This is a genomic window from Pseudomonas sp. LS_2 (assembly GCF_042709235.1).
Taxonomy (GTDB): Bacteria; Pseudomonadota; Gammaproteobacteria; order Pseudomonadales; family Pseudomonadaceae; genus Aquipseudomonas.
On record NZ_JAVAYC010000019.1, the window covers coordinates 1 to 57,671 of the forward strand.

Annotated in this window: 54 protein-coding genes and 2 tRNA genes (1 of these 56 running past the window's edge); 22 read left to right on the plus strand and 34 right to left on the minus strand. The window is 62.5% G+C overall.

Going from position 1 to position 57,671, the window contains the following annotated elements; genetic code table 11:
- Window positions 1-14: 14 nt before the first annotated feature.
- From msrQ to mrcB, 9 genes are all read right to left on the minus strand, one after another.
- Window positions 15-626, minus strand: coding sequence for a protein-methionine-sulfoxide reductase heme-binding subunit MsrQ (msrQ, locus tag RAC97_RS17150; protein WP_375098734.1), 612 nt, complete (start codon window positions 624-626; stop codon window positions 15-17).
- On the minus strand, window positions 626-1,639 hold the full coding sequence (gene msrP / locus RAC97_RS17155) for a protein-methionine-sulfoxide reductase catalytic subunit MsrP (RefSeq protein ID WP_375098733.1): 1,014 nt from the start codon (window positions 1,637-1,639) through the stop codon (window positions 626-628). Before msrP ends, msrQ begins: the two co-directional genes overlap by 1 nt.
- Window positions 1,640-1,714: 75 nt before the next feature.
- Complete coding sequence (pssA, locus tag RAC97_RS17160) at window positions 1,715-2,566, minus strand: CDP-diacylglycerol--serine O-phosphatidyltransferase (RefSeq protein WP_375098732.1); 852 nt, start codon at window positions 2,564-2,566, stop codon at window positions 1,715-1,717.
- A gap of 152 nt (window positions 2,567-2,718) precedes the next feature.
- Window positions 2,719-3,735, minus strand: a complete 1,017-nt coding sequence (gene ilvC, locus RAC97_RS17165; protein ID WP_375098731.1) for a ketol-acid reductoisomerase — start codon at window positions 3,733-3,735, stop codon at window positions 2,719-2,721.
- 55 nt (window positions 3,736-3,790) lie between these two features.
- Window positions 3,791-4,282 (minus strand): acetolactate synthase small subunit, encoded by a 492-nt coding sequence (gene ilvN / locus RAC97_RS17170; protein ID WP_003250040.1) that lies wholly within the window; start codon window positions 4,280-4,282, stop codon window positions 3,791-3,793.
- Window position 4,283: 1 nt separating this feature from the next.
- A complete protein-coding gene (locus RAC97_RS17175; RefSeq protein ID WP_375098730.1) occupies window positions 4,284-6,008 on the minus strand; it encodes an acetolactate synthase 3 large subunit in 1,725 nt (574 codons plus the stop codon).
- 407 nt (window positions 6,009-6,415) lie between these two features.
- A complete protein-coding gene (locus RAC97_RS17180) occupies window positions 6,416-6,748 on the minus strand; it encodes a YqcC family protein (RefSeq protein ID WP_375098729.1) in 333 nt (110 codons plus the stop codon).
- On the minus strand, window positions 6,745-7,521 hold the full coding sequence (locus RAC97_RS17185; RefSeq protein ID WP_375098728.1) for a tetratricopeptide repeat protein: 777 nt from the start codon (window positions 7,519-7,521) through the stop codon (window positions 6,745-6,747). Before RAC97_RS17185 ends, RAC97_RS17180 begins: the two co-directional genes overlap by 4 nt.
- A 29-nt stretch (window positions 7,522-7,550) precedes the next feature.
- Entirely contained in the window at window positions 7,551-9,875 is a 2,325-nt protein-coding gene (gene mrcB / locus RAC97_RS17190; protein WP_375098727.1) for a penicillin-binding protein 1B, read from the minus strand.
- A 115-nt stretch (window positions 9,876-9,990) separates the two neighbouring features.
- Here mrcB and RAC97_RS17195 point away from each other — a divergent pair, with 115 nt between their 5' ends.
- The 3 genes from RAC97_RS17195 to RAC97_RS17205 all read left to right on the plus strand — a co-directional run bounded on the left by RAC97_RS17195 (window position 9,991) and on the right by RAC97_RS17205 (window position 12,443).
- Window positions 9,991-11,553, plus strand: coding sequence for an AAA family ATPase (locus RAC97_RS17195; protein WP_375098726.1), 1,563 nt, complete (start codon window positions 9,991-9,993; stop codon window positions 11,551-11,553).
- Window positions 11,554-11,652: 99 nt separating this feature from the next.
- Entirely contained in the window at window positions 11,653-11,997 is a 345-nt protein-coding gene (locus tag RAC97_RS17200; RefSeq protein ID WP_375098725.1) for a pentapeptide repeat-containing protein, read from the plus strand.
- A 167-nt stretch (window positions 11,998-12,164) separates the two neighbouring features.
- Complete coding sequence (locus tag RAC97_RS17205; RefSeq protein ID WP_375098724.1) at window positions 12,165-12,443, plus strand: TfoX/Sxy family protein; 279 nt, start codon at window positions 12,165-12,167, stop codon at window positions 12,441-12,443.
- Between the two features lie 196 nt (window positions 12,444-12,639).
- Here RAC97_RS17205 and RAC97_RS17210 read toward each other — a convergent pair whose 3' ends face one another.
- Genes RAC97_RS17210 through RAC97_RS17225 form a run of 4 tightly spaced genes read right to left on the minus strand, consistent with a single transcriptional unit; the run spans window position 12,640 to window position 16,225 of the window.
- The gene (locus tag RAC97_RS17210; RefSeq protein ID WP_375098742.1) at window positions 12,640-13,497 is read right to left on the minus strand and encodes a ChaN family lipoprotein; all 858 of its coding nucleotides are present in this window, start codon (window positions 13,495-13,497) and stop codon (window positions 12,640-12,642) included.
- 42 nt (window positions 13,498-13,539) lie between these two features.
- Entirely contained in the window at window positions 13,540-14,307 is a 768-nt protein-coding gene (locus tag RAC97_RS17215; protein WP_375098723.1) for a heme ABC transporter ATP-binding protein, read from the minus strand.
- Window positions 14,307-15,290 carry a FecCD family ABC transporter permease gene (locus RAC97_RS17220; protein WP_375098741.1) on the minus strand — a complete coding sequence of 328 codons (984 nt, stop codon included), beginning with the start codon at window positions 15,288-15,290 and terminating at the stop codon, window positions 14,307-14,309. Before RAC97_RS17220 ends, RAC97_RS17215 begins: the two co-directional genes overlap by 1 nt.
- 50 nt (window positions 15,291-15,340) lie before the next feature.
- Window positions 15,341-16,225 (minus strand): hemin ABC transporter substrate-binding protein, encoded by an 885-nt coding sequence (locus RAC97_RS17225; RefSeq protein WP_375098722.1) that lies wholly within the window; start codon window positions 16,223-16,225, stop codon window positions 15,341-15,343.
- Between the two features lie 149 nt (window positions 16,226-16,374).
- Between RAC97_RS17225 and RAC97_RS17230 the strand changes: the two genes are divergently transcribed.
- Window positions 16,375-16,692 (plus strand): Rieske (2Fe-2S) protein, encoded by a 318-nt coding sequence (locus RAC97_RS17230; protein ID WP_375098721.1) that lies wholly within the window; start codon window positions 16,375-16,377, stop codon window positions 16,690-16,692.
- On the opposite strand, the gene sfsA is transcribed toward RAC97_RS17230, so the two are convergent.
- On the minus strand, window positions 16,682-17,395 hold the full coding sequence (sfsA, locus tag RAC97_RS17235; RefSeq protein WP_375098720.1) for a DNA/RNA nuclease SfsA: 714 nt from the start codon (window positions 17,393-17,395) through the stop codon (window positions 16,682-16,684). The genes RAC97_RS17230 and sfsA overlap by 11 nt on opposite strands.
- Window positions 17,395-18,567 (minus strand): pyridoxal phosphate-dependent aminotransferase, encoded by a 1,173-nt coding sequence (locus RAC97_RS17240; protein WP_375098719.1) that lies wholly within the window; start codon window positions 18,565-18,567, stop codon window positions 17,395-17,397. The genes sfsA and RAC97_RS17240 overlap by 1 nt, the downstream gene beginning before the upstream one ends.
- 210 nt (window positions 18,568-18,777) lie before the next feature.
- On the opposite strand from RAC97_RS17240, the gene dksA reads away from it, so the two are divergent.
- The 16 genes from dksA to RAC97_RS17320 all read left to right on the plus strand — a co-directional run bounded on the left by dksA (window position 18,778) and on the right by RAC97_RS17320 (window position 39,354).
- A complete protein-coding gene (gene dksA, locus RAC97_RS17245) occupies window positions 18,778-19,224 on the plus strand; it encodes an RNA polymerase-binding protein DksA (RefSeq protein WP_375098718.1) in 447 nt (148 codons plus the stop codon).
- Window positions 19,225-19,288: 64 nt separating this feature from the next.
- Window positions 19,289-20,176, plus strand: a complete 888-nt coding sequence (gluQRS, locus tag RAC97_RS17250; protein ID WP_375098717.1) for a tRNA glutamyl-Q(34) synthetase GluQRS — start codon at window positions 19,289-19,291, stop codon at window positions 20,174-20,176.
- A 175-nt stretch (window positions 20,177-20,351) separates the two neighbouring features.
- On the plus strand, window positions 20,352-20,528 hold the full coding sequence (locus RAC97_RS17255; RefSeq protein WP_003250005.1) for a hypothetical protein: 177 nt from the start codon (window positions 20,352-20,354) through the stop codon (window positions 20,526-20,528).
- Window positions 20,512-23,487: an ATP-binding protein gene (locus tag RAC97_RS17260; protein WP_375098716.1), complete on the plus strand. Its 2,976-nt coding sequence runs from the start codon at window positions 20,512-20,514 to the stop codon at window positions 23,485-23,487. The genes RAC97_RS17255 and RAC97_RS17260 overlap by 17 nt, the downstream gene beginning before the upstream one ends.
- Before the next feature lie 4 nt (window positions 23,488-23,491).
- Window positions 23,492-24,934: a sigma-54-dependent transcriptional regulator gene (locus tag RAC97_RS17265; RefSeq protein ID WP_375098715.1), complete on the plus strand. Its 1,443-nt coding sequence runs from the start codon at window positions 23,492-23,494 to the stop codon at window positions 24,932-24,934.
- A gap of 731 nt (window positions 24,935-25,665) precedes the next feature.
- Window positions 25,666-27,054 (plus strand): polynucleotide adenylyltransferase PcnB, encoded by a 1,389-nt coding sequence (locus RAC97_RS17270; RefSeq protein WP_375098714.1) that lies wholly within the window; start codon window positions 25,666-25,668, stop codon window positions 27,052-27,054.
- 2 nt (window positions 27,055-27,056) lie between these two features.
- A complete protein-coding gene (gene folK, locus RAC97_RS17275) occupies window positions 27,057-27,536 on the plus strand; it encodes a 2-amino-4-hydroxy-6-hydroxymethyldihydropteridine diphosphokinase (RefSeq protein WP_375098713.1) in 480 nt (159 codons plus the stop codon).
- A 250-nt stretch (window positions 27,537-27,786) separates the two neighbouring features.
- Window positions 27,787-28,587, plus strand: a complete 801-nt coding sequence (gene panB, locus RAC97_RS17280; protein WP_375098712.1) for a 3-methyl-2-oxobutanoate hydroxymethyltransferase — start codon at window positions 27,787-27,789, stop codon at window positions 28,585-28,587.
- Window positions 28,584-29,447 (plus strand): pantoate--beta-alanine ligase, encoded by an 864-nt coding sequence (panC, locus tag RAC97_RS17285; protein ID WP_375098711.1) that lies wholly within the window; start codon window positions 28,584-28,586, stop codon window positions 29,445-29,447. The genes panB and panC overlap by 4 nt, the downstream gene beginning before the upstream one ends.
- 284 nt (window positions 29,448-29,731) lie before the next feature.
- Window positions 29,732-31,396, plus strand: coding sequence for a glucose-6-phosphate isomerase (gene pgi / locus RAC97_RS17290; RefSeq protein ID WP_375098710.1), 1,665 nt, complete (start codon window positions 29,732-29,734; stop codon window positions 31,394-31,396).
- A gap of 215 nt (window positions 31,397-31,611) precedes the next feature.
- The gene (gene acs, locus RAC97_RS17295; RefSeq protein ID WP_375098709.1) at window positions 31,612-33,546 is read left to right on the plus strand and encodes an acetate--CoA ligase; all 1,935 of its coding nucleotides are present in this window, start codon (window positions 31,612-31,614) and stop codon (window positions 33,544-33,546) included.
- Window positions 33,547-33,628: 82 nt separating this feature from the next.
- On the plus strand, window positions 33,629-33,931 hold the full coding sequence (locus RAC97_RS17300) for an ArsR/SmtB family transcription factor (protein ID WP_375098708.1): 303 nt from the start codon (window positions 33,629-33,631) through the stop codon (window positions 33,929-33,931).
- Between the two features lie 155 nt (window positions 33,932-34,086).
- Window positions 34,087-35,070, plus strand: a complete 984-nt coding sequence (locus RAC97_RS17305) for a zinc-dependent alcohol dehydrogenase family protein (RefSeq protein ID WP_375098707.1) — start codon at window positions 34,087-34,089, stop codon at window positions 35,068-35,070.
- 33 nt (window positions 35,071-35,103) lie between these two features.
- Window positions 35,104-35,433, plus strand: a complete 330-nt coding sequence (locus RAC97_RS17310; RefSeq protein WP_375098706.1) for an antibiotic biosynthesis monooxygenase family protein — start codon at window positions 35,104-35,106, stop codon at window positions 35,431-35,433.
- Between the two features lie 31 nt (window positions 35,434-35,464).
- Window positions 35,465-36,334 carry an oxygenase MpaB family protein gene (locus RAC97_RS17315; protein WP_375098705.1) on the plus strand — a complete coding sequence of 290 codons (870 nt, stop codon included), beginning with the start codon at window positions 35,465-35,467 and terminating at the stop codon, window positions 36,332-36,334.
- A gap of 80 nt (window positions 36,335-36,414) precedes the next feature.
- On the plus strand, window positions 36,415-39,354 hold the full coding sequence (locus RAC97_RS17320) for a DUF748 domain-containing protein (RefSeq protein WP_375098704.1): 2,940 nt from the start codon (window positions 36,415-36,417) through the stop codon (window positions 39,352-39,354).
- A gap of 144 nt (window positions 39,355-39,498) precedes the next feature.
- On the opposite strand, the gene RAC97_RS17325 is transcribed toward RAC97_RS17320, so the two are convergent.
- Entirely contained in the window at window positions 39,499-39,912 is a 414-nt protein-coding gene (locus RAC97_RS17325) for a VOC family protein (RefSeq protein WP_375098703.1), read from the minus strand.
- Between the two features lie 64 nt (window positions 39,913-39,976).
- On the opposite strand from RAC97_RS17325, the gene RAC97_RS17330 reads away from it, so the two are divergent.
- Window positions 39,977-40,279 carry a putative quinol monooxygenase gene (locus RAC97_RS17330; protein WP_375098702.1) on the plus strand — a complete coding sequence of 101 codons (303 nt, stop codon included), beginning with the start codon at window positions 39,977-39,979 and terminating at the stop codon, window positions 40,277-40,279.
- Between the two features lie 87 nt (window positions 40,280-40,366).
- On the opposite strand, the gene RAC97_RS17335 is transcribed toward RAC97_RS17330, so the two are convergent.
- From RAC97_RS17335 to rlmE, 16 genes are all read right to left on the minus strand, one after another.
- Complete coding sequence (locus RAC97_RS17335) at window positions 40,367-40,717, minus strand: BON domain-containing protein (protein ID WP_375098701.1); 351 nt, start codon at window positions 40,715-40,717, stop codon at window positions 40,367-40,369.
- A gap of 264 nt (window positions 40,718-40,981) precedes the next feature.
- Window positions 40,982-43,105, minus strand: a complete 2,124-nt coding sequence (pnp, locus tag RAC97_RS17340; RefSeq protein ID WP_375098700.1) for a polyribonucleotide nucleotidyltransferase — start codon at window positions 43,103-43,105, stop codon at window positions 40,982-40,984.
- 251 nt (window positions 43,106-43,356) lie between these two features.
- Window positions 43,357-43,626, minus strand: a complete 270-nt coding sequence (rpsO, locus tag RAC97_RS17345; RefSeq protein ID WP_375098699.1) for a 30S ribosomal protein S15 — start codon at window positions 43,624-43,626, stop codon at window positions 43,357-43,359.
- A 148-nt stretch (window positions 43,627-43,774) separates the two neighbouring features.
- Window positions 43,775-44,692, minus strand: coding sequence for a tRNA pseudouridine(55) synthase TruB (gene truB, locus RAC97_RS17350; protein ID WP_375098698.1), 918 nt, complete (start codon window positions 44,690-44,692; stop codon window positions 43,775-43,777).
- 3 nt (window positions 44,693-44,695) lie between these two features.
- Window positions 44,696-45,094 carry a 30S ribosome-binding factor RbfA gene (rbfA, locus tag RAC97_RS17355; RefSeq protein WP_375098697.1) on the minus strand — a complete coding sequence of 133 codons (399 nt, stop codon included), beginning with the start codon at window positions 45,092-45,094 and terminating at the stop codon, window positions 44,696-44,698.
- A 115-nt stretch (window positions 45,095-45,209) separates the two neighbouring features.
- Window positions 45,210-47,759: a translation initiation factor IF-2 gene (gene infB / locus RAC97_RS17360; RefSeq protein ID WP_375098696.1), complete on the minus strand. Its 2,550-nt coding sequence runs from the start codon at window positions 47,757-47,759 to the stop codon at window positions 45,210-45,212.
- 27 nt (window positions 47,760-47,786) lie between these two features.
- Window positions 47,787-49,268 (minus strand): transcription termination factor NusA, encoded by a 1,482-nt coding sequence (gene nusA, locus RAC97_RS17365; RefSeq protein ID WP_375098695.1) that lies wholly within the window; start codon window positions 49,266-49,268, stop codon window positions 47,787-47,789.
- 59 nt (window positions 49,269-49,327) lie between these two features.
- Window positions 49,328-49,786, minus strand: a complete 459-nt coding sequence (gene rimP / locus RAC97_RS17370; RefSeq protein ID WP_375098694.1) for a ribosome maturation factor RimP — start codon at window positions 49,784-49,786, stop codon at window positions 49,328-49,330.
- 130 nt (window positions 49,787-49,916) lie between these two features.
- Window positions 49,917-49,993, minus strand: a tRNA-Met gene (locus RAC97_RS17375).
- 99 nt (window positions 49,994-50,092) lie between these two features.
- Window positions 50,093-50,178 (minus strand) — tRNA-Leu (locus RAC97_RS17380).
- Between the two features lie 21 nt (window positions 50,179-50,199).
- A complete protein-coding gene (gene secG / locus RAC97_RS17385) occupies window positions 50,200-50,592 on the minus strand; it encodes a preprotein translocase subunit SecG (RefSeq protein WP_375098693.1) in 393 nt (130 codons plus the stop codon).
- A gap of 4 nt (window positions 50,593-50,596) precedes the next feature.
- Window positions 50,597-51,352, minus strand: a complete 756-nt coding sequence (gene tpiA / locus RAC97_RS17390) for a triose-phosphate isomerase (RefSeq protein WP_375098692.1) — start codon at window positions 51,350-51,352, stop codon at window positions 50,597-50,599.
- 66 nt (window positions 51,353-51,418) lie between these two features.
- Window positions 51,419-52,759, minus strand: a complete 1,341-nt coding sequence (glmM, locus tag RAC97_RS17395) for a phosphoglucosamine mutase (protein ID WP_375098691.1) — start codon at window positions 52,757-52,759, stop codon at window positions 51,419-51,421.
- Between the two features lie 19 nt (window positions 52,760-52,778).
- Entirely contained in the window at window positions 52,779-53,630 is an 852-nt protein-coding gene (gene folP / locus RAC97_RS17400) for a dihydropteroate synthase (protein ID WP_375098690.1), read from the minus strand.
- Window positions 53,631-53,638: 8 nt separating this feature from the next.
- Window positions 53,639-55,546 carry an ATP-dependent zinc metalloprotease FtsH gene (gene ftsH, locus RAC97_RS17405; RefSeq protein ID WP_375098689.1) on the minus strand — a complete coding sequence of 636 codons (1,908 nt, stop codon included), beginning with the start codon at window positions 55,544-55,546 and terminating at the stop codon, window positions 53,639-53,641.
- A gap of 203 nt (window positions 55,547-55,749) precedes the next feature.
- Window positions 55,750-56,376, minus strand: a complete 627-nt coding sequence (gene rlmE, locus RAC97_RS17410) for a 23S rRNA (uridine(2552)-2'-O)-methyltransferase RlmE (protein WP_375098688.1) — start codon at window positions 56,374-56,376, stop codon at window positions 55,750-55,752.
- 101 nt (window positions 56,377-56,477) lie between these two features.
- Here rlmE and RAC97_RS17415 point away from each other — a divergent pair, with 101 nt between their 5' ends.
- Window positions 56,478-56,786 carry a YhbY family RNA-binding protein gene (locus tag RAC97_RS17415; RefSeq protein WP_375098687.1) on the plus strand — a complete coding sequence of 103 codons (309 nt, stop codon included), beginning with the start codon at window positions 56,478-56,480 and terminating at the stop codon, window positions 56,784-56,786.
- A gap of 12 nt (window positions 56,787-56,798) precedes the next feature.
- On the opposite strand, the gene RAC97_RS17420 is transcribed toward RAC97_RS17415, so the two are convergent.
- Window positions 56,799-57,248, minus strand: a complete 450-nt coding sequence (locus RAC97_RS17420) for an MFS transporter (protein ID WP_375098686.1) — start codon at window positions 57,246-57,248, stop codon at window positions 56,799-56,801.
- Window positions 57,226-57,671, minus strand: partial view of a transcription elongation factor GreA gene (gene greA / locus RAC97_RS17425; RefSeq protein ID WP_081255197.1) — the 3' portion only. The gene runs 37 nt beyond the window's last position; the window shows 446 of its 483 coding nt (coding positions 38-483); its start codon lies off the right edge, out of view; it ends in the stop codon at window positions 57,226-57,228. The genes RAC97_RS17420 and greA overlap by 23 nt, the downstream gene beginning before the upstream one ends.

The following is a 57,671-nucleotide window of genomic DNA, read 5'->3' on the forward strand; positions in this document are numbered from 1 at the left end:
CGCATAAACAAACATCAAGCCGCCTTGCCCCTCCCACCCACCAGGCGAGGCACCCGCCGCCATACCGGAGGAAACCGCAAGATCAACAAGACAGCCCCGATGCTCGCGTAGATCGCCCACTCCTGCAGATCCGAGCGTACGATCCAGAGGAAATGCAGCAACCCCAACCCCAGGATCACGTACACCAGCTTGTGCAACTTCTTCCACCGCGCACCCAATCGCCGCTGACTGTAGCGATTGGAGGTGACCGCCAGCGCCAACAAACCGAGAAACCCTACGAACCCAACGATGATGTAGGGCCGCTTGCGCAGCTCGACGCCCAACTGCCCCCAGTCCAGGCCGAGAATGAACACCATATAGGCAGTCATGTGCAGCACGATGTAGGCAAAACACCAAAGCCCCAGCTGACGCCGCATCACTATCCAACCAGCCCAACCGGTCAGCCGTTGCAACGGCGTCATGCAAAGCGTCACCAGCAAAAACACCAGCGCCCCCAGCCCTAGCCGGTCGACCAGAAGCTTGCCCGGGTCCGGCCCCAGCAGGCCCATGGCTGCCTCGTAAACCCACCAGGCCGGGAAAAGACAGCCCACAATGAAGATCGCCAGGCGAAACCAGGGGTAGCGCATCAATAGTTCTTCCGCAGGTCCAGGCCACTGTAGAGCGACGCCACTTCGTCGGCGTAGCCGTTGAACATCAGCGTATCGCGCACATTCGGGCTGAACAGTCCGCTGGGCAGACGTCGCTCGCGCGCCTGGGTCCAGCGCGGGTGATCGACCGTCGGGTTGACGTTGGCATAGAAGCCATACTCGTTGGGCGCCAATGCCTGCCAGGTGGTCTTCGGCTGCTCCGCCACCAGACTTATACGCACGATCGACTTGATACTCTTGAACCCGTACTTCCATGGCACCACAAGGCGCAGCGGCGCGCCGTTCTGGTTGGGCAGCTCACGGCCATACATGCCAACGGCCAGAATCGCCAGTGGGTTCATCGCTTCATCCAGGCGCAAACCTTCCACATAAGGCCAGTCGATCAGGGCAAATCCTGAGCGCTGCCCCGGCATGCTCTTGGGGTCCTGGAGGGTCTCGAAGGCGACATACTTCGCCTTGGAGGTCGGCTCGACCTGCTTGAGTACATCCGCCAGCGCGAACCCAAGCCAGGGGATGACCATCGACCACGCCTCGACACAGCGCAGGCGGTAGATCCGCTCCTCAAGTTGCAGAGGCTTGACGAAGTCTTCCAACGCGTATCGCCCGGGCTTACCCACCTCACCATCGATCACAACGCTCCACGGCTCGGTCTTGAGGCTGCCGGCGTTGGCAGCCGGGTCGCCCTTGTCAGGCCCGAACTCGTAGAAGTTGTTGTAGTGGGTGGCATCCTTGTAAGGCGTGATCGCTTCTCCCTCGACCGTCATCGCCTGCCAGTGCGTGGCTGTCAGCTTGTCAGCGAACCAGGCCGGGGCGGCGCCAGCCTCGACATCGGTGTAGCGAGAGGCTTCGCCGGCAATGCCGAGGCGTGGCAAAGCGCCCACGGCCAAGCCCACGAGGGAGCCGCCCAGCACACTGCGACGAGAAAGATAGAAGCTTTCCGGGGTGATCTCCGATGCGGTGCAATCGGATGACTTGGGGATCTTGATGAGCATGACGGCTCCATAGAAACTGGACGGGATGCCAGTAAGACTATGGAGCCGGAGGGTTATTCCGTCATTAAATGTTTTTCAGGCCTTGCGCTTGCGCACACGCAACAGGTACTGCACAGGGCCAGAAGCCGCATAGGCGAGGAAGATCAGCAACAGGATGCGTGGCGGGTCGCTGAAGACCACGGCGAATACCAGCACCACCGCCAGGATGGCCACGAAGGGCACCCGCCCCTTGAGGTCGAGCTCCTTGAAACTGTTGTACTTGACGTTACTGACCATCAGCATGCCTGCCGCGGCTACCAGCAAAGCAACCAGGAACGACAGTTTGGAGCCCTGGATGCCATAGTCGCTGAAGGCCCATACCGTACCCGCCACAACACCAGCAGCAGCCGGGCTGGCCAGACCGATGAAGTAGCGCTTGTCGGCCTTGCCCACCTGGGTGTTGAAACGCGCCAGACGCAGCGCAGCACCCGCGACATAAATGAAGGCGACCATCCAGCCGACCTTGCCCATGTCGCCCAACGCCCAACCGAATGCCAGCAATGCAGGCGCCACGCCGAAGGCGACCATGTCCGACAGCGAGTCGTACTCGGCGCCGAAGGCGCTTTGGGTGTTGGTCATGCGGGCCACACGGCCATCGAGCCCATCAAGGACCATGGCAACGAAGATCGCGATTGCCGCAAAGGCGAAGTACTTGCTCGCCTCGCGCGGGTCTCCAGCGCTCAGGGCGCTTTGCGCACTCATCGAGCTGATGATCGAGTAGAAACCGGCGAACAGGTTCGCGGTGGTGAACAGGTTGGGCAACAGGTAGATGCCGCGGTGCCGGACCTTGCGCCCTTCGGCGTCATGGCCTTCTTCAACGTGCTCATCGACAGGTAGCAGGCTTTCGGCGTCGGAGGGCTTGTTCGGCTCTTCGGGACGTTCGCTCATGAAAAGTACCTTGCAACGGGGTGGAATAAGTTCGACATGGGCCTGCGAAACAGGTTCTGACGGCAAGCCACTGGTCGCTTTATACCAGAAGCTGACCGCATAAACGAAAAAACGCGGCCGAAGCCGCGTTTTTCATCGAACGACGAGGAACCTTAGTTCTTGGACTTGTCGACGATCTTGTTCGCCGAGATCCAAGGCATCATCGAGCGCAGTTGCTCGCCGATGATCTCGATGCCGTGTGCGGCGTTGTTGCGACGCTTGGCGGTCATCGATGGGTAGCCGGTGGCGCCTTCGGAGATGAACATCTTGGCGTATTCGCCGTCCTGGATGCGCTTCAGGGCGTTGCGCATGGCCTGGCGGGATTCGGCGTTGATGACTTCCGGACCGGTGACGTACTCACCATATTCGGCGTTGTTGGAGATCGAGTAGTTCATGTTGGCGATGCCGCCTTCGTACATCAGGTCGACGATCAGCTTCAGCTCGTGCAGGCACTCGAAGTAGGCCATTTCCGGAGCGTAACCGGCTTCGACCAGGGTCTCGAAACCAGCCTTGACCAGCTCGACGGTACCGCCACACAGAACGGCTTGCTCACCGAACAGGTCGGTTTCGGTCTCGTCCTTGAAGGTGGTTTCGATGATGCCGGTACGGCCACCGCCAACGCCAGCAGCGTACGACAGGGCGACGTTCTTGGCATTGCCCGAGGCGTCCTGGTAGATAGCGATCAGGTCAGGGATACCACCGCCCTTGACGAATTCGGAACGCACGGTATGGCCCGGGGCCTTCGGCGCGATCATGATCACGTCGAGGTCGGCACGCGGAACAACCTGGTTGTAGTGGATCGAGAAGCCGTGGGAGAAGGCCAGGGTGGCGCCCTTCTTGATGTTCGGCTCGATTTCGTTCTTGTACAGGGCGCCCTGGAACTCATCCGGGGTCAGGATCATGACCAGGTCCGCAGCAGCGACGGCAGTGGCAACGTCAGCGACTTTCAGGCCGTGGGCTTCTGCCTTGGCAACGGTGGCCGAACCTTTACGCAGACCGACGGTGACATCTACACCGGAGTCCTTCAGGTTGCACGCCTGGGCGTGCCCCTGAGAACCGTAACCGATGATGGCGACTTTCTTACCTTGGATGATGGAAAGGTCGCAGTCTTTGTCGTAGAAAACTTTCATGGAAATACCCCTGGTTATATCTCGGCCCCTATGGAGCCATCGCTAAAGTGTTTGGTTAGATGCTGAGTACTTTGTCGCCACGGGCAATGCCGGTGACACCACTGCGAACGGTCTCGAGAATAGACGCGGTGCCGATCGCCTGGATGAAACTGTCCAGCTTGTCGCTGGTACCACTCAGTTGCACGGTGTACACGCTGGCGGTGACATCGACGATCTGCCCACGGAAGATATCCGTGGTGCGCTTGATCTCGGCACGTTGGGCACCGGTGGCCTTGACCTTGACCAACATCAGTTCGCGCTCGATATGGGCGCTTTCCGAGAGGTCGACCAACTTGACCACTTCCACCAGCTTGTTCAGGTTCTTGGTGATCTGCTCGATCACTTCGTCATGACCCACGGTGGTGAGGGTGAGGCGCGACAGGGTCGGGTCCTCGGTCGGTGCGACGGTCAGGCTTTCGATGTTGTAGTTGCGCTGGGAGAACAGGCCGACCACGCGGGACAAGGCACCGGGTTCGTTTTCCAGCAGCAGGGAAATGATGTGCCGCATATCAGGTACGCTCCGTCTTGCTCAGCCACATGTCACGCATCGAGCCGTCCCGGATCTGCATCGGGTAGACGTGCTCGGTCCGGTCGACCGCGATGTCGATGAACACCAGGCGGTCCTTCATCGCAAAGGCCTCTTCCAGTTTCGGCTTGAGGTCTTTCAGGCTGGTGATGCGGATACCCACATGGCCATAGGCCTCGGCCAGCTTGATGAAGTCCGGCAGGGACTCGACGTAGGAATGCGAGTGACGGCCGTTGTACGACATGTCCTGCCACTGGCGGACCATGCCCAACACCCCGTTGTTCAGGTTGACGATCTTCACCGGCAAGCCGTACTGCATGCAGGTGGACAGCTCCTGGATGTTCATCTGGATGCTGCCTTCGCCAGTGACGCAGGCCACGTCCTGGTCCGGGAAGTTGAGCTTGATGCCCATGGCCGCCGGGAAACCGAAGCCCATGGTGCCCAGGCCACCGGAGTTGATCCAGCGGTTGGGTTTGTTGAAGCGGTAGTACTGCGCGGCGAACATCTGGTGCTGGCCCACGTCGGAGGTCACGAAGGCATCGCCGTTGGTGACTTCGCACAGGGTTTCGATCACCTGCTGAGGCTTGATGACGCTGCCATCGCCCTTGTCGTAAGGGAACAGGCCGCGGTCGCCACGCCATTCGTCGATCTGCTTCCACCAGGCATCCAGGGCGGCCTTCTCAGGCTGCTCGCCGATTTCCTTGAAAATGGCGAGCATCTCGCTCAGCACGCTCTCGACCGGGCCCACGATAGGCACGTCGGCCTTGATCGTCTTGGAGATCGACGCCGGATCGATGTCGATGTGGATGATCTTGGCGTTCGGGCAGAACTTGGCCGGGCCGTTGATCACACGGTCGTCGAAACGCGCACCGACAGCCAGGATCACATCGGCATGGTGCATGGCCATGTTGGAGGTGAAGCTGCCATGCATGCCGAGCATGCCAAGGAACTGAGGATCGGTGCCGGGGAAACCACCCAGGCCCATCAGCGTGTTGGTCACCGGCAGGTTCAGCGACTTGGCGATCTCGGTAAGGGCTTCGGAGCCACCGCCGAGGATCACGCCACCGCCGGAATAGATGATCGGACGCTTGGCCGCCAGGAGCATTTCCGCAGCCTTGCGGATCTGCCCGGAATGGCCACGAACGGCGGGGCTGTAGGAGCGCAGCTTGACCTTCTTCGGATAGACGTATTCGAACTTCTCGGCCGGGTTGGTCATATCCTTCGGAATGTCGACCACAACCGGGCCAGGACGACCAGATTGCGCCAGGTAGAAGGCTTTTTTCAGAACTTCGGGAATTTCCGAGGCGTGCTTGACCATGAAGCTGTGCTTCACGATCGGCCGGGAGATACCGATCATGTCGGTTTCCTGGAACGCATCGGTGCCGACCATGGTGCTAGGCACCTGGCCAGACAGAATGACCATCGGGATCGAGTCCATGTAGGCGGTGGCAATGCCAGTGATGGCATTGGTCGCGCCCGGGCCGGAAGTCACCAGTACCACACCAGCCTTGCCGGTGGCACGTGCATAGCCGTCAGCCATATGGGTAGCGGCCTGTTCGTGACGGACCAGGATGTGCTCGACTTCCGGTTCCTTGAACAGGGCATCATAAACATGCAGGAGAGCACCGCCAGGGTACCCGTAGATGTGCTTAACGCCTTCGTCACGCAAGAAGCGGACGACCATCTCAGCGCCAGATAAAAGCTCCACGTTGTTCACCTCTAAAACGCCAGAATACCGCCCACACGGGCGGGTCTTAATAGGTTTACTGCCAAGCAGAGCATGAGCGAACGTCAGCACTGACTGAGCAAGTATTGGGAGCGCCCCAGAGTGTTGCGGGGTTTTCCCACCCAGCGCGAGGTAACGCGTTGCGGGGTGTTACGAGTCGGCGCGGGTGTGCGCCTCATGATCTGCTTAGCGGGTCTGCTTCTGGCAGTCCCTCGACAGCGGAAACTGGATTCTTCTGATTCGCCGCGCGCAAGTCAAGAAAAATTATTGCCAATTTTTCCTCAGGATGAATCCCAGCCACCAATAAAAAAGCGCTCATCAGCAGAAAAATAAACTTTTCCATAAAAAAGGGCCACAATCTGCGGCCCTTATAGGAAAAAGAGAAGAAATCAGGCGCTTGAGCCGATCAATTGATCGAACGCTGCCAGCAGGCGTCGCAGTTCGCGGCTTTGTTCCGGACGGTCGACGAATACCGTCTCGGCCATGACCAGGATGCCCGACGCATTGGGTAGCGGCTGGCCATTCTGGAGGATCAGCTTCATGCGTGGCAGGAAGATCCATTGCAGCCACTGCTCGAAGCTCAGGCTGTCGACCGCGAACGGCACCACGCTGGCCAACGCCTCGGGGCTGGGGGGCAGGTCGTCCCACCAGCCCCGAACCTTGAGTTCCTGTTCGATCAGCAGCAGTTGGTCGGCGATGTCGAGGATCCGCTGCTCCATCACGAACTGGTCCGTGCTTTCTGGCGAGCCAGCGCGGCGCCAGCGCTATCCCCTTGCTTGTCGCGCGCCTGGGCAATGATGTTCCACAGACCCGCTTGCAGGTCGGGGCGGCCATTGGCGTAGGTCAAGGCGCGGCGAGCCACCTGCTCGGACTGCGCGGCATCGCCCTGGGCCAGGCGCACCTGGGCCAGGCGGTACAGCACCTGCGGCTCACGCGGGGCGATACGCTGGGCACGCTCGAGGCTGGAGGCGGCGCCATTGTAGTCACCACTGCCCTGCTGCTGCTGGGCGGTGGTCAGCAGGGCCAGCACTGGGCCATCGAGCTGTTCGTCGGCCGACAACCCACCACTGCTCGCATTGCCGCGTGGAATACCGGTCGGCGCAGAAGTGGTCGGCGTGCTGTTCATCGAGGCGATATCGAACGGCTCGTCACCGGCCGGGTTCGGGTTGGTGGTGATCGGGCCGCTAGTGATCGGGCCCGGGGTGATCGGGCCAGTGCTCAGTGCCGGCGCGCCGGTCTGCGCGGGGAAGGACTGAATCGGTGCGCCGCCGGCACCTTGCGGAATCATCACGGTCACGCCGGAGTCTTCCGGCAGCGCCTGGGCCTGTGAGGTGCCGCCGCTGGTCGGGTAGGCCGCCGTACGGTTGGCCGACACCCGCTCACTATTGGACACCCGGGTGCTCGAGTCGACCACCGGAATGGAACCACGCGGGACGCTGGAGCAGCCGTGCAGCAAGGCCAGCGTAGTCAAGGCAGGAAACCACCACTTGTTCACATCACACCCTCTTCAAATACAGGTCGCGCTCAATTCATCCAGCCCTTGACCCAGTCCATGACCGATTCGGCCGGGTTCTGCTGGCCGCCACAGGCAACGCCAGCGGGCGGTTCGCTGCCACGAATATACGGCATCTGCACGGCTCCCGGACAGCTACCGTCAGACCCTTGCCCGCTGTAGGGGTCGATCCACGACTGCACGACATTGTCCGGCTGTGGCATGTCCAGCGGCAGCGGGTCGGCCTTGCGCATGAAGCTGGTCCATACCTGCAGGGCACCGGTGGCGCCGGTGAACGGGGTCTTGCCGTTGTCGTCGCGCCCCAGCCATACCACGGCCAGCAGATCCTGGCTGAAGCCGGAGAACCAGCTGTCGCGCGAGTCGTTACTGGTACCGGTCTTGCCCGCCAGGGTCAGCGAACTGGGAAGCACGCTGTAGACCGAGCGCCCAGTACCCTCGCGCATCACCCGCTGCATGGCGTTCTGCACCAGGAAGATCGCACCTGGGTCGAAGGTCTGCTGGATCTGGAACGGGTAGCGCTTGAGCGGCTCGCCTTCGGCAGTGAGCACGCTGCGGATACCGCGCATCGGCGTATTGAAGCCGCCGTTGGCGATGGTCTGGTACATGGTCGCGACCTGCATCGGCGACATGCCACCGGCCCCCAGCAGCATGGACGGGAAGGCCGGCCAGTCGACCTGCACACCCAGTCGCCCGATGGTCTTGATGACATTGGGCACGCCGACTTCAAGGCCGACCTTGGCAGTCGACAGGTTGTAGGAGTTGGCCAGTCCTTGATACAGATAAATGGTGCCGTGCGGGCGACGGTCGTAGTTCTGCGGACGCCAGACCTGACCATCGGCCCCCTTGATCGAGAACGGCTCGTCCTGTACCCAGCTGGTCAGGGTGTACTGGCTCGGTTTTTCCAATGCCGTCAGGTACACCGCCGGCTTGACCAGGGAACCGATCGGCCGCACCGCGTCGATCGCCCGGTTGAACCCGGCGAAGCCCGACTGGCGGCTGCCGATCAATGCCTGCACCTCACCGGTTTCCGGGTTGGTCACCACCATCGCCGACTCGACCTCGTCGGCGCCTTTGCGGCCCGCCAGGCGCTTGAAGGTTTCGCTCATGGCGGTCTCGGCCTTCATCTGCAGGATCGGGTCGAAACTGGTGAAGATTCGCAGGCCTTCTTCGGTAAGGTCTTCATCGCGATAGTCCTGGCGCAGTTGGCGCTTGACCAGGTCGAGGAAGGCCGGGAACGAGCTGTCCGCCAGGCTTCCGCGCTTGGTCACGCCCAGCGGCATCTTCTTCGCCGCGTCGACCACTTCCTGGCTGGCCACGCCCTGTTCGGCAAGCAGGTCCAGTACCAGGTTGCGTCGCTGCAACGCACGCTCGGGCGAACGTCGCGGGTTGTAGTACGAAGGCCCCTTGACCATGCCGACCAGCAAGGCGATCTGGTGCAGCTTGAGTTCGGCCAGCGGCTGGCTGAAGAAGAATTGGCTGGCCAGGCCGAAGCCGTGCACGGCGCGCTGGCCATCCTGGCCGACGAACACTTCGTTCAGGTAGGCCTCGAGGATTTCGCGCTTGTCGTAGTGCATTTCCAACAGCACGGCCATCATAGCTTCGGTCAGCTTGCGGCTGAGGCTGCGTTCGTTGGTCAGGTAGAAGTTCTTCACCAACTGTTGGGTCAGGGTACTGCCGCCCTGGCGCATGGCGCCGGCGGACGTGTTGACCCAGACCGCACGGGCGATCGACTTGGGCGAGACGCCGAAGTGGCTGTAGAACTCGCGGTCTTCGGTAGCGATAAGGGTTTCGAGAAGATACGGCGGTACCTGGTCGATGTTGATCAGGATGCGGTCTTCGAGGTTTTTCGGGTAGATACCGCCGATCATCAGCGGCTCGAGGCGCACCACGTCGAGCTTGCCGCCGTTGGCCCCTGAAAGGCCGGCCACGTAGTCGCCGGAGAAACGCACGCGCACGAACTGCGCGGGCTCCAGGCCTTCATAGAACTGGAAGCCACGGGTATTGAGGTCGACGTTGTTGCCGTTGATCGCCACCGCGCCCGGGCCATTGGCCGCGCTCTCGCGACGATAGCCCAGGGCATCGAGCTCGGTGAGGAAGTCGTTCTTGCTCAGTTTCTGGCCGACGAACAGTTCCAGCGGCCGGGCATACACCTTGGCCGGGATGGTCCAGCGCTTGCCAGAGAACTTCTCCTGGACGATGGCATCGAGGTAGACCGCGAAGCCGGCGACCAGTACCAGGCCGACCAGGCTGAGCTTGAGTGCCCAACCCAGCCAGGCGCGGGAACGACCGGTCGGGTGCTTCTTCGAGGGGGTGCGGGAATTTCGGGTTCGAGTCATGGCGGCGGATTATACGCACTTTGCAAAGGCAGGGGACGTCTCCAGCGGTAGGCAGGGACGGCTCCATTGACCATAATGACGGCTTTGAATTCCCTGACCCCCGGAAGGAATCTTCGTGAGCCAAGCCCTGATAAGCGCACTGCAAAATGCTGCCCTGTACCCCCATCCCGTGGAGGGGTTCAAGCTCATCGAGACGCACATTTCCTGGGTGCTGCTCACTGGCGAATATGCCTACAAGATCAAGAAACCCATGAACTTCGGTTTCCTCGATTTCACTGCACTGGATAAGCGCGAGCATTTCTGTAACGAAGAATTGCGCCTGAACCAGCGCCTGACCGAGGGCCTGTACCTGGAAGTATTGCCGATCACCGGTAGCGTCGACGCCCCGGTGATCGGCGGCGAAGGCGAGCCGATCGAGTTCGTTCTGAAAATGCGCCAGTTCCCACAAGGTCAGATGCTCAACACCCTGCAGGCCAATGGCGAGCTGAGCGCCAGCCATATCGACCAGATGGCCCGGCAGATCGCCGAATTCCACCTGCACGCGCCGAAAGTGCCGGTCGATCACCCGCTGGGTACCCCGGAAAGCGTGATGGCACCGGTGGAGCAGAACTTCGAGCAGATCCGCCCGTTCCTCACCGACAAGGCCGACCTGCAACAACTGGACAATCTGCAAGCCTGGGCGCGCAGCACTTTCGAGCGCCTGCATGGCTTGCTCGCGGCACGCAAGGCCGATGGTTTCATCCGCGAGTGCCATGGCGACATCCACTTGGGCAACGCCACGCTGATCGACGGCAAGGTGGTGATCTTCGACTGCATCGAGTTCAACGAGCCGTTCCGCTTCACCGACATCTACGCCGACACCGCCTTCCTGGCCATGGACCTGGAGGACCGGGGCCTCAAATGCCTGGCACGGCGTTTCATCAGCCAATACCTCGAGCTGACCGGCGACTATGCTGGCCTCGAGCTGCTGAACTTCTACAAGGCCTATCGTGCCCTGGTACGCGCCAAGGTCGCGCTGTTCAGCCTGGCGCCGGATGCCGACGGCGTACAGCGCGCCACCACCCTGCGCACCTACCGCAACTACGCCAACCTGGCGGAAAGCTACAGCGCCATTCCATCGCGCCTGCTGGCCATCACCCATGGTGTCTCAGCCGTGGGCAAGAGCCATGTGGCCATGCGCCTGGTCGAGGCGCTGGGCGCGGTTCGCGTACGTTCGGACGTGGAGCGCAAACGCCTGTTCGGCGAGCAGCAGCGACAGGCTGCCGGGCAGGTGCAGGGCGGCATCTATGACCAGGACGCCAGCGCTGCCACTTACCGGCGCCTGAACGAACTGGCGGCGACCATCCTGCGCGCCGGCCTGCCGGTGGTGCTGGACGCTACCTACCTCAAGCACCAACAGCGCAAGGCTGCCGCCGACGTCGCCAGCGACACCGGCGTGCCGTTCCTGATCCTCGACTGCCAGGCCCCCGACGCCGTCATCGCCAGTTGGCTGGAACAACGCCAGGCGGAGAACGTCGACCCCTCCGACGCCACCTTGGAAGTGATCAAGGCGCAACAGGCCAGCCGCGACCCTCTGGTTGACGAGGAACTGCCCCACAGCAAGCGCGTGAACACCCACGAAGGCACCAGCACCGACCAACTGATCGAGCAGATCCGCCAGCGCCTGCCTGGCCTGTAGAAGCGAAGGCGTGAAGCAGTCCACAGTTCATGCATGAAGAACGGCGCCCCTCACGTGATGTCATTACAATATCATCACACCCCTTGAGGAGGCGCCGTCATGAACCAGCCCAGGCAACTGGACAATGCCCTGTACACCCTGGTGCGCGAGGAAAAGATCGCTGCCTTCAACCGCGAGCGTCCCGCTGAAGGGGTCATCGACTTTCGAGGCGGCGACTTCCGAGGCCTCGACCTGCGCAGCCTTGATGTACGCGGTATCGACTTCACCGACGCCTACTTCCGTGCCGCCGACCTGCGTGGCCTGGACCTGCGTGAAAACGGCCTGGAAGGTGCCAGCATCTCCCACGCGCAGATTTCCGGTACGTATTTCCCCAGCCAGTTGAGTGCCGACGAAATCCTGATGTCGGCGAAGTTCGGCACGCGCATGCGCTACCGGCCGGCTTAGACAACCCAGCGAACCAGGGCTGCGATGCAGCCCTGCAAGGCCCCGCCTCTCGACATCCCGTCGGCCCAGGTGGCAAAAGGCCGCGTATTTACCAACCCCCGCTACACTCCTCTCTGACCTGCTCGCGATTTATCCACAGACCCGTTCAGCCATCGCAAGGAGGCTTGATGAACGATGAATTGCAGCACCTGAAAAACCTTGGCAAGACCTCCGCGCAGTGGCTGCATGCCGCCGGCATTCACAGCGCCTCGGACCTGCGCCGCCTGGGCGCCGTCGGCGCTTACCAGGCAGTGAAGACGCGTGGCTTTCGTGCATCGAAGGTGCTGCTCTATGCGATTGAGGGTGCGCTGCTGGACATGCATTGGAACGATTTGCCGGCCGAACGCAAGGAAGCACTCAACCAGCAACTGGACGCCAAGACCCCTTCGCAAAAAAAACCTGAATAAGTGAAAAAAGGGTATTGACGACGAAATGAGAATCGTTATGATTATCGCAACTGGTCGCGAGACTGGTTGGATAAGCTGAAAGGTCCCTGGTTCGGACGTTCAGGTTATCTCCTCATCAGGCTAATCACGGTTATTGACCCGGCAATTTGCCGGGTCTTTTTTTGCCCGCACAAAGGCTCGCCACCCCTGTTGTCCTTCAGTCTCGCAGGCCCGCGCAGTAATCCTGCTTCGGCAGCGCTGCGGTATACCAGACGTAGTCGGCAGCTCCCGGCTCGACAGTCTCCCCCGCCTCGACCAGCAGCAACACCTTGGTCGCCCCTTTCGCCTCCAGGTCTGCCAAGTGCAGCGGGACTCCCAGGTCCTTGCGCGCATGGTAACTGCCGGCTATCAACAGCGCAGGCTGGGTTGTCGCCAACAGCCGTGCGGCCATGCGCCGGTCACGCTGCTGCTGGATCGCCAGCATTGCGGGCAGCTGGCTTTCCGGTAACAGCCCGCAATGGCCTGCACGTACGTCTTCGAGCAAAGCAGCCTTTACTGCTGGTGCGTTCGACTGTGCGCCGATCAGCACCGGCTGGTCGCGGTAGACCTGGCGAACTTCGGCTTTTGAAAGGTCGGCGGCCAACAATGCAAGCTGATGGGTCAACGCGTACTGCACGATCGGCCCGTAGCTTTGCCAGCTCCAACCCTCTTGCCAATCCAAGGCCTTTGGCAGGTCGTCAGGGAGCTTTGGCTGAGCCTTGATGGCGTCTACCCGCGGCTGTTGCTCCGAATGCAGCATCTCCAGCAGCAGGCTGCCTTGGGGGCGTTGGCTTTGCAGGGCGCGTAGCAGCCACAGCTCGAGGGAGTGGTGGTCGGGGTTGTCATGCTTCTCGCCAACCAGCACTCGTGGTGCGTCGGCCAGGGCCTCGACCAATTGCGACGGCGTCAGGGTGCGCCCGCTGGCCAGTTCCATGATCTGCCCCAGTGTCGCCTCGCTGCGCCCCTCGCTGCTTTGCCAGGTGGGTAGCGCAGGCAACTCGGCCTGATGCACCTGGCAACCAGCCAGCAATGCCATGGTCGCAATACTGCATTTGAACCAACGATGCATGACGAGCTCCTAGCGAGTGATGATCAGTGGGTGCCCACGCTCCGGGTGGTCTTGTACCAGCACGTCGATACCGAACACAGCTTTGAGCGCAGCGGGGGTCAGCACTTGGTGCGGCGCATCCAGCGCATGGCAGCGCCCCTGTTCGAGCAAGAGAATCTCATCGCAGTAGCGTGCAGCCAGGTTGAGGTCATGCAGGATCACCAGCACTGCGGCGCCACGGTCGGCGAAACTGCGCACGGCTTGCAGGGTCGTGTGCTGGTGCAAGGGGTCGAGCATCGAGGTGGGCTCGTCGAGCAACAAGGTCGCCCCCTCCTCGCCCGGCCACAGCTGGGCGAGGACCCGGGCCAGGTGCACACGTTGGCGCTCGCCGCCGGACAAGGCCAGGTAACTGCGCTCGACCAGGTGCCAGGCATCTGCCGCACGCAAGGCCGCCTCGACAATCTCCTGGTCGCGTTGCCGCCCGCTGCCATGGGGCAAGCGCCCCATGCTCACCACCTCTGCAACGCGGAAAGCGAAGCCCAGGCTGGAAACCTGGGGCAATACCGCCAAACGTTGCGCGCGATCCGCCCCTGGCCAGTCCCCCAGTCCACGTCCCTGCAAAAGCACTTGCCCTTGGTTCGGCACCAATTCGCCGCTCAACACGCCGAGCAGACTGCTTTTGCCGGCGCCATTGGGGCCAAGCACACCCAGCACGCGCCCCGGTTTCACGCTCAGGTGCAAGTCATGCAGCACCTCATTGTTGCCACGTGTGAGATGCAGCCCATGGACTTCGAGCATCAGGCGCCCCTCCGAACCAGGAGGAAGAGAAAGAACGGCGCGCCGATGAAGGCCGTGACGATGCCGATTGGCAGCTCTGCCGGCGCCAGCGCAAGCCGCGCGATCAGGTCGGCGAACAGCAGCAGCGAACCGCCTGCCAGCAAAGAGGCCGGCAGCAGCACGCGGTGATCCGGCCCGACCAGCAACCGCACCAGATGCGGCACCACCAGGCCGATGAAGCCTATCAACCCTGCCGCAGCCACCGCAGCGCCTACCCCCAATGCCGTGCAGAACACCAGTTCGCGCTTGAGCGACTCCACATCGACGCCCAGGTGGCGTGCTTCCGACTCGCCTAGCAGCAACGCATTCAGCGCTTGTGCACGACGCGGCAGCCAAAAGGCCACCGCCAGTGCCACCAGCAGCAGCGGCCACAGGCGCTCATAGCTGGCGCCATTGAGGCTGCCCAGGTTCCAGAACGTCAGGGTGCGCAAGGTGGCGTCATCGGCCAGATAGGTAAATAGCCCCACTGCCGAGCCGCCAAGAGCGGTCATGGCGATACCGGCAAGCAGCATGGTGGCCACGTCGGTGCGCCCCTCCCGCCGCCCCAGACGGTAGACCAGCGCGGTCACACCGAGGCCACCGACGAACGCGCAAAACGACAGCAGGTAGGGCGCGAACCACTCTGCAATGCCTCCCAGCCAACTGCCTCCAACGATCGCCAGCGCGGCACCGAACGCCGCCCCGCTGGCTACCCCCACCAGCCCTGGGTCAGCCAATGGGTTGCGGAACAGCCCCTGCATGGCCACACCCGACAACGCCAGTACCGCGCCAACAGCCAGGCCCAGCAGCGTGCGTGGCAGGCGAATTTGCCCAAGGATCAGCTCGGCCTGGGCGAGCCCGTCGCCGGATATCGGCACACCCAGCAACCTCAAGCCAGCGCGCAGGGTGTCGAATAGAGGCAGGCTGACCGGGCCTAACGCCAGGGACAGCCATACGGCCAGCAAGCAGGTGAGCGTCAGGCCGATGAACAGCGTGCGCGGCTGGACCCTCGGCGTCATTGTGCGAGGCTGGCCTTGGCGGGAGGGTAGAAAGCACCTGCCAGGTCACGCAAGGCGGCGGGCAACCGCGGCCCAAGGCCACCCACCAGCAAGGTAGGGTCGAGGGACACCAGGCGCTTGTCACGCACAGCCCGGGAAGCGGCCAGCGCCGGGTTTTCCTTGAGCAGCGCTTGCAACGCTTGCTCGCCATCGAGGGCCCGGTCGGAGAACACCACGACGTCCGGGTCCAACGCTGCCAGGGCCTCGACCGAAAAATTCTTGTAGCCCTGGTGCTCGGCCAGGTTGCGCGCGCCAGCCTGGCGCAGCAGCCAGTCACCCGCCGTGCCACTGCCGGCGATCAGCGGCTTGGCACCGGCATGGCCGACCAGCAGCAACACCCCCGGCACCTTCTGGCCCGCCTGGGCCTGTTTGAGCGCAACCTGCAGTTGGTCGAGCTGCTGGTGATAACCGGCCGCCAGCTCACTGGCCTTCTGCTCGGCGCCCAGCAGGCTGCCCAACTGCTTGAGGTTCTGGTCGACTGCGGCCACATCGGCCTGGCTGGAGAACAGCTCGACACGCACCCCGGCATTGCGGATTTGCGCCAGCACCGGCGGCGGGCCCATTTCCTCGGTGCCTACCAGCACATCCGGACGCAGGCTGAGAATACCTTCGGCCGAGAGCTGGCGCTGGTAGCCAATGCTTGGCAGGGTCTTGAGCGACGCCGGATGCTGGCTGGTGGTATCGACGCCCACCAGACGCTCCTCGCCGCCCAGGGCGCTGATCCATTCGCTCAGCGCACCGCCGGCACTGACCCAGCGTTGCGGCAACTCGGCGGCCAGGGCCGAGGTAGAAAGGGCAAGCGCGGCACACAAGGCGGCCAGGGCAGCAGGACGGCGCATCATCGGGTTCCTTTGCAAAAGGCGGACGGGCGCCTTGTGGCGCCCGGCAGAACTGCGCAACATGACAGGGCTGGCGCAGCGGATGCGGGCAATTTGATAATTATTCGCATTGAAGCGTCAAGCTACCTTACGTATCAAGAGTCGTACCTGTAATGCACTTGCTCTGTTCTTCCACGGCCCTGCCCGAGGGCCGCAGCCGCGCGTTCAGCGTAGCCGGTGAAATGCTGCTGGGCGTACGCCGCCAGGGCCGCGTGTACCTTTATCGCAACCGCTGCCCGCACCGGGGTATTCCACTGAACGATGCGGCGGAGCGCTTTCTCGACGACAGCGCCAGCCTGATCCACTGCACCCACCATGGTGCCTTGTTCCTGATCGAGTCCGGCGAGTGCGTGGCAGGGCCCTGCGAGGGCGAAGCATTGCAGGCTTTGGGCTGCGTGGAAGATAGCCAGGGCATCTGGCTCAAGGGTTGAGCAGCACCGGCAATGGCCGGTCGATGACCACACCTTCGGCATCCAGGCGAGTGCCGTAGGCCAGCACCTCTACGCCGTCCGCCACCGCAGCGCGCAGGGCCTGGGCATAGGCAGCGTCGATCTCCTCGGCGGGGCGCACCGCGTCGATTCCCGTGAGGTTCACGCAGTACAGCTGCACGGCTCGAACGCCCTGGCGGGCCAACGCCGCCAGCTCCCGCAGGTGCTTGGCCCCTCGCTGGGTGACGGCGTCGGGGAAGGCCGCGACCGGTGAATCCGGGTAGCCCAAGGTGACGCTTTTCACCTCGACATAGGCTGGGCCGTCGGCAAACTCCAGGCGAAAGTCAATCCGGCTGCGCTCCTCGCCATAAGGCACCTCGCGCTTGAGCCCGGTAAAGCCAGCCAGCTCGCCGATACGCCCCTCGCGCAGCGCTTCCTCCACCAACGCGTTGGCCCGCCCGGTGTTGATGCACGCCAGCCGCCCCTGTGGAGTCTCGCTGATTTCCCAGGTACCGGGCAGCTTGCGCTTGGGGTCGCTGGAGCGGCTGAACCACACCTGACCACCTTCGCCCATGCAATTGAGCATCGAGCCGGTGTTGGGACAGTGGATGGTCAGTTGCTCGCCGCTGGCCAGCTCGATATCGGCCAGGAATCGCTTGTAGCGACGCAGCAGGCGCCCTTGTTCGAGTGGGGGATGAAAGCGCATCAGCCTTGCCAGCTCCGCAACCCGCGGGCAATGCGCTGCACCGCCTCCTCCAGGCGCGCCAGGCTCTGGGTATAGGCGAAGCGCACGTGGTGGCCGGCCTGGTGGCGACCGAAGTCCAGGCCTGGGGTAAAGGCCAAATGCTCGGTTTCGAGAAAATGCCGGCAGAAGGCGAAGGCATCGCCGCCAAAGGCGCTGATGTCGGCATATAGATAGAAGGCGCCCTGGGGCTCGACGGCGATGTTGAAACCCAGTTCGCGCAGCGCAGGCAGCAGGAAGTCGCGGCGGCGGGCGAACTCCGCGCGGCGCTCTTCGAGGATCGCCAGGGTATGTGGCTCGAAACAGGCCAGTGCGGCGTGCTGGGCCATGCTGGGGGCACTGATGTAGAGGTTCTGTGCCAACTTCTCGAGGTCTGCGACCGAATCGGGAGGGGCGACCAGCCAACCGAGGCGCCAGCCGGTCATGCCGAAATACTTGGAAAAACTATTCAGGACGAAGGCATTGTCGTCCACTTCCAGCACGCTGGGGGCCTCCATTCCGTAGGTCAGGCCGTGGTAGATCTCGTCGACCACCAGGTGCCCCTGTCGCTCGCGGGTGGACTGGGACAGGCCGGCCAGAGCCTCGCGGTCGAGCACCGTACCGGTGGGGTTGGCGGGTGACGCGACCAGCGCACCTACGGTGTCTTTGTCCCAGTGACGCTCGACCAGGTCGGGGGTCAGCTGATAATTCACCTCGGGGCCTACCGGCACCAACTGCGCGCCCCCCTCGACCAGGCGCAGGAAGTGGCGGTTGCAGGGGTAGCCTGGGTCCGCGAGCAACCAGTGCTTGCCGGGGTCCACCAGCAGGCTGCTGGCCAGCAGCAGCGCACCGGAGCCGCCCGGGGTGACCAGAATGCGCTCGGGGTCGACCGACACGCCATAGCGCTGGCCGTAGAAGCCAGCGATCGCCTCGCGCAGGGCAGGCAAGCCACGGGCGGCGGTATAGCGAGTATGGCCTGCGGCCAGCGCGGCCTGGCCGGCCTCGACGATGGGCGCGGCGGTGGTGAAGTCGGGCTCGCCGATTTCCAGGTGGATCACATCGTGACCCGCAGCCTGCAGCTCGTTGGCCCGGGCCAGCAGCGCCATGACGTGGAAGGGTTCGATAGCGCGGCTACGCGCACTGTGGGAGTGAGCCATGACCTTCTCTCAATTGGGTCTAAACTGGTGATTCTACCGCTGGGAAAGACCGAACGTGCGGCTTCGCCCGCTGTCAATACCTGGGATCGGCCGGGGTAGCGCACCCCCGATCTATCTGGTAAGTTCGGCGGCTCGCAGTCGTAGGGCCGGCGGTCGCCGGAGATGGAGCATCCTGCGCATTGGATCAGATGAGTGAGAGGCGGTCTATTCATGTCCACCGTAGAAAAGCAAAAAACCGGTCAGACCATGTACGGTGTCGAGCCTTATAAGGAAACCAAGGGCGAAGAGTACATGGGCGAGCCCATGCGCAAGCACTTCACCAAGCTTCTTGGTGCTTGGAAACTCGAACTGATGAACAGCGTCGACCAGACCGTGACCCATATGAAGGACGAGGCGGCCAACTTCCCGGACCCTGCGGACCGCGCAAGCCAGGAAGAAGAGTTCGCCCTCGAACTGCGCAACCGCGACCGTGAACGCAAGCTGATCAAGAAGATCGACAAGACCTTGCAGAAGATTCAGGACGAAGAATACGGCTGGTGCGACTCCTGCGGCATCGAGATCGGCCTGCGCCGCCTGGAAGCCCGCCCGACCGCCGACCTGTGCTTCGACTGCAAGGAAATCGCGGAGAAAAAGGAAAAGACAGTCGGCAAGGGCTGATCTTTCTTCCACACAAACGGGGCGCATCATGCGCCCCGTTGCATTTACAGACCCTGCAGAACCCATGAAAGACGCACCCTATGTCGGGCGCTTCGCCCCCACCCCCAGCGGTTTCCTGCACTTCGGCTCGCTGGTCGCCGCCCTCGCCTCCTGGCTCGATGCCCGTGCCGTGAATGGCCGTTGGCTGCTGCGCATCGAAGACACCGACCCGCCCCGCGAAATGCCCGGCGCCCGCGACGCCATCCTCACCACCCTGGAGCGCTATGGCCTGGAGTGGGACGGCGAAGTGGTGTGCCAAAGCCTGCGCCATGAAGCCTACGCCGAAGTGGTCGAGCGCCTGTTTCGCATGGGCCTGGCCTACGCCTGCACCTGCTCGCGCAAACAGCTGGAAGGCCATGGCGGCATCTACCCCGGCCACTGCCGCAACCTGCTACATGCGCGCGAGGACGCAGCCATCCGCCTGCGCGTCCCGGAGCTGAACTACCGCTTCATAGACCGGGTGCAAGGCGAGTTCCAGCAGCACCTGGGCCGCGAGGTAGGCGATTTCGTGATCCAGCGCCGCGACGGCCTGTATGCCTATCAACTGGCAGTGGTGCTGGACGATGCCTGGCAAGGGGTCACCGACATCGTGCGCGGCGCCGACCTGCTGGACAACACCCCGCGCCAGCTGTACCTGCAGGAATTGCTGGGCTTCCCGCAGCCACGCTACCTGCACATTCCGCTGATCGTGCAGCCGGACGGGCACAAGCTGGGCAAGTCGTATCGCTCGCCACCGCTCGATATCCAGCAGGCAACGCCATTGCTATTGAGAGCCTTGCGGGCGCTGGGGCAGGACACCGACCCTGCGTTGGCGGGCGCGACACCGGCCGAGGTGCTGGCGGTGGCGCGCCAGCAGTGGCGGCCGGAACGCATCGCGCAACAGATGACGGTGCCGGAGGCCAAACTGGTGTAAGGCAGTACCGGCCCTTTCGCGGGCTTGAGCGTGAAGGGCCGTTACACGCGCCAGAAATCAAAAGCCAAGCAAATTCAAACCCTTGGCGAACATCACCGAATCCCGCTAGCATCGCCACCGGCATTTGCGCCAATAATAACGACAAGCCCGCAGCGCCCAACCCTTTGAGGCCCGCATGTATATCTATCGTTTGGTCCTGCTTCTGGTCGTGGGGATCTACCTGTTCTCACCGGCCATCATGGACTGGTGGATCGAACCGACCGGAGCCTGGTATCGCCCCTACCTGCTCTGGCTGATCCTGATCGTCGTCACCTTCATCCTGCAGAGCCAACGAGATGCCGATGAGCTTTAGCCTGACCCAGATGATCCTGATCAGCGCCGCCTACCTGGTAGTGCTGTTCGGCGTGGCCTGGATCAGCGAACGCGGGCTGATCCCGCGCTCGATCATTCGCCACCCGCTTACCTACACCCTGTCCCTCGGTGTCTACGCCAGTGCCTGGGCCTTCTATGGCTCTGTGGGCCTGGCCTACCAGTACGGGTATGGCTTCCTGGCCTGTTACCTGGGGGTTTCCGGGGCGTTCCTTCTGGCGCCGGTGCTGCTGTACCCCATCCTGAAGATCACCCGCACCTACCAGCTCTCATCCCTTGCCGACCTGCTGGCGTTTCGTTTTCGCAGCACCTGGGCCGGCGCGCTGACCACCATTTTCATGCTGATCGGCGTACTGCCGCTGCTGGCCCTGCAGATCCAGGCCGTGGCCGACTCCATCAGCATCCTCACCGGCGAGCCGGTCAAGGCGCGGGTGGCATTGGCTTTCTGTGCGCTGATCATCCTGTTCACCATTTTCTTCGGCTCGCGCCACATCGCCACCCGGGAAAAACACGAAGGGCTGGTGTTCGCCATCGCCTTCGAGTCGGTGATCAAGCTGCTGGCCCTCGGCGGCGTGGGCCTGTATGCGCTGTACGGCGTCTTCGGCGGCCCGCACCAGCTGGAGGTGTGGCTGCTGCAGAACCAGACCGCCCTGGCCGCGCTGCACACACCGTTGCAGGAAGGGCCATGGCGCACACTGCTGCTGGTGTTCTTCGCCTCGGCTATCGTCATGCCGCACATGTACCACATGGCCTTTACCGAGAACCTCAACCCTCGCGCTCTGGTCAGCGCCAGCTGGGGCCTGCCGCTGTTCCTGCTGCTGATGAGCCTGGCGGTGCCCCTGATACTCTGGGCCGGCCTGCGCCTGGGGGCGAGCACCAACCCGGAATACTTCACCCTGGGCCTGGGCCTGGCGGCCGACAGCCCGGCACTGGCGCTGCTGGCCTATATCGGCGGCCTGGCCTCGGCCAGCGGCCTGATCATCGTCACCACCCTGGCGCTCTCGGGCATGGCCCTGAACCACCTGGTGCTGCCGCTCTACCAGCCACCGGCCGAAGGCAACATCTACCGCTGGCTGAAATGGACCCGTCGCGCGCTGATCGTCGCCATCATCCTGGCCGGCTTTGCCTTCTACCTGACCCAGATCTACCACCAGAGCCTGGCCAATCTCGGCATCGTCGCCTTCGTCGCGACCCTGCAATTCCTGCCAGGGGTGCTCTCGGTCCTGTACTGGCCGACTGCGAACCGGCGTGGCTTCATCGCCGGCATGCTGGCCGGCATGCTGGTGTGGACGATCACCATGCTGCTGCCGTTGCTGGGCAATGTGCAGGGCTTCTACATTCCCCTGCTGGACATGATCTACGTGCTGGACGATACCAGCTGGCACATGGCGGCAATCGCTTCGCTGGCAGCCAACGTGCTGCTGTTCACCCTGATTTCGTTGTTTACCAACGCCAGCAGCGAGGAGGTCGCGGCCGCCGAGGCCTGCGCCGTGGACAACGTGCGTCGCCCGCAGCGCCGCGAACTGCACGCTGCCTCGCCCCAGGAGTTCGCCACGCAGCTGGCCAAACCCCTGGGCGCGAAGGCCGCGCAGAAGGAAGTGGAACAGGCGCTGCGCGACCTCTACCTGCCCTTCGACGAGCGCCGCCCCTATGCCCTGCGCCGCTTGCGCGACCGCATCGAGGCCAACCTGTCCGGCCTGATGGGCCCCAGCGTGGCCCAGGACATGGTCGAGACCTTCCTGCCCTACAAATCGGGAAACGAAAGCTACGTCACCGAAGACATCCACTTCATCGAAAGCCGCCTGGAAGACTACCACTCGCGCCTCACTGGCCTGGCCGCCGAGCTCGACGCCCTGCGTCGCTATCACCGTCAGACCTTGCAGGAGCTGCCCATGGGCGTCTGCTCGCTGGCCAAGGACCAGGAGATCCTGATGTGGAACAGGGCCATGGAGGAACTGACCGGGATCGCCGCCAAGCATGTGGTCGGCTCGCGCCTGGTGACCATCGCCGAACCCTGGCGCAGCCTGCTGCAAGGGTTCATCAACGTACCCGACGAACACCTGCACAAGCAGCGACTGGCCCTCGACGGCCAGCCACGCTGGCTGAACCTGCACAAGGCGGCCATCGACGAGCCCCTGGCGCCGGGCAACAGCGGCCTGGTACTGCTGGTGGAAGACCTCACCGACACCCAGGCCCTGGAAGACAAGCTGGTGCACTCCGAGCGCCTGGCCAGTATCGGCCGACTGGCGGCAGGCGTGGCCCATGAAATCGGCAACCCGATCACCGGCATCGCGTGCCTGGCGCAGAACCTGCGTGAGGAGCGCGAGGACGACGGCGAGATCACCGAGCTGTCCAGCCAGATTCTCGAGCAGACCAAGCGCGTCTCGCGCATCGTGCAGTCCTTGATGAGCTTCGCCCACGCCGGTGGCAGCCACCAGAACAGCGAAGAGCCGGTGAGCCTGGCCGAGGTGGCGCAAGATGCCATCGGTCTGCTGGCCTTGAACCGGCGAAATTTCGAAGTACAGTTCTTCAACCTTTGCGACCCGGACCACTGGGCCGAGGGTGACCCGCAACGCCTGGCCCAGGTCCTCATCAACCTGCTCTCCAATGCCCGTGACGCCTCGCCGCCCGGCAGCGCCGTGCGGGTACGCAGCGAGGCCAGCGAGCACACCGTCGACCTGGTGGTCGAGGATGAAGGCAGCGGTATTCCCAAGAACATCATGGACCGCCTGTTCGAACCGTTCTTCACCACCAAGGACCCCGGCGAGGGCACCGGACTGGGGCTTGCTCTGGTCTATTCCATCGTGGAAGAGCATTATGGGCAAATCACCATCGACAGCCCGGCCGATATCGAACGGCAACGTGGTACCCGGATCCGCGTGACCCTGCCCCGGCATGTCGTAGCGACGTCCCCTGAAATTCGAGACCGTCGAGAGAATTGAATCAATGCCGCACATTCTGATCGTCGAAGACGAAACCATCATCCGTTCGGCCTTGCGCCGCCTGCTGGAACGAAACCAGTACCAGGTCAGCGAAGCCGGCTCGGTGCAGGAAGCCCAGGAACGCTTCAGCATTGCCACCTTCGACCTGATCGTCAGTGACCTACGCCTGCCTGGCGCGCCCGGCACCGAGCTGATCAAGCTCGGCCAGGGCACCCCGGTGCTGATCATGACCAGCTATGCCAGCCTGCGCTCGGCGGTCGATTCCATGAAGATGGGCGCGGTCGACTACATCGCCAAGCCCTTCGACCACGACGAGATGCTGCAGGCCGTAGCGCGCATCCTGCGCGATCGGCAGAGCGCGCCCGCAGCCCCTTCAGCCGCCGAGCCCCGGGCCAATGGCAAGGCGCCGGCCGACAAGGCTGGCAGCAATGCCGCCAATGGCGAGATCGGCATCATCGGCTCGTGCCCGCCCATGCAGGACCTGTACAGCAAGATCCGCAAGGTCGCGCCCACCGACTCCAATGTTCTGATCCAGGGCGAGTCCGGCACCGGCAAGGAGTTGGTCGCCCGCGCCCTGCACAATCTTTCGCGTCGGGCCAAGGCGCCGATGATCTCGGTGAACTGCGCAGCCATTCCGGAGACGCTGATCGAGTCCGAGCTGTTCGGCCACGAGAAAGGCGCCTTTACCGGCGCCAGCGCTGGCCGTGCCGGCCTGGTCGAAGCGGCGGACGGCGGCACGCTGTTCCTCGACGAGATCGGCGAGCTGCCACTGGAGGCTCAGGCCCGTCTGCTTCGCGTGTTGCAGGAAGGCGAGATCCGCCGGGTCGGCTCGGTGCAATCGCAGAAGGTCGATGTCCGCCTGATCGCCGCCACTCACCGCGACCTGAAGAACCTGTCCAAGGCTGGGCAATTCCGCGAAGACCTTTATTACCGCCTGCACGTCATCGCCCTGAAGCTGCCGGCCCTGCGCGAACGCGGCAGCGATGTGAACGAAATCGCCAATGCCTTCCTCGCTCGCCAGAGCGCGCGCATCGGTCGGGACGACCTGCGCTTCTCCAGCGAAGCCGAACAGGCCATCCGCCACTACAGCTGGCCGGGTAACGTGCGTGAACTGGAAAATGCCGTGGAGCGCGCGGTGATCCTGAGCGAAAGCGCGGAAATTTCCGCCGAGTTGCTGGGCATCGACATCGAGCTTGGTGACCTGGAGGACGACGACGGCTTGGGAGACCTGCCGTTGGCGGCAGGCGTCAGTGCCAACAACGCCAGCCACGAGCCGACCGAAGACTTGTCGCTGGAAGACTACTTCCAGCACTTCGTTCTTGAGCATCAGGACCACATGACCGAAACCGAGCTTGCCCGCAAGCTCGGCGTCAGCCGCAAATGCCTGTGGGAGCGCCGCCAGCGCCTGGGCATCCCACGCCGCAAGAGCAACGCTACCAGCGAGTAAGCCGCTTCACGCCGCTGGCGCAGTCACAGGTTCTGCGAAATGCGCCAGCGCTGCCATCACCGCGCCACCGGGTAACACCCCGGTTACCATGAAAAATCTGTTACCTCCGCTTGCAAGACGTAACAAACACGAGGCGTACGGTAACGAAATTTCTACATTTTCTGCCTGCCTGTCGACGCCAAATCCAAGCAACCCCTTGATTTACTTAGCTTTTAAAAAGTTGGCACGACATCTGCTATATCTTTCGTACAAGAACAATAACAAGCACGGCAACTCAGAATAAGAACAAGACGAAACGGCTCACGCACAATAAAAACAAGATGGCGGAGGCGAGGCTAACTGATTCTTTTGGAGAGGATGCGTGTTTGGGGCTTGCCCCACGACCAGGCAGAGAACAACAAAAACTGCACTTAAAAGCAGCGCCTGAACTGGTTGGATCGCAAGATCAGCATGACATCAGCGACCAAAGCAATCCGTTTGCTCTTTACCCCCAGTTTGGGGGTAGTCCACAAGCTTTGATTTGTGGGCAGGGCACTCAACAAAAACAAGAAGCCCGACAGAAAAACAATAAGAGCACGCAACGACTTCTTGGGGAGCTTAGGCTCCCCATGTCGTTTCTCCCTCCTGCACAACCCCGCCTACACCATTCCGAGAGGAAATGCTAGAATCCCGCGCCATCATGCGGCCATTCTCCTATTCTTGGCCGAACATTCCTTCAAACAGTGCATCCCATGCTGAAGAAGCTGTTCCAGTCTTTCCGTCCACCCGTCCATGCTCAGCATCACCGGCGCACCACGCCCGAAGTGATCAACAAGAGCCAGCACTCGCTGCAACGCAGCCAGTTCAGCCGTCATGCCGTGAGCATCGTCGAGCGTTTGCAGGGCGCTGGCTACCAGGCCTACCTGGTCGGCGGCTGCGTGCGCGACCTGCTGCTGGGCATCACCCCCAAGGACTTCGACGTCGCCACCAGCGCCACGCCCGAGCAGGTGCGTGCGGAATTCCGCAACGCCCGTATCATCGGGCGCCGGTTCAAGCTGGTGCACATCCACTTTGGTCGCGAGATCATCGAGGTCGCCACGTTCCGGGCCCATCATTCCGAAGAGGACCAAGGTGACGCGCACCGGTCGTCGCACAACGCCGCCGGACGAATCCTGCGCGACAATGTGTATGGCACCCTCGAGGACGACGCCCAGCGCCGCGACTTCACCATCAACGCGCTGTACTACGACCCCGTCAGCGAACGTATTCTCGACTACGCCAACGGCGTGCACGACATCCGCAACCGCCTGTTGCGCCTGATCGGCGACCCGACCCATCGCTACCAGGAAGACCCGGTGCGCATGCTGCGGGCCGTGCGTTTCGCCGCCAAGCTGGATTTCGGCATTGAGAAGCACACCGTCCAGCCGATTCGCGAGCTGGCCAAATTGTTGCGGGAAATCCCTCCGGCGCGCCTGTTCGAGGAAAGCCTCAAGCTGTTCCTCTCCGGCCAAGGCGAAATGGCCTTCGAGATGCTGGTGGACCTGCACCTGTTCGAGCCACTGTTCCCGGCCAGCAGCCAGGCCCTGGAAGAGCGCCCAACCTATACCCACACCCTGATCAGCCAGGCGCTGGCCAACACCGACCTGCGCGTCAAGCAAGGCAAGCCGGTCACCCCGGCCTTCCTGTTCGCCGCGCTGCTCTGGCCTGCCCTGCCGTCGCGCGCGCTGTACCTGCAAAGCCAGGGCGTACCGCCGATTCCGGCCATGAACGAAGCGGCCCACGACCTGATAGCCGAGCAGTGCCAACGCATCGCTATCCCCAAGCGCTTCACCCTGCCGATCCGCGAGATCTGGGACATGCAGGAACGCCTGCCACGTCGCAGCGGCAAGCGCGCCGACCAGTTGCTGGACAACCCGCGCTTCCGTGCCGGCTACGACTTCCTGCTGCTGCGTGAAAGCGCCGGCGAGGAAACCGACGACCTCGGCCAATGGTGGACCGACTACCAGGAAGCCCACGACAGCGAGCGCCGCGAGATGATTCGCGAACTCGGCGGCCGCGACGAAGGTGCGGGCCCGGCGCCGCGCAAGCGCAAACGCAGCCCCAGCAAGCGCAAGTCCGGTGGTGACGAGGCCTGGGACTGAGCATGACGGTACGCGCCTACATCGGCCTGGGCAGTAATCTGGATGCCCCGGCCGAACAGCTGCGCAGTGCGCTCGAGGCTCTGGACAACGTCGACCAGACCCGCCTGGCCGCCGCCTCGGCCTTCTACACCAGCGACTCGCTGCTGCCCGGCCAACCACGCTACACCAACGCCGTGGCTGCGCTGGATACCGGCCTTGCGCCGCTGGCGCTGCTCGACGCCCTGCAAGCGATCGAGAACGACCAGGGCCGCGTGCGCCAGGAGCGCTGGGGCCCACGCACGCTGGACCTCGACCTGCTGCTGTTTGGCGACCAGGTGATCGACCTGCCTCGCCTGCGGGTGCCGCACTACCACATGCACGCCCGCCCCTTCGTTCTCTACCCGCTGGCCGAACTGGTGCCGCAAGGCTTCCACCTGGCCGATGGCCGCAGCCTTGCGCAACTGCTCGAAGCGTGCCCGTTCGTCGGCCTGGAGCGCTTGTAAACCGGGCGTTCCAGCCAAGGGTAACGCCAGTAACACCCTGTTCGTAACAATGCGGTAACAGGGTGATTGACTTCCCCACCCTCGCTCACGACTATAGGCCTCCCGCGGCGCCTGTACGCCGCTTCACACCCATTTAGGCCCGGACCGTCTGCGACCCGAACATCACGCTCGATGATGTGGCGCTCCGGAAGATGAATACACGCGTTGTACGCAGCCGTTTTTCACAGCGCCTGAACGAGGACTTTGCTACATGCCTGAAGTTACCCTGACCACCCTGCATGGCCTCAAGGCCAAGGGCGAGAAAATCACCATGCTGACCTGCTACGACGCGACCTTTGCCAAGGTCGCCAGCGAGGCCGGCGTGGAAGTGCTGCTGGTGGGGGACTCCCTGGGAATGGTCCTGCAGGGCCACGACAGCACCCTGCCCGTCACCACCGCCGACATGGCCTACCACACCGCCTGTGTGAAACGCGGCAACCAGGGCGCACTGATCCTGGCCGACCTGCCGTTCATGGCTCATGCGACCCTCGAGCAGGCGTTCGACAACTGCGCCACGTTGATGCGTGCCGGCGCCCACATGATCAAGGTCGAAGGCGCCGCGTGGCTTGCCGAGACCATCCGCCTGCTGGCCGACCGCGGCGTGCCGGTGTGCGCCCACATGGGTCTGACGCCGCAGACCGTGAACGTGCTGGGCGGTTACAAAGTACAAGGCCGCCAGGAAGCCCAGGCGCGACAGATGCGTGCCGATGCCATAGCCCTCGAACAGGCTGGCGCGGCCATGTTGCTGCTCGAATGCGTGCCCAGCGAGCTGGCGGCGGAAATCACCCAGGCTGTCGGTATTCCGGTGATCGGCATCGGTGCAGGTAGCGCCACCGATGGCCAGGTACTGGTGCTGCACGACATGCTCGGTCTGTCGTTGAGCGGCCGCATGCCGAAGTTCGTGAAGAACTTCATGGAAGGCCAGCCGGATATCCCCGCAGCCCTGGGCGCCTACGTCAAGGCGGTCAAGGACGTCAGCTTCCCGGCCAGCGAACACGGGTTCAGCGCATGAATACCGTCAAGACCGTTCTTGAACTGCGCGCCGCCGTGGCCCGCGCACGCGGCGAAGGCAAGCGCATCGGCTTCGTGCCGACCATGGGCAACCTGCACAGCGGCCATGCCGCGCTGGTGGTCAAGGCCGCCCAGCGCGCCGACTTCGTGGTCGCCAGCATCTTCGTCAACCCGCTGCAATTCGGCGCAGGCGAAGACCTCGACAAGTACCCCCGTACCCTCGCCGCCGACCAGGAAAAGCTCCTGGAGGCTGGTTGCCACCTGTTGTTCGCCCCGACTGTCGAGGAAATGTACCCCGATGGCATGGTCGTGCAGACCCGCGTCGCCGTGCCGCAGCTCTCCGAAGGCCTGTGCGGTGCCAGCCGACCCGGGCATTTCGAGGGTGTGGCAACGGTGGTCAGCAAGCTGTTCAACATGGTCCAGCCCGACCTCGCCGTGTTCGGCGAAAAGGACTACCAGCAGCTTGCGGTGATCCGCGCCATGGTGCGTGACCTGAACATGCCGATCCAGATCATCGGCGAGCCCACGGTACGCGCCGAGGACGGCCTGGCGCTGTCCTCGCGCAACGGTTACCTGAGCGCCGAGCAACGGGCCACGGCTCCTGCGCTGTACCGCGTGCTCAGCCAGCTGGCCGAGGCACTGCGCCGCGGCCGACGCGACTACGCCGCGCTGCTGGCCGAGGGCCAGGCGCAACTGCTGGGCGCCGGCTTGCGCCCGGACTACCTGGAGGTGCGCCATGCGCTGAACCTGCGCCCGGCGCAGGTGGACGACCGCGACCTGGTGATACTCGGTGCGGCGTACCTGGGCAGCACGCGGTTGATCGACAACCTCTACCTGCACCTGGACGAACCGACGGCCTGACAGGCCGAGGACTACCTGTAGGAGCGGGCTTGCCCGCGGACACCGGCTGAGCCGGTGCCATTCACCGCGGCGCCTGATTCGCGGGCAAGCCCACTCCTACACGAACGGCCCCTGGCCTCAAGGCTGCACGCGCCCAGAGGCACAGCGCAGCCTTTCATAAATATTTCCGCCCGCCTCCCCAGCACCCATTCCCGCCGCACAGCCAATGCCTATAATGCAGAATTCTGCAACTGGCAGTGCTTGCCAGTGTCACAGCCTGACCATGCCCCAAGGAACCACTCGCAATGGCGTATTACCGTACTCCCCACGATGTGACGGCGCTGCCCGCCTGGCAGGCGCTCCTGCAACACCGCGACGCCATGCAGGGCTTCAGCATGCGCGAAGCCTTCGCCGCCGATGCCAAGCGTTTCGAACAGTTCTCCCTGAGCAGCTGTGGCCTGTTCCTCGACTATTCGAAGAACCTGATCAACGAGCAAACCCGTGACCTGCTGGTGGGGTTGGCCAAAGAAGTCGGCCTGGCCGAAGCTATCCAGTCGATGTTCAGCGGCGAGATCATCAACGGCTCCGAAGGCCGCCCGGTGCTGCACACCGCGCTGCGTCGCCCGGTCGGCGACAAGCTGAACGTAAACGGCGTCAACGTGATGCCTGAAGTACACAAGGTCCTCAACCAGATCACCGAGCTGGTCGGGCGCATCCATGACGGCCTGTGGCGTGGCTACAGCGAGAAGCCGATCACCGACGTGGTGAACATCGGCATCGGCGGCTCGTTCCTCGGCCCCGAGCTGGTCTCCGAGGCGCTGATGCCCTACGCCCAGCGCGGCGTGCGCTGCCACTACCTGGCGAACATCGACGGCAGCGAGTTCCACGAGCTGTCGGCCAAGCTGCGCGCCGAGACCACGCTGTTCATCGTCTCGTCGAAGTCGTTCAACACCCTGGAAACCCTGAAGAACGCCATGGCGGCCCGCACCTGGTACCTCGCCCAGGGCGGCTCGGAAGCCGAGCTGTACCGCCACTTCATCGCGGTGTCGAGCAACAAGGCCGCAGCCGTGGCGTTCGGTATCCGCGAAGAGAACATCTTCCCCATGTGGGACTGGGTAGGCGGGCGCTACTCGCTGTGGTCCGCCATCGGCCTGCCGATCGCCCTGGCCATCGGCACCGCCAACTTCAAGGAGCTGCTGTCCGGCGCCTACACCATGGACCAGCACTTCCAGACCGCGCCGTTCGAAAAGAACATGCCGGTGCTGCTGGCCCTGCTCGGCGTATGGTACGGCAACTTCTGGGGGGCCCAGGCCCACGCGATCCTGCCGTACGATCACTACCTGCGTAACATCACCAAGCATTTGCAGCAGCTGGACATGGAGTCCAACGGCAAGAGCGTGCTCACCGACGGCACCCCGGTGAAGACCGATACCGGCCCGGTGATCTGGGGCGGCGTGGGCTGCAACGGCCAGCATGCCTACCACCAGTTGCTCCACCAGGGCACCCAGCTGATCCCGGCGGACTTCATCGTGCCGGTGGTCAGCTTCAACCCGGTGGCTGACCACCACCAGTGGCTGTACGCCAACTGCCTGTCGCAGAGCCAGGCGCTGATGCTCGGCAAGACCCGCGAGGAAGCCGAGACCGAGTTGCGCGCTAAAGGCGCGAGCGAGTCGGACATCGAGAAGCTGGCACCGCACAAGGTCATCCCCGGCAACCGTCCGAGCAACACCCTGGTCGTCGAGCGCATCAGCCCACGTCGCCTTGGCGCACTGGTGGCGATGTACGAGCACAAGGTGTTCGTGCAGAGCGTGGTGTGGGGCATCAACGCCTTCGACCAGTGGGGCGTGGAGCTGGGCAAGGAGCTGGGCAAAGGTGTGTACCAGCGACTCGTAGGCAGCCTGGAAGACAGCGCCGAAGATGGCTCGACCCAGGGCCTGATCAACTACTTCCGCGGCCGTCACCGCGGCTGACCTGAGGTCCATTCGCGGGTAAACCCGCCGCCACAGGCTCTCCACTGCGCGTCAGCGCGGCGCAGAACCTGTGGCAGCGGGTTTACCGCGTTACCTTTCCTATCTGAACAGCATCAGCCGCTACACTGTCCTATCGAATAGCCGTTGCACGTTTCCCGCCTGCGTGCCAGGCCCGCGTGCAGTCCAATGCCCCTACAAGAGCAGGACAACCCGCCATGTTCGATATCCGCGACTACCCCCAGGCCCTGGCTGTCAGCCAAGGCGCTATGCTCTCCGACGACGAATACCGCCGCCTGTACCGCCAGTCGGTGGACGACCCCGATGCCTTCTGGGCCGAGCAGGCCAAGCGCCTGGACTGGGTCAAGCCCTGGTCCAGCGTGCAGCAATGTGAGCTGAAGACCGGCAAGGCGCGCTGGTTCGACGGCGGCCAGTTGAATGTCAGCTACAACTGCATCGACCGCCACCTGGCCAAGCGTGGCGAGCAAACCGCGCTGCTCTGGGAAGGCGACGAGCCGAGCGACTCCAAGGCCATCAGCTACCGCGAACTGCATCGCCAGGTCTGCCGACTGGCCAATGCCTTGAAGGCACGCGGCGTGAAGAAAGGCGACCGGGTGTGCATCTACATGCCGATGATTCCCGAAGCCGCCTACGCCATGCTGGCCTGCACGCGCATCGGCGCCATCCACTCGGTGGTGTTCGGCGGCTTCTCGCCCGACGCCCTGCGCGATCGCATCCTGGATGCCGACTGCCGCACCGTGATCACCGCCGATGAAGGTGTACGCGGTGGCAAGCGTATCCCGCTCAAGCAGAACGTCGACAAGGCCATGGCCAGTTGCCCGAACGTCTCCAGCGTGTTTGTGGTAAAGCGCACCGGTGCCGAGGTGGCTTGGAGCGAGGGTCGCGACCTGTGGTACCACGAGGCCACCGACCAGGCGGACGACGACTGCCCACCAGAGCCGATGGACGCCGAAGACCCGCTGTTCATCCTCTATACCTCCGGTAGCACCGGCAAGCCCAAGGGTGTGTTGCACACCACCGCCGGCTACCTGCTGCAAGCCATGCTGACCTTCAAGGTGGTATTCGACTACCGTGACGGCGAGGTGTTCTGGTGCACCGCCGACGTCGGCTGGGTCACCGGGCACAGCTATATCGTCTATGGCCCGCTGGCCAATGGCGCGATTTCGGTGATGTTCGAGGGCGTGCCCAACTACCCGGACAGCTCGCGCTTCTGGCAGGTCGTGGACAAGCACCGGGTGAATATCTTCTACACCGCGCCCACCGCCCTGCGGGCGTTGATGCGCGAAGGCTCCGGCCCCCTGCAGGGCACCTCGCGCCAAAGCCTGCGGCTGCTTGGCAGCGTCGGCGAACCGATCAACCCCGAGGCCTGGGAATGGTACTTCGAGGAGGTGGGGCAAAAGCGCTGCCCAATCGTCGATACCTGGTGGCAGACCGAAACCGGCGGCATCATGCTCACCCCATTACCCGGTACCCCACGCCTGAAACCCGGCTGCGCAACCCAACCGATGTTCGGCGTGCAACCGGTGCTGCTGGATGAAAAGGGCAAGCTGATCGAAGGCCCTGGCGCCGGGCTGCTGGCGATAAAGGCGAGCTGGCCCGGACAGATCCGCAGCGTGTATGGCGACCACCAACGCATGGTCGACACCTACTTCAAGCCCATGCCCGGCTACTACTTCACCGGTGACGGCGCGCGCCGCGATGCCGATGGCGACTACTGCATCACCGGGCGCATCGATGACGTGATCAACGTCTCCGGCCACCGCATCGGCACCGCCGAGGTGGAAAGCGCGCTGGTGCTGCACGACAGCGTCGCCGAGGCCGCCGTGGTCGGCTACCCGCACGACCTCAAGGGCCAGGGGGTATATGCATTCGTCACCACCATGAACGGAGTAACGCCGGACGATGCGCTCAAGACCGAACTGCTGGCCTTGGTGAGCAAGGAGATCGGCAGCTTCGCCAAGCCAGAGCTGATCCAGTGGGCACCCGCACTGCCCAAGACCCGCTCGGGCAAGATCATGCGGCGCATCCTGCGCAAGATCGCCTGCAACGAGCTGGACAACCTGGGTGATACCTCGACCCTCGCCGACCCCAGTGTGGTGCAGGGGCTGATCGACAAGCGCCTCAACCAGTGACCTTGCAGGGCGGCCTTTACCGGCCGTCCTGTTTTTTTGGTCCCGCATTGACATATCGGTAAATCTCGATATTATCCGCTCCATGGAATTACTAGACGTATTCAAGGCACTCTCGAACCGCACCCGTCTCGAGATCCTCAAAGGCCTTAAAGACCCGGCGAAACACTTTCCTCCCCAGGACGAAGGTGATGTGAATGTCGTAGGCGTGTGCGTCAGCAGCATCCAGGAAGGCGTAGGGCTGTCGCAGTCGACCGTCTCCGACTACCTGGCAACCTTGCAACGCGCAGGCTTGATCGAGGTTCGTCGGATCGGCCAGTGGACGTACTACAAGCGCAACGAAGCGGCCATCGAGGCGCTTGCGCAGCTGATTGGCAGGGAACTGTAGGTTTTCTGTCTACATGGTTAAATCGGTTTTTCCCGATATCCCTTTTTACCGAAGCACCCCATGGAGGCCTGCCTCCAGAAAAGTACCGACGTTTGGCTACGCCGCAATAGATCGATATTTCCCGATATTCCTTTTTAGCGAAATGAGGTGACACCATGAAAGCGATGATTCTCGAAACCTTTGGCGCCCCGGACGTGTTCCAGTACCGCGATGTACCCAAGCCAACCCCGCAAGCCGGGCAAGTGCTGGTACGTGTGCACGCCACTTCCATCAACCCCCTCGACTACCAGGTACGTCGCGGCGACTACGTTGACTACGTGCCCCTCCCCGCCATCACCGGGCATGACGTTTCCGGCGTGGTCGAAGCCGTGGGTGAGGGCGTGACTGCCTTCGTACCTGGCGACGAAGTCTGGTACACCCCGCAAATCTTCGACGGCCCTGGCAGCTATGCCGAATACCACGTCGCCGCCGAAGCCATCGTGGCCAAGAAGCCGAAAGCCCTCAGCCACCTGGAGGCGGCAACCCTGACCCTGGTAGGCGGCACCGCCTGGGAAGCGCTGGTCGGACGTGCGGCACTGCGTGTCGGCGAGAGCATCCTGATCCACGGCGGCGCCGGCGGCGTCGGTCACGTAGCGATTCAGGTGGCCAAGGCCATGGGCGCCAAGGTGTACACCACCGTGCGCGAAGAGAATGCCGAGTTCGTTCGTCAGTTGGGCGCCGACGTCACCCTCGACTACGAGAAGGAAGACTACGTCGAGGCCATCCTGCGTGAAACCAACGGCCAGGGTGTGGACGTGATCTTCGACACCATCGGCGGCGACGCCCTGACCCGCAGCCCGGACGCGCTGGCACAACTGGGTCGCGTGGTGTCGATCGTCGACATCGCCCAGCCACAGAACCTGATCCAGGCCTGGGGCAAGAACGCCAGCTACCACTTCGTCTTCACCCGCCAGAACCGCGGCAAGCTCGATGAGCTGAGCGCACTGGTCGAGCGTGGGCAACTGCGTCCGCACGTCGGCGCGGTCTACTCGCTGGCCGACCTGGCAGCCGCCCACACCCGGTTGCAGACGCCGAACAATGGCCTGCGCGGCAAGATCGCCATCGCTGTCGTGCCTGAATCCGAAACCACCCAGGGCTGATAGCCAGCTTCACTTTTGCACTCGAGGATTGCCATGATCTACGAAATTGCCGTGTTGCCCGTTCACAAAGAACGTATCGACACGTTCAAGCAAGCCTTCGCCGAGGTCGCGCCCTTGCTCAGCCGAGCCAAGGGGCACATCGGCCATGTACTGGCGCAAGGGGTGGAAACCCCTGAACAGTTCAACCTGATCGTGCAGTGGCAATCGCTCGAGGACCACGCTCCACGCTTCGAGGCCAGTGACGACCACCAGGCCTTCATGGCCCACCTGGAAACGTATTTTTCCCAGGAGCCGACGGTTTATCATGTCCAAGGGGCAGCTTTCGCCGCCACCCAGGCGGGGCCCCTGAGCCTCAACTTCTAGACGGTCGCCATGGCGGCCCACATAGGCCGCCATGGAAACCTTACGCCGTCGCATCGAAGACCAGGTCATGAGCCTTACCGGGCTGTCGCTCGGGACACTCGACCTGGAATCGCCCAAGGGCGACCCTGGCCTGTTCGGCCCCGGCAGCGTGAGCTGGCAGGTGCACGGCGATTTCACCAGCATGCTGATCGGTGGCATCAGCGCGTTGATGCTGCAAGTGCTGCACCCCCTCGCCCTAGCCGGGGTGTGGGACCATTCCAACTTCCGTCATGACCTGCTCGGCCGTCTGCGCCGCACCAGCCAGTTCATCTCCGGCACCACCTTCGGCTCGACAGACAACGCCGAACGGCTGATCGAAAAAGTCCGCACCATCCACCTCAAAGTCGTCGGCATTGCGCCGGATGGCCGCCCTTATGCCGCCAGCGACCCAGACCTGCTGACCTGGGTGCATGTCGCCGAAGTCAGCAGTTTCCTCGCCGCCCACCTGCGCTACCGCAACCCGTACATGAGCCGCGCCGAGCAGGACTGCTACTACGACGAAATCGCCCTGATCGCCGAACGCCTCGGCGCGCGCGACGTCCCTCGCTCCTGCCGCCAGGTGCAGGACTACCTGCGGCACATGCGCTCACAACTGCAATGTGACGCACGTAGCCTGGAGGTGGTGAGTATCCTCCTCGACGCGCCTGCCCCCAGCCGCCTGGCCGAGCCGATCGGCAAACTGATGCTGAACGCTGGCATCGACCTGCTGCCGACCTGGGCCGCCGACATGCTCGACCTGCACATGGGCACCCTGCAGCGAGGCGCAGTACGCCTGGGGGTGGAAGGTACCGCCCCGGTGCTGCGCTGGGCCATGCGCAACGGCTCGTCACAGCGCGCGAAGCGGCGAATGAGCGTGGATTGAGGTGAAAGCGCACGGTTCTTCGGAACCGATTTAACGTGCCATACTCCAAACACCCCTGCTTCAGACAGACGACGCCATACATGCCCAAAGGATTGACGCGCGCCCTAGGCGCCTTGCTGGCCATCGTGGCCCTGTACAGCCTGATCGGTTTCTTCATTCTTCCCGGCATCGCCCTGCGTATCGCCAACCAGCAGTTGGCGCAGTACGCGACCATGCCCGCCCAGGTGCAACGCATCGAACTCAACCCCTTCAGCCTGGAGCTGACCGTCTGGGGCTTGCAGATCGGCGAGCCGGGCAAGGAGCAGGTCGGCTTCGAACGGCTGTACGCCAACCTGTCGCTCGACAGCCTGTGGAGCGGCGCCCTGCACCTGGATGCCGTGGAGCTCGACAAACCCCGGACCGAATTGCTGTTCGCCAAGGACGGCAGCCTCAACCTCACCCAGTTGTTCAAGCTACCGCCCAGCGAGCCCAAGCCTGAAGAGCCACCCAGCGACCCGTTCCCGCTGCGCATCGCCAGCATCAAGCTCAGCGATGGCTACCTGCACTTCCAGGACCTGCGCCCCAGCGAGCCGATCAAGTTCCTCTACGACTCGATGAACCTGGAACTGAAGAACCTCAGCACGCTGCCGGACGACAACGCCGACATGACCCTGGTGGCCAACGGCCCGGAAGGTGGGCGCATCGACTGGAGCGGCACCTTGAGTCTCGCGCCGATCGCCTCGCAGGGCACGCTGAAGGTCACCGACGGCAAGATGAAACTGTGGTGGCCCTACGTACGCGACGCCGTGCCACTGGTGCTGGAAGACGGCGTGGTGAGCCTCGATACCCACTACACGCTGAACCTGTCCCAGCAAACCGAGCTGCGCCTGGACAACACCTCGGTGCGTGTCGCGCCCTTCGCCATCAAGGCCCCGGATGGCCGCCCGCTGGCGCGCCTGGCCAGCCTCGAGGTCAGCGAAACCTCCATCGACCTGGCCAAGCAGCTGGTCACCGTGGGCAAGGTGCGCAGCGAAAAACTGGAAACCTGGGCAGCCCTGGAAAGCGATGGCCAGCTGGACTGGCAGAAGCTGTTCGCCACCCAGCCGGCCAAGGCCACGCCGAAAGAGAAAAGCGAACCCGCCACCGCCGCGCCCGACAACGAGCAGCAAGCCGCAAAAGAGCCCAGCAAACCGTGGCAGGTACTGCTGAAGGATGTGCAGGCCCGCAACTACATGATCCACCTCGCCGACCGCAGCCAGAAAGAGCCGGTGGCACTGGACGTCGGCCCGCTGAACCTCGATCTGCAAGGCTTCGACAGCCTCAACCAGTCGCCTTTCACCCTCAAGCTGGATACCGGCGTGGGGCGCCAGGGCAAACTGCAGGCCGCAGGCCAGGTCAACCTGGCACCGGTTACCGCCAAGCTGGATGTCAGTACCCGCGATATCGACCTGCGCGTGGCCCAAGCCTACATCAGCCCGTTCATTCGCCTGGAGCTGCGCAGCGGCATGCTCTCCAGCGACCTCAACGTCGACCTCAAGAGCACCGAGCCGCTGGCCTTCAACATTGGCGGCAAGGCCCAGGTCAACCAGCTGCACACCCTCGACACCATCAAGGACCGCGACTTCGTCAGGTGGCAGCAAGTGAACGTGGATGGCTTGTCCTACGTGCACGGCGATGCCCTGTCGATCGACAAGGTCACCCTGCAGCAACCCTATGCACGCTTCATCATCAACGAAGACCGCACGACCAACATCGATGACCTGTTGATCCCGCAGCCTGCCGACGCCCCCGCCAGCAGCCAGGCCAAGGCCAGCAAACCAGGCGCAGCGCAAAAACCCCTGGGTATCCGCATTGGCCAGATCGACATCAACGACGGCTCGGCCAACTTCGCCGACCTGACCCTGACCCCGAACTTCGCCACCGCCGTCCAGCAGCTCAATGGCCAGATCGGCACCATCGACAATCGCAAGCCGCTGCCGGCCAAGGTCGACGTCAAGGGCAAGGTGGACCGCTATGCGCCCGTCACCATCAAAGGCGCGCTCAACCCCTTCGACCCGATGGCCAGCCTGGATATCGCCACCAGCTTCAAACGCGTCGAGCTGACTGCCCTTACCCCCTACTCCGGCAAGTTCGCCGGTTTCCGTATTCGCAAGGGGCGCCTGAACCTCGATTTGCACTATGTGATCACCAAGGGCCAGCTCAAGGCCGAGAACAAATTGGTCGTCGAGCAATTGCAGCTAGGTGAGAAGGTCGACAGCCCCGATGCAGTCGACCTGCCGATTCGCCTGGCGGTGGCCCTGCTCAAGGACACCGAGGGCAAGATCTCCATAGAGCTGCCGGTGTCCGGCGACCTCAACAACCCGCAGTTCAGCGTGATGCCGATCGTCTGGCAGACCCTGCGCAACCTGGTGTTGCGTGCCGCCCAGGCGCCGTTCAAGTTCATTGGCGGGCTGATTGCAGGTGGTGGCTCGCAAGACCTCGGCACGGTGGCCTTCGCCCCCGGCTCCAGCGAGCTCACGACCGACGCCCAGGATACCTTGGACAAATTGGCTGCAGCACTCAAGCAACGCCCGGAACTGCGCCTGGAAATCGAAGGCACCAGCGCCCAGGGCAGCGACGGCCCGCTGATCGCCGAACAACGACTGGAGCGCGAGTACCAGGCCACCTGGTACAAGATCCTGCAACGCCGTGGCGACAAGGTGCCGGCCAATGCCTCGCTGCTGGTGGTGGATGATAGCGACAAGCCAGCCATGCTCGAGGGCATCTACCGCAATCGCCTCAAGCAGCAGCCCCCGGCCGAGTGGCAAGAGCTCGGCAAGGACGAGCGTACCGCCAAACTGCGCGAGGCGGTGATCAAGTCCTGGGCCGAAAGCGCCGCGCTGCTGCGCACCTTGGGCCAGCAACGGGCTGGCAGCATCAAGGACTACCTGGTGGACAAGGGCCAGCTCGAGGACGACCGGGTGTATTTCATCGACACCACCCTAGGCCAGGCTGAAAGCGATGGCCGGGTAGTCACGCCCATGCACCTGGATGCGGAATAGCATGACCGGGGCTCTGCCCCGGTTCGCGGGCAAGCCCGTTCCCACAATTGCCGCGCTGTTTTGAAGAGCAGCGCGGTGGCTGTGTAGGCCAGCGCCGTGCACCGCGATGCTCTCTTCGCAGCGACTCGGCACTTCGAAACAATCTCAAGCCAAGCGTTGCCCCGATACCGCCGGGTGAAACAGCGGCTGCACCTTGTTCCCCGCGGGGTCCAGCAAGTGGAAGCTGCGCGCCCCGTCGCCGTGGTTGAAGGGCCGGTCAAGCAAGGTCACGCCGTGGGCCTTGAAGTATTCGTACCAGGCATCCAGCTCTTCCACGCTGTCGACGATGAAACCGTAGTGGTCAACGGTCTGCAACCCGTTGGCCGCCGCCGCGCCACGGCCCAACGAAAGGTTGTCGTTGCCACAGGTGAGGTACACCAGGTCCTCATTGGCGCGGTGTAGCACCTGCATGCCGAGCACATCGACATAGAAGCGTTCACAGGCCTCCAGGTCAGGCACCAGCAGGGCAATGTGACGCAAGCCGTTCAAACGGCCGGGGCGCTGAGGCAAATCAGGCATTTGGGGCGACTCCAGTATTTTTGTATACAATAAGAAACCGAATTTAATACAAATGGAGCGCCCTGTGTATAGCCTGATCATCAAGACCCGCGTCAAACCCGGCTGCGCCGATGCCTTCCTCACCGCAATCCAAGTCAACGCTGCCGCATCCGTCGCCTCTGAGCCTGGCTGCCTGGTGTTCGATGTGTCCCAGGACAGGCAGGACCCGGACGTCATCTACCTTTATGAGATCTACCTCGATGACGCCGCCTACCAAGCCCACACCGAGACCCCACATTTTCGCGACAGCAGGCCACTGGTAGAGCCCTTGATCGTTGCGCAGGAGTGCTTCGAGAGCGACGTGGTGGCGCGAAACCCAGTGTTCTGACCGGCGCCCACGCCTATAAAAAAGCCCTGGCAAGGGCCAGGGCTTCCGGTAGAGGTGGCCAGATCCTTCTGGCCGACGGGACATTCCTTATTCGGCTTTCAGGCCGTCAGACATTACGCTCTTGACGCCTTTGATGTTCTTGGTGATACGAACCGCTTCTGCTTTCTGCGACTCAGTTACGGCAACGTCGGAAGACAGGGAAACTACGCCTTGGCTGGTTTCGACTTTGATGTCGCTGCCCGGAATGCCTTTCTCAGTCAACAGGTCTGCTTTGACCTTGGTGGTGATCCAGGTATCCGAACCCTCTTGCTTGGCATTGTCAACGGTGTTGGCAGCCAGCATGACAGGGGCCTGGGTAGCTTCGGCAGCGAAAGCGCCGTTGGCCATGGTCAGGGTCAGAGCGGTGGCAGTAGCGGCAGCAATGGCGAACTTTTTCATACGAGTCACTCCTGTTTTTCGAAAGGTCTGCGCCGATGTTCCTGGCGTCAGGTACTAGGGTAATTGCACGCCCTGTGCCAGCTTTCGAATTTAATAAATTACCTTAATAATCAACTAGTTATAAAAACCCCTCGCGTCTCTGAATCGTGCAAATTGCAAGCCCGGGAAAAAACCTGCATGCAAGATGCAAGTCCGACAGGCTTTTTTATCGTCCATAAAAAAAGGACCCGGTGAAGGGTCCTTTTCTGAAGCGTTGCGAGGCGCTTAGACGCCCGATGCCTTGGCAGCGGCAACATCCTTGATCGACAGCTTGATACGGCCGCGGTTGTCCACGTCCAGTACCAGCACTTCGACTTCCTGGCCTTCTTTCAGCACGTCGGTGACTTTCTCGACGCGAGCATCGCTCAGCATGGAGATGTGCACCAGGCCGTCCTTGCCCGGCAGGATGTTGACGAAGGCACCGAAGTCGACGATGCGCTCGACCTTACCGACGTAGATCTTACCGATCTCGGCCTCGGCAGTGATGCCCAGGATGCGCTGCTTGGCAGCTTCAGCGGCTTCCTTGGTTTCGCCGAAGATCTTGATCGAACCATCGTCTTCGATGTCGATCGAGGCCTTGGTTTCTTCGCAGATGGCGCGGATGGTGGCGCCGCCTTTGCCGATGACATCGCGGATCTTGTCGGTGTCGATCTTCATCGCCAGCATGGTCGGGGCGTTGGCCGACAGCTCTTTACGCGACTCTGCAATGACCTCATTCATCTGGCCGAGGATATTCAGGCGCGCTTCGAGGGCCTGGCCCAGGGCGATCTCCATGATCTCTTCGGTGATACCGTTGATCTTGATGTCCATCTGCAGGGCGGTGACGCCCTTGGCGGTGCCGGCGACCTTGAAGTCCATGTCGCCCAGGTGGTCTTCGTCACCCAGGATGTCGGTCAGGATCGCGAACTTGTCGCCTTCCTTGACCAGGCCCATGGCGATACCAGCAACCGGTGCCTTCATCGGTACACCGGCGTCCATCAGTGCCAGGGAAGCGCCGCAGACCGAAGCCATGGAGCTGGAGCCGTTGGATTCGGTGATTTCCGAAACCACGCGGATGGTGTAAGGGAACTCGTCGACGGACGGCAGCATGGCCTGGACCGAACGACGGGCCAGACGGCCGTGACCGATTTCGCGGCGACCAGCGCCACCCATGCGACCACACTCACCAACCGAGAAGGGTGGGAAGTTGTAGTGCAGCATGAAGGGGTCTTTCTTCTCGCCTTCCAGGGTGTCCAGCAGCTGGGCGTCACGAGCAGTACCCAGGGTCGCAACGACCAGGGCCTGGGTTTCGCCACGGGTGAACAGCGCCGAACCGTGGGTTTTCGGCAGAACGTCGACTTCGATGTTCAGCGGGCGTACGGTCTTGGTGTCGCGGCCGTCGATACGTGGCTTGCCGTTGACGATGTTCTCGCGAACGGTGCGGTATTCGATTTCGCCGAAGATGTCTTTGACTTCGCTGGCCGATGGCTGGCCTTCTTCACCGGAGAACTTGGCGACAGCCTGGTCGCGCAGCTCGCCCAGGCGAGCATAGCGATCAGCCTTGACGGTAATGGTGTAGCCCTGGGAAACGGCTTCGCCGAATTCAGCGCGGATGGCGTTGAACAGCTCGGTATTGGCGGCAGCAGGTTTCCAGTCCCAGGTAGGCTTGCCGGCTTCGGCAGCCAGTTCCTTGACCGCCTGGATCACAGCCTGGAATTCGTCGTGTGCGAACAGCACAGCGCCCAGCATCTGGTCTTCGGTCAGCTCCTGGGCTTCCGATTCAACCATCAGGACGGCGTCGGAGGTACCGGCGACGACCATGTCCAGGCTCGAGGCAGCCAGTTGCTCGTAGGTCGGGTTCAGCAGGTAGCCGGTGCTTTCATGGAAGGCAACGCGGGCAGCGCCGATCGGGCCTTCGAAAGGAATGCCGGAGACCGCCAGGGCAGCCGAAGTACCGATCATCGCGGCGATGTCCGGGTCGGTCTTCTTGCTGGTGGAAACCACGGTGCAGACGACCTGCACTTCGTTCATGAAGCCTTCCGGGAACAGCGGGCGGATCGGACGGTCGATCAGGCGCGAGGTCAGGGTCTCTTTCTCGGAAGGACGGCCTTCACGCTTGAAGAAACCACCTGGGATCTTGCCGGCGGCGTAGGTCTTTTCCTGGTAGTGCACGGACAGCGGGAAGAAGCCCTTGCCCGGATCGGCCTGTTTGGCACCGACCACGGTCACCAGCACGGTCACCTGATCTTCGTCGGTGGCGGTGTCTTTGACCGATACCAGCACGGCGCCGGTGGCCTGACGAGCAATGCGGCCCGTTTCGAGGGTAACGGTCGAGTGACCGAAATTGAACTTCTTGATTACCGGGTTCACGGTTTCCTACCTTTTTTCAGTGGCTCTGTGGGGAACGGGTTCTTGCGAATTCTTGGGCAGAACGGGGAATCGGCCCCATTGACCGTCCAGATACAACACGAGGCTGGGAGCCTGGGCGTCGCGCGGAAAACCCGCACGACGGCACCAGGCTGCCAACCTCGAAGATACACGTGGCGTGCCCCATGGCAACGCTGCCAGGCAGCGCTCCCACAGCATGCGGCACGCCACGCACACCACTGGCCAGGCCGCTATTAGCGACGCAGGCCCAGACGACCGATCAGGGTGCTGTAACGAGTGGTGTCCTTGCCCTTCAGGTAGTCCAGCAGCTTACGACGCTGGTTGACCATACGGATCAGGCCACGACGGGAGTGGTGGTCTTTCTCGTTGGACTTGAAGTGACCTTGCAGCTTGTTGATGTTGGCGGTCAGCAGAGCAACCTGTACTTCCGGGCTACCGGTGTCACCGGCGGCTTGCTGATAGTCGGCAACGATCTGAGCTTTTTCTTCGACGCTGAGGGCCATTTGGCTTCTCCTGATAACGGACTCCGCACGCGGGGTCCAATAGGCCAGGGACTGCTCCCTGTGATTAATGTAAGAGGTGTGACCGTGCCTACTGACAGCCACCCTCGTATCCACGCGTGTTGGCCGAAGCCTTCACCCATGGTTTCGGTCATTCCGACCGAATCAGCCGACGTGGCGCCACGCGCCCGTCTTCACTCACCTCACCGATACCGATGAAGCGGTCGTTGTGATCATAGACCCGGAGCATGCCGAACTGCGGCACATCCGGGGCACGCACCGCCTGCCCATGCAGCCAGTAGAACGCGCTGTGCTCGGACAGACGTACCAGCGCCCAGTCCTGCAACCCGCTGTCGGACGGCATCAGGAAGCGATCGAGCGCTTCATTGCCACCTTCGGCATGGGCCGCCTCGAGCGCTTCGAGGGTCACGGTCTGTGCCAGCATGAAAGGCCCGGCCTGGGTACGGCGCAGTTCAGCGACATACGCACCACAGCCCAGCGCCTCGCCGATATCCTCGACCAGGGTGCGAATATAGGTGCCTTTGCTGCAACCGACCGACAACCGCGCGCGGGTGCCTTCGCTTTCGAGCAACTCCAAGCGGCCAATAGTAACAGAACGCGCCTCGCGCTCCACTACCTCTCCTGCACGCGCCAGCTTGTAAAGCGGCTGGCCGTCGCGCTTCAAGGCCGAGTACATCGGCGGTACCTGGCTGATCGGGCCGCGGAAGCGTGGCAGCACGGCTTCGATGTCGGCGCGACCAACGGTCACCTCGCGAGTCTGCAGCACCTCGCCTTCGGCGTCCGCGGTGCTGGTAGTCTGCCCCAGCTGCATGACTGTCTCGTAACCCTTGTCGGAATCGAGCAGGTACTGGGAAAACTTGGTCGCCTCGCCGAAGCACAGCGGCAACACACCGGTGGCCAGCGGGTCGAGGCTGCCGGTATGCCCGGCCTTCTCGGCATTGAGCAGCCAGCGGACTTTCTGCAAGGCGGCGTTGGAGGTGAACCCCAGCGGCTTGTCGAGCAGGATGATGCCGCTGACGTTGCGGCGGATACGTTTGACCTGGGCCACCGCTTACTCCTTGGTGTCCGGCTCGTCGGCATCCCGGTGCAGCCGGTCTTCGGCCACAGCACGTTCGATCAGCGCAGAGAGGTGAACACCCCGACTGACGCTTTCATCGAAGTGGAAATGCAGCTGCGGCACACTGCGCAGCTGCATGGCACGGCCCAGGTGCAGGCGCAGGAAGCTGGCGGCGCTGTTCAGGGCCTTGAGCGATTGTTGCACGCCGTCGGCGCCTTCTTCACCCATCACGGTGATGAAAACCTTGGCGTGCCCCAGGTCGCGGCTGACGTCGACGGCAGTGATGGTCACCAGGCCGACGCGCGGGTCTTTGACTTCACGGCGGATCAGATCGGCCAGCTCGCGCTGCATCTGGTCACCGATACGTTGGGTACGGCTGTATTCTTTTGCCATTTTTGCTACCTGTAACTAAAGCGGCAAACGCCCGACCAGGCTGATGCCTGGTCGGGCGCTACCTTCAGAGGCGTTGCCCGCCGCAATGCAGCGGGGCTCGCGCCATGCTCGTCCCTTACAGGGTACGAGCGACCTGGACCTTCTCGAAGACTTCGATCTTGTCGCCGACCTTGACGTCGTTGTAGCTCTTGACGCCGATACCGCACTCCATGCCGTTACGCACTTCGGCGGCGTCGTCCTTGAAGCGACGCAGCGATTCCAGCTCGCCTTCGAAGATCACCACGTCCTCGCGCAGTACGCGGATCGGACGGTTGCGGTACACGGTACCCTCGATGACCATGCAGCCAGCGATGGCGCCGAACTTCGGCGAACGGAACACGTCACGCACTTCGGCGACACCCAGGATGTTCTCGCGAACATCGCTGCCGAGCATGCCGGTCAGGGCTTTCTTGACGTCTTCGATGATGTCGTAGATCACGTTGTAGTAACGCATATCCAGACCTTCCTGCTCGACGATCTTGCGCGCGCCAGCATCGGCACGCACGTTGAAGCCGAACAGTACTGCATTCGAAGCCAGCGCCAGGTTGGCGTCGCTCTCGGTGATACCACCGACACCGCCACCGATCACGCGGACCTGCACTTCGTCGTTGCCCAGGCTGCCGAGCGAGCCCTGCAGCGCCTCGAGAGAACCGCGCACGTCGGTCTTGAGGACGATGTTGAGGGTCTTCTTCTCTTCCTGACCCATGGTCTCGAAGATGTTTTCCAGCTTGCCGGCATGGGCGCGGGCCAGCTTGACCTCGCGGAACTTGCCTTGACGGAACAGGGCCACTTCACGGGCCTTCTTCTCGTCGGCGACCACCGACAGCTCGTCACCGGCATCCGGAGTGCCGTCCAGACCGAGGATCTCGACCGGGATCGACGGGCCGGCTTCCTTCACAGGCTTGCCGTTCTCGTCGAGCATGGCGCGCACGCGGCCATAGTTGGAGCCGACCAGAACCATGTCGCCCTGACGCAGGGTACCGTCCTGAACCAGGATGGTAGCTACCGGGCCACGGCCCTTGTCCAGACGCGATTCGACCACGACACCACGACCCGGTGCAGTCGGGGTAGCGGTAAGTTCGAGGATCTCCGCTTGCAGCAGGACCGCTTCGAGCAGCTCGTCTACACCGGTACCCATCTTCGCCGAAACCTTGACGAAAGGAGTGTCGCCACCCCAGTCCTCGGAGGTCACGCCTTCGACGGCCAGTTCGTTGCGGATGCGATCGAGGTCGGCACCCGGCTTGTCGATCTTGTTCACCGCAACCACCAGCGGTACGCCAGCGGCTTTCGCATGCTGAACGGCTTCGCGGGTCTGCGGCATCACGCCGTCGTCCGCTGCAACCACCAGGATGACGATGTCGGTAGCCTTCGCACCACGGGCACGCATCTGGGTGAACGCGGCGTGGCCTGGGGTATCCAGGAAGGTGACCATGCCACGGTCGGTTTCGACGTGGTAGGCACCGATATGCTGGGTGATACCACCGGCCTCGCCTGCGGCAACCTTGGCACGACGGATGTAGTCGAGCAGCGAGGTCTTGCCGTGGTCGACGTGACCCATGACGGTCACCACCGGCGCGCGGGACTCGCTGACACCTTCGAACTTCAGCGATTCAGCCAGGGAGTCTTCCAGGGCGGTATCGCTGACCAGGGTGACCTTGTGGCCCAGCTCTTCGGCTACCAGCTGAGCGGTTTCCTGGTCGAGCACCTGGTTGATGGTGACCGGCGTGCCAAGCTTGAACATGAACTTGACGACTTCAGCACCCTTGACCGACATCTGCTGTGCCAGGTCCGAAACGGTGATGGTCTCGCCGATGGTGACATCGCGGATGACCGGGCCGGTCGGGCTCTGGAAGCCGTGCTGGTTGCGCTTCTTCATCTTGCTCTTGCCACCGCGGCCACGACGGAAGCCATCGCTTTCTTCATCGGTGGTGCGAGGGGCGGCACGAGGAGTCGGCGCCTTCTCTTTTTCCTTGACCTTGACCTTGATCGAAACGCGCGGCGCTTCGCCACGGCCGGCACCGCCACGACGATCGTCTTCGCGGGTGCGGCTTTCGTTGCGACGGGTCTCGTCTTTCTTGCGCTCGGCAGCGCGGGCAGCGGCGTCTTCGGACACCGGCGCGTCGGCCACTACCGGTGCCGGGGCGGCGGCAGCCACGACGGCTGGCGCAGGCTCGGTCTTGGCAACCGGGGCAGCAGCAGGCGCCTCAGATGCCGGACGAGGTGCGGCAGCCGGCTCGGCGCGCTGGCGCGTCTCGGCTTCGGCTTTCTCACGTGCTGCGTTCTCGGCTGCGCGGCGCTCTTCCTGCTCGCGCTTCTGCTCGGCCTGGATTTCTTCCGGGCTGCGCTGCACGAACACCTTCTTCTTGCGTACTTCTACGCTGATGCTCTTGCTACCGGCGACACGCAGGGTGCTGGTGGTCTTGCGCTGCAAGGTGATCTTGCGCGGCTCTTCCACCTTGCTCTTGTGGCTGCTCTTCAAATGGGTCAGCAAAACCTGCTTCTCATTGTCGGTCACTACCTGACCGGCGTCGGTGTGCGGCAGACCTGCCTCACGCATCTGCTGCAGCAGGCGCTCTACCGGTGCCTCGACCTCTTGGGCCAACTCTTTCACCGTGACTTGCGTCATGCACTTCTCTCCTCAGGCCGCGCCTAATTACTCGAACCAGTGGGCTCGGGCGGCCATGATCAACTTGCCGGCACGCTCTTCGTCGATGCCGTCGATGTCGAGCAGATCGTCGATCGACTGCTCGGCCAGGTCTTCGCGGTTAACCACGCCGCGCACCGCCAGTTCCGCCGCCAGGTCCTTGTCCATGCCCTCGAGGGAGAGCAGGTCTTCGGCCGGATGGGCGTCTGCCAGTTTTTCTTCGGTAGCGATGGCCTTGGTCAACAAACGGTCCTTGGCGCGAGCACGTAGCTCATTGACGATTTCCTCGTCAAAGCCATCGATGTTGAGCATTTCTTCCAACGGTACGTAGGCAATTTCTTCGAGGCTGGTGAAGCCTTCGTCGACCAGCACCTGTGCCAGCTCTTCGTCGACTTCCAGTTCATCAATGAAATTACGCAGGATGTCGCCTGTTTCAGCTTGCTGCTTGGCCTGGATGTCCTTCTCGGTCATCACGTTCAGGGTCCAGCCAGTCAACTGACTGGCCAGGCGAACGTTCTGACCGCCCCGGCCAATGGCCTGGGCCAGGTTGTCCTCGGCCACGGCGATGTCCATCGCATGGGCATCTTCATCGACGATGATCGCCGCGACTTCAGCCGGCGACATGGCGTTGATGACGAACTGCGCCGGGTTCTCGTCCCACAGGACGATATCCACACGCTCGCCACCCAGCTCGCCGGAAACGGCCTGGACGCGCGAACCACGCATGCCGATGCAGGCGCCTTGCGGGTCGATGCGCTTGTCCTTGGAGCGGACGGCGATCTTGGCACGCGACCCCGGGTCACGGGACGCTGCCATCACCTCGATCAGGCCCTCGGCGATTTCCGGCACTTCGATGCGGAACAGCTCGATCAGCATCTGCGGTGCGGTACGCGACAGGATCAACTGCGGGCCGCGGTTCTCGGTGCGGATTTCCTTGAGCAGTGCACGCAGGCGCACACCGACCCGGAAGGTCTCGCGTGGAATGATGTCTTCGCGGGCCAGCAGAGCCTCGGCGTTGTTGCCCAGGTCGACGATGACGTTGTCGCGGGTGACCTTCTTCACCGTACCGGAGATGATCTCGCCCACGCGCTCGCGGTAGGCGTCGACCACCTGGGCGCGCTCGGCTTCGCGAACCTTCTGCACGATCACCTGCTTGGCGGTCTGTGCAGCGATGCGGCCGAACTCGATGGACTCGATCTTTTCCTCGATCACATCACCGATCTTGGCTTCTGGGTGCGTGTCTTTGATCTTGTCCAGCCAGGTCTCGATCGCCGGGTCGTCCAGATCGTTCTCGTCGACCACGGTCCAGCGGCGGAAGGTCTCGTAGCTACCGGTGTGGCGGTTGATTTCCACACGCAGGTCGACTTCGTCTTCAAAACGTTTCTTGGTTGCAGTGGCCAGGGCCACTTCCAGCGCTTCGAAAATAACGCCGGGTGGTACACCCTTTTCGTTGGATACCGATTCAACAACCAGCAGTACTTCTTTGCTCATCGTACGCCTCGCCTTGCGCAAGCCATTGGGCCAGGAATATCCGCCGGGCCCGGCACGTCTCAGTCAAAACTGGGAATAATATTGGCCTTGTCGATCGAGTCGATCGGCAACAGGAACTCGTGAGTGTCCACCTGGACCACCACATCCTGCTCCTCCACACCGCGGAGAAGGCCCTGGAAGTTGCGACGCCCCTCGAAGGGCGTACGCAGCTTGATCTTCACTTGTTCGCCGGCATGCGAGGCAAACTGTTCCAGAGTGAACAGCGGGCGATCCATGCCAGGAGAGGACACCTCGAGGGTATATTCCGAGCTGATCGGATCTTCTACGTCGAGGATGGCGCTGGCCTGTCGGCTGACCGCTTCGCAGTCGTCCACCAGGATGCCGTCTTCCTTGTCGATGTAGATACGCAAGACCGAATGCTTGCCCTGGGAGATGAACTCGACCCCCCAGCATTGATAGCCCAGACCCTCGACAACCGGGGCCAACAAGGCCTGCAACTGTTCTAGCTTGCTCGACACCTGAACCCCCTCGTGCATGCTGTGCAAATAAAAAATGGGCGAATCGCCCATCCCTGAAAGCGCCGTTGAACAACGACGCGAAGAACTGTTCAGCTAGCAAAAAGCCCCTTAAAAGGGGCTTCGCTGAAGCTGGTTGCGGGGGCTGGATTTGAACCAACGACCTTCGGGTTATGAGCCCGACGAGCTACCAAGCTGCTCCACCCCGCGACAAAGCTGGGGCGAAAGTATAAGACCGAACCCGCTGAGGGGTCAATCCGACCTCCACCTGCAAGAAAGCCCGCTCAAAGCGGGCTCTCATGCTTCAATTGGTACCGAGAAGGGGACTCGAACCCCTACACCCTATGGGCACAACCACCTCAAGGTTGCGTGTCTACCAATTCCACCACCTCGGCAATACTACTTCTTGAAACCCGTTACTTCTGCTCTGGTGCCGCTGGAGGTACATCACCTGGTTGGGTGGTTTCACTCTTCTGGCCTTCGAGCACCGGTACATCATCACTTACTGCCGGCTTCTGCTCTTTGACTTCCAACACTGCTGGATCTGGCAGACCTGCTTGGCCAAGCTGTTGAGCTTGTTCCTTAGCAAAGTATCCTAACCCAAGAGCAGTTAAGAAGAAAGTGGCAGCGAGTATAGCAGTAACTTTACTCAAGAAGGTAGCGGAACCTTGGCTTCCGAACACAGTATTTGAAGCACCTGCGCCGAAAGATGCACCTGCTTCCGCACCCTTACCCTGTTGCAGCAGCACCATGACAACCAGTGCCAACGCAGCCAACAGATGAAAAACAACTACGACTGTTTCCAGCATTTGTTCAGTTTCCTGCGGCGCGACAAATTGCACCGAATTCGTCTGCGTTCAGGGACGCTCCACCAATGAGCCCCCCATCGATATCCGGCATGCCGAACAGTTCGGCCGCATTGGCCGCCTTCACGCTGCCGCCGTAGAGAAGCTGCACTTTACAGGCAACTTCGGCGTCCTTCGCTGCCAGCTGGGCGCGGATGGCTGCATGCACATCCTGAGCTTGCTGAGGCGAGGCCGTCAAACCCGTACCAATGGCCCATACAGGCTCATAGGCAATTACCGCATTGGCAAAAGCTGCAACACCGAACGCGTCGATGATACTGCTCAGTTGACGCCCAACCACTTCCAGCGTCTTGCCGGCCTCGCGCTCTTCGAGAGTTTCCCCTACGCAAAGCACTGGCTTCAAACCACTTGCCTGGGCGGCTGCAAACTTGCGATTAAGCACTTCATCGCTTTCACCAACAATCTGGCGACGTTCGGAGTGCCCGATCAAAACCAACGTGCAACCTGCTTCAGCCAACTGAGCCGGTGATATTTCACCGGTCAGCGCGCCCTGCTCGGGCTGTACTGCAGAATTCTGTGCACCGACGGCAATCACCTTCCCTTCCAAGCCATCAATCACCTGATTGATAAACAGGAACGGTGGGAATACCGCGACTTCAACTTCGCTCGGAAGGGCCAGATTTCTCAGGCCCGAGGTCAGCTCAGCGACGCTGGCGCGGGTACCGTGCATCTTCCAGTTACCAGCTACCATGGGGCGACGCATGCTTTACCTCGTCGGTCAAAGTGGGCGCAGATCTTACCCAACCAGAACTGCGCTGGCAAGCGTCTTTCAGGCACAAACTTCGGCGACCAGCTTGGCCAGGGCCTCGGCATGGCCGCGCACCTGGCTTTCATCGTCGCCCTCGACCATCACACGCACCAAGGGCTCGGTACCGGACTTGCGCAACAGCACGCGACCGCGCCCAGCCATGGCCTCGGTGACCTTGGCACTGGCTTCCTGAACCGCTGGATTCTCCAGAGGGTCGTCCTTGCCGGCGCCGAAGCGCACGTTGATCAGCACCTGCGGGCACTTGCGGATGGCTTGACGCGCCTGCGCCAGGGTCTCGCCGCGACGCTTGAGGGCCATCAGAACCTGCAACGCAGCGATGATCGCATCTCCGGTGGTGGTGTGGTTGCAGCACACGACGTGCCCGGAGTTCTCTCCCCCCACCTGCCACTCGCGATCGATCAGTTCGGCCATGACATAGCGATCACCCACCTTGGCGCGAGCGAACGGAATGCCCAGCTCCTGCAACGCCAGCTCCAGGCCCAGGTTGCTCATCAGGGTCCCGACCACGCCACCTTGCAGCTTGCCGCGCTCCTGAAGGTCACGGGCGATGATGAACAGCAGCTCGTCACCGTCGACGATCGCGCCGGTGTGATCGACCATCAGCACGCGGTCGCCGTCTCCATCGAAGGCGATGCCCAGGTCGGCGTGGCCGACCAGCACTGCTGCCTGCAACGATTCGATATGGGTAGAACCGCAACCCTCGTTGATGTTCAGGCCGTCAGGCTGTGCATGCAGCACGGTGACATCTGCGCCCAGCTCGCGGAACACGCTCGGTGCCACCTTGTAGGTCGCGCCATGGGCGCAGTCGACGACCAGCTTCAGCCCAGCGAAATCGGTGCTGCTGGGCACGCTGCTCTTGCAGAATTCGATATAGCGCCCGGCGGCATCGTTGATGCGTGAGACCTTGCCCAGCTTGCTCGACTCGACCACGGTCATCGGCTGGTCGAGCAGCTCTTCGATCATCAGTTCGATCTCATCGGGAAGCTTGGTGCCCGTGCCGGAGAAAAACTTGATGCCGTTGTCGTCATGGGGATTGTGCGAGGCACTGATGACAATGCCGGCTTCAGCATGGAAGGTGCGAGTGAGGTAAGCGATGGCCGGGGTCGGCATAGGGCCGAGCAGCATCACATCGGCGCCGGCCGCAGACAAACCGGCCTCCAGCGCAGACTCGAACATGTAGCCGGAAATACGGGTGTCCTTGCCTACCAGTACACGACAGTTGCCGGCCTTGCGGAAGGCCATGCCCGCCGCCCAGCCAAGCTTGAGCATGAAGTCAGGCGTGATGGGGTATTCGCCGACGCGGCCACGGATACCATCGGTACCAAAGTATTTTCTGCTCATAGAGGCTCCAAAAATATTCTTATTCGGCGTTCTGTACCGCAGCGATCATGCGCACCACGTCGGCGGTTTCAGCCACATCGTGCACGCGCAGGATGCTCGCGCCCTTGGTCATTGCCAGGGCCGCCAATGCGAGGCTGCCATACAGGCGCTCGCCGACCGGACGATCCAGCGTCTGGCCGATCATGCTCTTGCGCGAGACGCCCACCAACAGGGGCCGCCCCAGGCGATAGAGTGTTTCCATGTGCTTGAAGAGGCTCAGGTTATGCGCCAGGTTCTTGGCAAAACCGAAGCCAGGGTCAAGGATGATCCGCTCGACACCGATACCGACCGCCGCGCAGGCAGCCATGCGCTCTTCAAGGTAACGCGTCACCTCGGCAGTCACGTCCTGGTAACTGGGGCTGTCCTGCATGTTACCCGGCTCACCCCGCATGTGCATTAAGCACACCGGTAAACCGGTGTCCGCAGCCGCGTCCAGGGCACCCTCGCGCTCCAGCGCACGCACGTCGTTGATCAAGCCGGCGCCCAGGCGAGCAGCCTCGCGCATGACGGCAGGCGTGGAGGTATCGACCGAGATGACCACATCGAGTCGCTCGTTGAGCGCCTCGACGATCGGCGCCACCCGCTCGAGCTCCTCGATCGGCGAGACCGCCCGGGCACCCGGGCGCGTGGACTCGCCACCGACATCGATCAGCGTGGCACCTGCAGCGACCATCGCCTCGGCATGACGCAACGCCGCGTCGCGCTGGCTGAAGCGCCCGCCATCGGAGAAGGAATCAGGGGTGACGTTCAAGATACCCATGACATGGGTACGGGACAAATCAAGAACCCGGCTGCCGCAAGGCAACCGGGTTGGGTACAGCTGTGAGGTCATAGAAACCCTTAGTGTTGAGCCGCAGGCCCGCCGATCGGCGATTCGGGGCGATCGCCCTGGGAGGCCGGATTGCCGGAGGTACCGGAATCGTTATCCCAATCACGCGGCTCGCGCGGCTCCCGGCCAGCCATGATGTCGTCGATCTGATCGGCATCGATGGTTTCGTACTTCATCAATGCTTCGGCCATGGCGTCGAGCTTGTCACGGTTGTCAGTAAGGATCTGCTTGGCCGTGGCGTAGCACTGATCGATGATGCTGCGCACTTCAGAGTCGATCAGCTTGGCGGTCTCGCCGGAGACGCTGGAATGCTGGCTGCCGGCGCTGCGACCGAGGAACACCTCGCCTTCCTCCTCGGCGTACATCAGCGGCCCGAGCTTCTCGGACAGGCCCCACTTGGTGACCATGTTCCGGGCAATCTGGCTGGCACGCATGATGTCGTTGGAAGCACCGGTGGTGACACCATCGAAGCCCAGGGTCATTTCTTCCGCGATACGGCCACCGTACAGCGAGCAGATCTGGCTGATCAGTGCACGCTTGGACAGGCTGTAGCGGTCTTCCTCTGGCAGGAACATGGTGACACCCAGCGCACGACCGCGCGGAATGATCGACACTTTGTAGACCGGGTCGTGCTCGGGCACCACTCGACCAACGATAGCGTGACCTGCCTCGTGGTAGGCGGTGTTCTGCTTTTCCTTCTCGGACATGACCATGGTCTTGCGCTCGGCACCCATCATGATCTTGTCCTTGGCCAGCTCGAACTCCTTCATCTCGACCAGGCGCTTGCTGGCACGAGCAGCGAACAGCGACGCCTCGTTGACCAGGTTGGCCAGGTCGGCACCGGAGAAGCCTGGCGTACCACGGGCAATGACCGCCGGGTTGACGTTCTCGCCAATCGGCACCTTGCGCATGTGCACCTTGAGGATCTGTTCGCGACCGCGGATGTCGGGCAGGCCCACCACCACCTGGCGGTCGAAGCGACCGGGGCGCAGCAGCGCAGGGTCGAGCACGTCAGGACGGTTGGTGGCAGCGATGACAATGATGCCATCGTTCATTTCGAAGCCATCCATCTCGACCAGCAGTTGGTTGAGGGTCTGCTCGCGCTCGTCATGACCGCCACCCATGCCGGCGCCACGGTGGCGACCAACGGCATCGATTTCGTCAATGAAGATGATGCAAGGCGCGTGCTTCTTGGCCTGTTCGAACATATCGCGAACACGGCTGGCACCAACGCCGACGAACATTTCGACGAAGTCGGAACCGGAGATAGTGAAGAACGGCACCTTCGCCTCGCCAGCGATAGCCTTGGCCAGCAGGGTCTTACCGGTACCGGGCGGGCCTACCATCAGCACGCCGCGCGGGATACGGCCACCCAGACGCTGGAACTTGCCGGGGTCACGCAGGAACTCGACCAGTTCGCCGACCTCTTCCTTGGCCTCGTCGCAACCCGCGACGTCGGCCAGGGTGGTCTTGACCTGGTCTTCGGAGAGCAGGCGCGCCTTGCTCTTGCCGAAGCTCATCGGCCCGCCCTTGCCGCCGGCACCGCCCTGCATCTGGCGCATGAAGAACATGAACACGGCGATGATCACGAGGATCGGGAAGCTCGCTACCAGCAACTGGGTCCAGATGCTCTGCTGCTCCGGCTGCTTGCCCTCGATGACAACGTTGTTGTTGACCAGGTCACCGATCAGGCCGTTGTCGGCAATGGCCGGACGAACGGTCTTGAAGTTGTCGCCATCGGTGCGCTTGCCGGTGATGACGGCGCCGTCGACGGTCACGCGCTCGACCTTACCGTCCTTGACCTGCTGGATGAAGTCGGAATAGTTGAGGGTCTGTGGCTCGTTAGGGCTGGAGAAGTTGTTCATCACCGTCACCAGGACAGCTGCGATGATCAACCACAGGATCAGATTCTTTGCCATGTCGTTCAATTAGCTACCCTCTGAGGCCGGCGCACGACGCAGCCGTGCCTCGCATGATATTCATCGCCCTAACTTACTACATTACCTACGCAACCGCAGGCACCGTCTGTAACCCTTTGTGAAACCTAGACTACACGAAGATCGGACGATCCCGACGCAGCGGCCGATTGGAAATAACTATCGGCCACCCCGCAAATACCCATTCACTCGCCTTTGAACCCCCTGGCCAGCAGGTATTGTTCACGCGAGCGATCCCGCGAGGACGACGGCTTGCGCATCTGTACCTTGTCGAACTTGCTACGCACGTCCTTGAGGTAAACATCGAAGCCTTCGCCCTGGAAAATCTTGATCAGAAAGTCGCCACCGGGACGCAGTACACGGGTGGCCAGGTCCAACGCCAGTTCACACAGGAACATGGCGCGCGGCATATCCACCGCAGGGGTACCACTCATATTGGGGGCCATGTCGGAAATCACAAGGTCCACGTGCGAATCGCCGACGGCCTGGAGGATCTGCGCAAGCACCTCATCCTGGGTAAAATCGCCCTGGATGAAGGTAACGTCGGGGATCGCGTCCATTTCCAGGATATCCGAAGCGATCAATCGCCCCTGGCCGCCGATCAGACGACTGGTCACCTGCGACCAGCCCCCCGGGGCCGCGCCCAGGTCGATCACGCTCATGCCAGGACGAATGAGCTTGTCCTTCTCCTGGATCTCCAGCAGTTTGTAGCTCGCACGCGAGCGGTAGCCATCCTTCTGCGCCTGTTTGACGAAAGGATCGTTGAAATGCTCTCTCAGCCAGTTATGGCTGCTTTTGGAACGCTGCGCCACGGGGCACCTCGATGATAAGCGTCGTGATTGACTGGGCGGACCACGGGCCCTCGGGTAAAATGGCCGCCAATTTTACAGAATCAGACGAAAAGGGTCAGATTATGCCGCTCAATAACGAGCAGAAGAAGCAATACAAGTCGATTGGTCATGACCTGAAACCGGTCCTGATCGTCGCCGGCAATGGTGTCAACGAAGGCGTGGTCGCCGAGCTGGAACGTGCCCTGGCCGACCACGAGCTGATCAAGGTCGAGATCCGCTCCGAAGACCGTGAAGAGCGCGCCGCCGCCATCGCCGAGCTGTGCAAGGTCGGCCGCGCCGAACTGGTCCAGACCATCGGCAAGAAAGCGCTGATCTACCGCAAGAACCCGCAGCCCAACAAGCAGCTGTCCAATATCCACCGTTACAAGTAACGGTGGCTCCGGTCAGTGGCGCGGCTTGCGCGCCCTGACCGGGACCGGCTGGGCAACCAGCACGATGCCGGAAAAGCCTAGCACCAGGAAACAGAACATCTGCCAGCGCTCACCCACGGAAATCCCGTAGCGCAGGGTGTAGTAGCTGACACAGGCAGCCAGGCCGAGCAGCAGCATCTGGCCACGAAATTGCCGCCACCAGGCCGACAGGCCGTCCACCCTCGCCAGCACCGCCAATTGGGTCAATAGCCCGAGCAATGCCACGCCGATCAACCAGCGGTCGATCTGCGCGGCGATGTCTTGCACCAGCAACGGCGCAAGACCGCTGACCTTGAGGGCCGGCACCAACCCAACGTGGAATACCCACAGGCCACCGACCCAGAACACCTGGGCCAGTTGCCAGAGAATTCCCTCAAGGGATGGCGCCCGCAGGCGCCGGTCAGATGTGCTTGACTTCGACAATCTCGTACTCGACCGTGCCACTTGGTGTCTTGACGACAACCGTATCACCCTCTTCCTTGCCGATGATGGCACGGGCAATCGGCGCACTGGCCGAGAGCTTGCCCTTCTTGATGTCGGCCTCGTCCTCGCCAACGATCTGGTAGGTCACCTGATCGCCGGTCTCGGTGTTCTCCAGGTCCACCGTAGTGCCGAAGATCACCTTGCCGGTATGGGCGATGGTAGTGACATCGATCACCACCGAGTTCTGCAAACGGCCTTCGATATCACGGATACGCGCCTCGACCATGCCCTGCTCCTCTCGGGCGGCATGGTATTCGGCGTTTTCCTTCAGGTCGCCCAGCTCGCGAGCTTCGCCGATCGCCTGGCTCAGGCGTGGGCGCTCGGTCTTGCTCAGGAACAGGTGCTCCTCTTCCAGGGCGCGGG

Coding starts and splice junctions, on each gene's coding strand:
- msrQ (WP_375098734.1), bottom strand. CDS start 626: ATGCGCTACCCCTGGTTTCGCCTGGCGATCTTCATTGTGGGCTGTCTT.
- msrP (WP_375098733.1), bottom strand. CDS start 1,639: ATGCTCATCAAGATCCCCAAGTCATCCGATTGCACCGCATCGGAGATC.
- pssA (WP_375098732.1), bottom strand. CDS start 2,566: ATGAGCGAACGTCCCGAAGAGCCGAACAAGCCCTCCGACGCCGAAAGC.
- ilvC (WP_375098731.1), bottom strand. CDS start 3,735: ATGAAAGTTTTCTACGACAAAGACTGCGACCTTTCCATCATCCAAGGT.
- ilvN (WP_003250040.1), bottom strand. CDS start 4,282: ATGCGGCACATCATTTCCCTGCTGCTGGAAAACGAACCCGGTGCCTTG.
- mrcB (WP_375098727.1), bottom strand. CDS start 9,875: ATGACTCGAACCCGAAATTCCCGCACCCCCTCGAAGAAGCACCCGACC.
- RAC97_RS17200 (WP_375098725.1), top strand. CDS start 11,653: ATGAACCAGCCCAGGCAACTGGACAATGCCCTGTACACCCTGGTGCGC.
- RAC97_RS17205 (WP_375098724.1), top strand. CDS start 12,165: ATGAACGATGAATTGCAGCACCTGAAAAACCTTGGCAAGACCTCCGCG.
- RAC97_RS17210 (WP_375098742.1), bottom strand. CDS start 13,497: ATGGCATTGCTGGCTGGTTGCCAGGTGCATCAGGCCGAGTTGCCTGCG.
- RAC97_RS17215 (WP_375098723.1), bottom strand. CDS start 14,307: ATGCTCGAAGTCCATGGGCTGCATCTCACACGTGGCAACAATGAGGTG.
- RAC97_RS17225 (WP_375098722.1), bottom strand. CDS start 16,225: ATGATGCGCCGTCCTGCTGCCCTGGCCGCCTTGTGTGCCGCGCTTGCC.
- RAC97_RS17230 (WP_375098721.1), top strand. CDS start 16,375: ATGCACTTGCTCTGTTCTTCCACGGCCCTGCCCGAGGGCCGCAGCCGC.
- sfsA (WP_375098720.1), bottom strand. CDS start 17,395: ATGCGCTTTCATCCCCCACTCGAACAAGGGCGCCTGCTGCGTCGCTAC.
- RAC97_RS17240 (WP_375098719.1), bottom strand. CDS start 18,567: ATGGCTCACTCCCACAGTGCGCGTAGCCGCGCTATCGAACCCTTCCAC.
- dksA (WP_375098718.1), top strand. CDS start 18,778: ATGTCCACCGTAGAAAAGCAAAAAACCGGTCAGACCATGTACGGTGTC.
- gluQRS (WP_375098717.1), top strand. CDS start 19,289: ATGAAAGACGCACCCTATGTCGGGCGCTTCGCCCCCACCCCCAGCGGT.
- RAC97_RS17255 (WP_003250005.1), top strand. CDS start 20,352: ATGTATATCTATCGTTTGGTCCTGCTTCTGGTCGTGGGGATCTACCTG.
- RAC97_RS17260 (WP_375098716.1), top strand. CDS start 20,512: ATGCCGATGAGCTTTAGCCTGACCCAGATGATCCTGATCAGCGCCGCC.
- RAC97_RS17265 (WP_375098715.1), top strand. CDS start 23,492: ATGCCGCACATTCTGATCGTCGAAGACGAAACCATCATCCGTTCGGCC.
- RAC97_RS17270 (WP_375098714.1), top strand. CDS start 25,666: ATGCTGAAGAAGCTGTTCCAGTCTTTCCGTCCACCCGTCCATGCTCAG.
- folK (WP_375098713.1), top strand. CDS start 27,057: ATGACGGTACGCGCCTACATCGGCCTGGGCAGTAATCTGGATGCCCCG.
- panB (WP_375098712.1), top strand. CDS start 27,787: ATGCCTGAAGTTACCCTGACCACCCTGCATGGCCTCAAGGCCAAGGGC.
- panC (WP_375098711.1), top strand. CDS start 28,584: ATGAATACCGTCAAGACCGTTCTTGAACTGCGCGCCGCCGTGGCCCGC.
- pgi (WP_375098710.1), top strand. CDS start 29,732: ATGGCGTATTACCGTACTCCCCACGATGTGACGGCGCTGCCCGCCTGG.
- acs (WP_375098709.1), top strand. CDS start 31,612: ATGTTCGATATCCGCGACTACCCCCAGGCCCTGGCTGTCAGCCAAGGC.
- RAC97_RS17300 (WP_375098708.1), top strand. CDS start 33,629: ATGGAATTACTAGACGTATTCAAGGCACTCTCGAACCGCACCCGTCTC.
- RAC97_RS17305 (WP_375098707.1), top strand. CDS start 34,087: ATGAAAGCGATGATTCTCGAAACCTTTGGCGCCCCGGACGTGTTCCAG.
- RAC97_RS17310 (WP_375098706.1), top strand. CDS start 35,104: ATGATCTACGAAATTGCCGTGTTGCCCGTTCACAAAGAACGTATCGAC.
- RAC97_RS17315 (WP_375098705.1), top strand. CDS start 35,465: ATGGAAACCTTACGCCGTCGCATCGAAGACCAGGTCATGAGCCTTACC.
- RAC97_RS17320 (WP_375098704.1), top strand. CDS start 36,415: ATGCCCAAAGGATTGACGCGCGCCCTAGGCGCCTTGCTGGCCATCGTG.
- RAC97_RS17325 (WP_375098703.1), bottom strand. CDS start 39,912: ATGCCTGATTTGCCTCAGCGCCCCGGCCGTTTGAACGGCTTGCGTCAC.
- RAC97_RS17335 (WP_375098701.1), bottom strand. CDS start 40,717: ATGAAAAAGTTCGCCATTGCTGCCGCTACTGCCACCGCTCTGACCCTG.
- rpsO (WP_375098699.1), bottom strand. CDS start 43,626: ATGGCCCTCAGCGTCGAAGAAAAAGCTCAGATCGTTGCCGACTATCAG.
- rbfA (WP_375098697.1), bottom strand. CDS start 45,094: ATGGCAAAAGAATACAGCCGTACCCAACGTATCGGTGACCAGATGCAG.
- infB (WP_375098696.1), bottom strand. CDS start 47,759: ATGACGCAAGTCACGGTGAAAGAGTTGGCCCAAGAGGTCGAGGCACCG.
- nusA (WP_375098695.1), bottom strand. CDS start 49,268: ATGAGCAAAGAAGTACTGCTGGTTGTTGAATCGGTATCCAACGAAAAG.
- secG (WP_375098693.1), bottom strand. CDS start 50,592: ATGCTGGAAACAGTCGTAGTTGTTTTTCATCTGTTGGCTGCGTTGGCA.
- tpiA (WP_375098692.1), bottom strand. CDS start 51,352: ATGCGTCGCCCCATGGTAGCTGGTAACTGGAAGATGCACGGTACCCGC.
- glmM (WP_375098691.1), bottom strand. CDS start 52,759: ATGAGCAGAAAATACTTTGGTACCGATGGTATCCGTGGCCGCGTCGGC.
- folP (WP_375098690.1), bottom strand. CDS start 53,630: ATGACCTCACAGCTGTACCCAACCCGGTTGCCTTGCGGCAGCCGGGTT.
- ftsH (WP_375098689.1), bottom strand. CDS start 55,546: ATGGCAAAGAATCTGATCCTGTGGTTGATCATCGCAGCTGTCCTGGTG.
- RAC97_RS17415 (WP_375098687.1), top strand. CDS start 56,478: ATGCCGCTCAATAACGAGCAGAAGAAGCAATACAAGTCGATTGGTCAT.